The organism is Actinomycetospora atypica, assembly GCF_042653685.1.
GTDB classification, from domain to species: Bacteria; Actinomycetota; Actinomycetes; order Mycobacteriales; family Pseudonocardiaceae; genus Actinomycetospora; species Actinomycetospora atypica.
This window is the reverse complement of the sequence record NZ_JBHSIV010000008.1, coordinates 169,437-211,488: the sequence shown is the minus strand read 5'-3', so window position 1 is coordinate 211,488 and position 42,052 is coordinate 169,437. Positions and strand designations below refer to the sequence as shown.

Annotated in this window: 53 protein-coding genes (1 of these 53 running past the window's edge); 25 read left to right on the top strand and 28 right to left on the bottom strand. The window is 74.4% G+C overall.

Annotated elements, in window-relative coordinates:
• The first annotated feature begins 212 nt into the window (after positions 1 to 212).
• A complete protein-coding gene (locus tag ACFPBZ_RS10515; RefSeq protein ID WP_417281523.1) occupies positions 213 to 1,388 on the top strand; it encodes an LCP family protein in 1,176 nt (391 codons plus the stop codon).
• Between the two features lie 84 nt (positions 1,389 to 1,472).
• Here ACFPBZ_RS10515 and ACFPBZ_RS10510 read toward each other — a convergent pair whose 3' ends face one another.
• The 7 genes from ACFPBZ_RS10510 to ACFPBZ_RS10480 form a co-directional block, all read right to left on the bottom strand.
• Complete coding sequence (locus tag ACFPBZ_RS10510; RefSeq protein ID WP_378035988.1) at positions 1,473 to 2,849, bottom strand: MFS transporter; 1,377 nt, start codon at positions 2,847 to 2,849, stop codon at positions 1,473 to 1,475.
• A gap of 48 nt (positions 2,850 to 2,897) precedes the next feature.
• Positions 2,898 to 3,257, bottom strand: coding sequence for a GNAT family N-acetyltransferase (locus ACFPBZ_RS10505; protein ID WP_378035987.1), 360 nt, complete (start codon positions 3,255 to 3,257; stop codon positions 2,898 to 2,900).
• Positions 3,258 to 3,366: 109 nt separating this feature from the next.
• On the bottom strand, positions 3,367 to 4,221 hold the full coding sequence (locus ACFPBZ_RS10500; protein ID WP_378035986.1) for a CbtA family protein: 855 nt from the start codon (positions 4,219 to 4,221) through the stop codon (positions 3,367 to 3,369).
• Positions 4,221 to 4,433, bottom strand: coding sequence for a CbtB domain-containing protein (locus tag ACFPBZ_RS10495; protein ID WP_378035985.1), 213 nt, complete (start codon positions 4,431 to 4,433; stop codon positions 4,221 to 4,223). Before ACFPBZ_RS10495 ends, ACFPBZ_RS10500 begins: the two co-directional genes overlap by 1 nt.
• A 98-nt stretch (positions 4,434 to 4,531) precedes the next feature.
• Complete coding sequence (locus ACFPBZ_RS10490; RefSeq protein WP_378035984.1) at positions 4,532 to 5,602, bottom strand: NYN domain-containing protein; 1,071 nt, start codon at positions 5,600 to 5,602, stop codon at positions 4,532 to 4,534.
• A gap of 37 nt (positions 5,603 to 5,639) precedes the next feature.
• Entirely contained in the window at positions 5,640 to 6,170 is a 531-nt protein-coding gene (locus tag ACFPBZ_RS10485) for a L,D-transpeptidase (RefSeq protein ID WP_378035983.1), read from the bottom strand.
• Positions 6,171 to 6,460: 290 nt separating this feature from the next.
• Positions 6,461 to 6,712: a hypothetical protein gene (locus ACFPBZ_RS10480; protein ID WP_378035982.1), complete on the bottom strand. Its 252-nt coding sequence runs from the start codon at positions 6,710 to 6,712 to the stop codon at positions 6,461 to 6,463.
• A 148-nt stretch (positions 6,713 to 6,860) separates the two neighbouring features.
• Between ACFPBZ_RS10480 and ACFPBZ_RS10475 the strand changes: the two genes are divergently transcribed.
• Positions 6,861 to 8,525, top strand: coding sequence for a class I adenylate-forming enzyme family protein (locus tag ACFPBZ_RS10475; protein WP_378035981.1), 1,665 nt, complete (start codon positions 6,861 to 6,863; stop codon positions 8,523 to 8,525).
• A gap of 13 nt (positions 8,526 to 8,538) precedes the next feature.
• On the opposite strand, the gene ACFPBZ_RS10470 is transcribed toward ACFPBZ_RS10475, so the two are convergent.
• Complete coding sequence (locus tag ACFPBZ_RS10470; RefSeq protein WP_378035980.1) at positions 8,539 to 9,222, bottom strand: SDR family NAD(P)-dependent oxidoreductase; 684 nt, start codon at positions 9,220 to 9,222, stop codon at positions 8,539 to 8,541.
• 100 nt (positions 9,223 to 9,322) lie between these two features.
• Between ACFPBZ_RS10470 and ACFPBZ_RS10465 the strand changes: the two genes are divergently transcribed.
• The gene (locus ACFPBZ_RS10465; RefSeq protein ID WP_378035979.1) at positions 9,323 to 10,186 is read left to right on the top strand and encodes a helix-turn-helix transcriptional regulator; all 864 of its coding nucleotides are present in this window, start codon (positions 9,323 to 9,325) and stop codon (positions 10,184 to 10,186) included.
• A 35-nt stretch (positions 10,187 to 10,221) separates the two neighbouring features.
• Here ACFPBZ_RS10465 and ACFPBZ_RS10460 read toward each other — a convergent pair whose 3' ends face one another.
• The gene (locus tag ACFPBZ_RS10460) at positions 10,222 to 11,037 is read right to left on the bottom strand and encodes an enoyl-CoA hydratase/isomerase family protein (protein ID WP_378035978.1); all 816 of its coding nucleotides are present in this window, start codon (positions 11,035 to 11,037) and stop codon (positions 10,222 to 10,224) included.
• A 33-nt stretch (positions 11,038 to 11,070) separates the two neighbouring features.
• Here ACFPBZ_RS10460 and ACFPBZ_RS10455 point away from each other — a divergent pair, with 33 nt between their 5' ends.
• Both ACFPBZ_RS10455 and ACFPBZ_RS10450 read left to right on the top strand, forming a co-directional pair.
• On the top strand, positions 11,071 to 11,598 hold the full coding sequence (locus tag ACFPBZ_RS10455) for a peptidase associated/transthyretin-like domain-containing protein (RefSeq protein ID WP_378035977.1): 528 nt from the start codon (positions 11,071 to 11,073) through the stop codon (positions 11,596 to 11,598).
• The gene (locus ACFPBZ_RS10450) at positions 11,595 to 12,227 is read left to right on the top strand and encodes a hypothetical protein (protein ID WP_378035976.1); all 633 of its coding nucleotides are present in this window, start codon (positions 11,595 to 11,597) and stop codon (positions 12,225 to 12,227) included. The genes ACFPBZ_RS10455 and ACFPBZ_RS10450 overlap by 4 nt, the downstream gene beginning before the upstream one ends.
• Here ACFPBZ_RS10450 and ACFPBZ_RS10445 read toward each other — a convergent pair.
• The 3 genes from ACFPBZ_RS10445 to ACFPBZ_RS10435 form a co-directional block, all read right to left on the bottom strand.
• Positions 12,127 to 12,810: a winged helix-turn-helix transcriptional regulator gene (locus tag ACFPBZ_RS10445; RefSeq protein ID WP_378035975.1), complete on the bottom strand. Its 684-nt coding sequence runs from the start codon at positions 12,808 to 12,810 to the stop codon at positions 12,127 to 12,129. The two genes, ACFPBZ_RS10450 and ACFPBZ_RS10445, sit on opposite strands and share 101 nt — an antisense overlap.
• Positions 12,811 to 12,882: 72 nt before the next feature.
• On the bottom strand, positions 12,883 to 13,533 hold the full coding sequence (locus ACFPBZ_RS10440; RefSeq protein WP_378035974.1) for a response regulator: 651 nt from the start codon (positions 13,531 to 13,533) through the stop codon (positions 12,883 to 12,885).
• Positions 13,530 to 14,684 (bottom strand): sensor histidine kinase, encoded by a 1,155-nt coding sequence (locus ACFPBZ_RS10435; protein ID WP_378035973.1) that lies wholly within the window; start codon positions 14,682 to 14,684, stop codon positions 13,530 to 13,532. Before ACFPBZ_RS10435 ends, ACFPBZ_RS10440 begins: the two co-directional genes overlap by 4 nt.
• A gap of 167 nt (positions 14,685 to 14,851) precedes the next feature.
• Here ACFPBZ_RS10435 and ACFPBZ_RS10430 point away from each other — a divergent pair, with 167 nt between their 5' ends.
• Positions 14,852 to 15,544 carry a hypothetical protein gene (locus ACFPBZ_RS10430; protein ID WP_378035972.1) on the top strand — a complete coding sequence of 231 codons (693 nt, stop codon included), beginning with the start codon at positions 14,852 to 14,854 and terminating at the stop codon, positions 15,542 to 15,544.
• Between the two features lie 80 nt (positions 15,545 to 15,624).
• Here the strand turns inward: ACFPBZ_RS10430 and ACFPBZ_RS10425 are convergent, their stop codons facing one another.
• The 3 genes from ACFPBZ_RS10425 to ACFPBZ_RS10415 all read right to left on the bottom strand — a co-directional run bounded on the left by ACFPBZ_RS10425 (position 15,625) and on the right by ACFPBZ_RS10415 (position 17,660).
• Positions 15,625 to 16,026: a VOC family protein gene (locus ACFPBZ_RS10425; protein ID WP_378035971.1), complete on the bottom strand. Its 402-nt coding sequence runs from the start codon at positions 16,024 to 16,026 to the stop codon at positions 15,625 to 15,627.
• Between the two features lie 40 nt (positions 16,027 to 16,066).
• A complete protein-coding gene (locus ACFPBZ_RS10420; protein ID WP_378035970.1) occupies positions 16,067 to 16,876 on the bottom strand; it encodes an enoyl-CoA hydratase in 810 nt (269 codons plus the stop codon).
• A 94-nt stretch (positions 16,877 to 16,970) separates the two neighbouring features.
• Positions 16,971 to 17,660 (bottom strand): DUF4383 domain-containing protein, encoded by a 690-nt coding sequence (locus ACFPBZ_RS10415; protein ID WP_378035969.1) that lies wholly within the window; start codon positions 17,658 to 17,660, stop codon positions 16,971 to 16,973.
• Positions 17,661 to 17,857: 197 nt separating this feature from the next.
• Between ACFPBZ_RS10415 and ACFPBZ_RS10410 the strand changes: the two genes are divergently transcribed.
• Positions 17,858 to 18,274, top strand: a complete 417-nt coding sequence (locus tag ACFPBZ_RS10410) for a tautomerase family protein (RefSeq protein WP_378035968.1) — start codon at positions 17,858 to 17,860, stop codon at positions 18,272 to 18,274.
• On the opposite strand, the gene ACFPBZ_RS10405 is transcribed toward ACFPBZ_RS10410, so the two are convergent.
• On the bottom strand, positions 18,275 to 19,036 hold the full coding sequence (locus tag ACFPBZ_RS10405) for an SDR family oxidoreductase (RefSeq protein ID WP_378035967.1): 762 nt from the start codon (positions 19,034 to 19,036) through the stop codon (positions 18,275 to 18,277).
• Between the two features lie 91 nt (positions 19,037 to 19,127).
• Between ACFPBZ_RS10405 and ACFPBZ_RS10400 the strand changes: the two genes are divergently transcribed.
• From ACFPBZ_RS10400 to ACFPBZ_RS10385, 4 genes are all read left to right on the top strand, one after another.
• The gene (locus ACFPBZ_RS10400) at positions 19,128 to 19,430 is read left to right on the top strand and encodes an ArsR/SmtB family transcription factor (protein ID WP_378035966.1); all 303 of its coding nucleotides are present in this window, start codon (positions 19,128 to 19,130) and stop codon (positions 19,428 to 19,430) included.
• Positions 19,427 to 19,942 (top strand): SRPBCC family protein, encoded by a 516-nt coding sequence (locus ACFPBZ_RS10395; protein ID WP_378035965.1) that lies wholly within the window; start codon positions 19,427 to 19,429, stop codon positions 19,940 to 19,942. The genes ACFPBZ_RS10400 and ACFPBZ_RS10395 overlap by 4 nt, the downstream gene beginning before the upstream one ends.
• Positions 19,943 to 20,133: 191 nt before the next feature.
• On the top strand, positions 20,134 to 20,997 hold the full coding sequence (locus ACFPBZ_RS10390) for a serine protein kinase RIO (RefSeq protein WP_378035964.1): 864 nt from the start codon (positions 20,134 to 20,136) through the stop codon (positions 20,995 to 20,997).
• A 152-nt stretch (positions 20,998 to 21,149) separates the two neighbouring features.
• Positions 21,150 to 22,343, top strand: coding sequence for a L,D-transpeptidase (locus tag ACFPBZ_RS10385; protein WP_378035963.1), 1,194 nt, complete (start codon positions 21,150 to 21,152; stop codon positions 22,341 to 22,343).
• 48 nt (positions 22,344 to 22,391) lie between these two features.
• On the opposite strand, the gene ACFPBZ_RS10380 is transcribed toward ACFPBZ_RS10385, so the two are convergent.
• Positions 22,392 to 23,297, bottom strand: a complete 906-nt coding sequence (locus ACFPBZ_RS10380; protein ID WP_378035962.1) for an NADP-dependent oxidoreductase — start codon at positions 23,295 to 23,297, stop codon at positions 22,392 to 22,394.
• Positions 23,298 to 23,350: 53 nt separating this feature from the next.
• Here ACFPBZ_RS10380 and ACFPBZ_RS10375 point away from each other — a divergent pair, with 53 nt between their 5' ends.
• On the top strand, positions 23,351 to 24,295 hold the full coding sequence (locus ACFPBZ_RS10375; protein WP_378035995.1) for a cytochrome c oxidase assembly protein: 945 nt from the start codon (positions 23,351 to 23,353) through the stop codon (positions 24,293 to 24,295).
• A gap of 27 nt (positions 24,296 to 24,322) precedes the next feature.
• Entirely contained in the window at positions 24,323 to 24,766 is a 444-nt protein-coding gene (locus tag ACFPBZ_RS10370) for a universal stress protein (RefSeq protein ID WP_378035961.1), read from the top strand.
• Here the strand turns inward: ACFPBZ_RS10370 and ACFPBZ_RS10365 are convergent.
• The 3 genes from ACFPBZ_RS10365 to ACFPBZ_RS10355 form a co-directional block, all read right to left on the bottom strand.
• Entirely contained in the window at positions 24,710 to 25,264 is a 555-nt protein-coding gene (locus ACFPBZ_RS10365) for a hypothetical protein (RefSeq protein ID WP_378035960.1), read from the bottom strand. The genes ACFPBZ_RS10370 and ACFPBZ_RS10365 overlap by 57 nt on opposite strands.
• Before the next feature lie 33 nt (positions 25,265 to 25,297).
• A complete protein-coding gene (locus tag ACFPBZ_RS10360; protein WP_378035959.1) occupies positions 25,298 to 26,074 on the bottom strand; it encodes an endonuclease/exonuclease/phosphatase family protein in 777 nt (258 codons plus the stop codon).
• Between the two features lie 82 nt (positions 26,075 to 26,156).
• Entirely contained in the window at positions 26,157 to 26,282 is a 126-nt protein-coding gene (locus ACFPBZ_RS10355; protein WP_378035958.1) for a hypothetical protein, read from the bottom strand.
• A gap of 84 nt (positions 26,283 to 26,366) precedes the next feature.
• Here ACFPBZ_RS10355 and ACFPBZ_RS10350 point away from each other — a divergent pair, with 84 nt between their 5' ends.
• Positions 26,367 to 27,149, top strand: a complete 783-nt coding sequence (locus ACFPBZ_RS10350) for an SDR family NAD(P)-dependent oxidoreductase (protein ID WP_378035957.1) — start codon at positions 26,367 to 26,369, stop codon at positions 27,147 to 27,149.
• A gap of 62 nt (positions 27,150 to 27,211) precedes the next feature.
• Here ACFPBZ_RS10350 and ACFPBZ_RS10345 read toward each other — a convergent pair whose 3' ends face one another.
• The 6 genes from ACFPBZ_RS10345 to ACFPBZ_RS10320 form a co-directional block, all read right to left on the bottom strand.
• Complete coding sequence (locus ACFPBZ_RS10345; RefSeq protein ID WP_378035956.1) at positions 27,212 to 27,538, bottom strand: YrhK family protein; 327 nt, start codon at positions 27,536 to 27,538, stop codon at positions 27,212 to 27,214.
• Positions 27,539 to 27,626: 88 nt separating this feature from the next.
• Entirely contained in the window at positions 27,627 to 28,814 is a 1,188-nt protein-coding gene (locus ACFPBZ_RS10340; RefSeq protein ID WP_378035955.1) for a cytochrome P450, read from the bottom strand.
• Positions 28,815 to 28,890: 76 nt separating this feature from the next.
• Positions 28,891 to 29,322: a DUF6640 family protein gene (locus ACFPBZ_RS10335; protein ID WP_378035954.1), complete on the bottom strand. Its 432-nt coding sequence runs from the start codon at positions 29,320 to 29,322 to the stop codon at positions 28,891 to 28,893.
• Positions 29,323 to 29,331: 9 nt separating this feature from the next.
• The gene (locus ACFPBZ_RS10330) at positions 29,332 to 29,946 is read right to left on the bottom strand and encodes a nitrile hydratase subunit alpha (RefSeq protein WP_378035953.1); all 615 of its coding nucleotides are present in this window, start codon (positions 29,944 to 29,946) and stop codon (positions 29,332 to 29,334) included.
• On the bottom strand, positions 29,943 to 30,212 hold the full coding sequence (locus ACFPBZ_RS10325; RefSeq protein ID WP_378035952.1) for an SH3-like domain-containing protein: 270 nt from the start codon (positions 30,210 to 30,212) through the stop codon (positions 29,943 to 29,945). Before ACFPBZ_RS10325 ends, ACFPBZ_RS10330 begins: the two co-directional genes overlap by 4 nt.
• Positions 30,209 to 30,448: a hypothetical protein gene (locus ACFPBZ_RS10320; protein WP_378035951.1), complete on the bottom strand. Its 240-nt coding sequence runs from the start codon at positions 30,446 to 30,448 to the stop codon at positions 30,209 to 30,211. Before ACFPBZ_RS10320 ends, ACFPBZ_RS10325 begins: the two co-directional genes overlap by 4 nt.
• Positions 30,449 to 30,543: 95 nt before the next feature.
• Here ACFPBZ_RS10320 and ACFPBZ_RS10315 point away from each other — a divergent pair, with 95 nt between their 5' ends.
• The 11 genes from ACFPBZ_RS10315 (at position 30,544) to ACFPBZ_RS10265 (ending at position 41,331) form a co-directional block, all read left to right on the top strand.
• Positions 30,544 to 31,377 carry a TetR/AcrR family transcriptional regulator gene (locus tag ACFPBZ_RS10315; protein WP_378035950.1) on the top strand — a complete coding sequence of 278 codons (834 nt, stop codon included), beginning with the start codon at positions 30,544 to 30,546 and terminating at the stop codon, positions 31,375 to 31,377.
• Entirely contained in the window at positions 31,374 to 32,255 is an 882-nt protein-coding gene (locus tag ACFPBZ_RS10310; RefSeq protein ID WP_378035949.1) for a beta-keto acid cleavage family enzyme, read from the top strand. Before ACFPBZ_RS10315 ends, ACFPBZ_RS10310 begins: the two co-directional genes overlap by 4 nt.
• The gene (locus tag ACFPBZ_RS10305; RefSeq protein WP_378035948.1) at positions 32,252 to 33,226 is read left to right on the top strand and encodes a 3-hydroxyacyl-CoA dehydrogenase NAD-binding domain-containing protein; all 975 of its coding nucleotides are present in this window, start codon (positions 32,252 to 32,254) and stop codon (positions 33,224 to 33,226) included. Before ACFPBZ_RS10310 ends, ACFPBZ_RS10305 begins: the two co-directional genes overlap by 4 nt.
• Before the next feature lie 83 nt (positions 33,227 to 33,309).
• Positions 33,310 to 34,392 carry an SDR family oxidoreductase gene (locus ACFPBZ_RS10300; protein WP_378035947.1) on the top strand — a complete coding sequence of 361 codons (1,083 nt, stop codon included), beginning with the start codon at positions 33,310 to 33,312 and terminating at the stop codon, positions 34,390 to 34,392.
• Between the two features lie 49 nt (positions 34,393 to 34,441).
• Complete coding sequence (locus tag ACFPBZ_RS10295; RefSeq protein WP_378035946.1) at positions 34,442 to 35,653, top strand: acyl-CoA dehydrogenase family protein; 1,212 nt, start codon at positions 34,442 to 34,444, stop codon at positions 35,651 to 35,653.
• 64 nt (positions 35,654 to 35,717) lie between these two features.
• The gene (locus ACFPBZ_RS10290; protein WP_378035994.1) at positions 35,718 to 36,617 is read left to right on the top strand and encodes a pseudouridine synthase; all 900 of its coding nucleotides are present in this window, start codon (positions 35,718 to 35,720) and stop codon (positions 36,615 to 36,617) included.
• Positions 36,614 to 37,123, top strand: coding sequence for a 2'-5' RNA ligase family protein (locus ACFPBZ_RS10285; RefSeq protein ID WP_378035945.1), 510 nt, complete (start codon positions 36,614 to 36,616; stop codon positions 37,121 to 37,123). The genes ACFPBZ_RS10290 and ACFPBZ_RS10285 overlap by 4 nt, the downstream gene beginning before the upstream one ends.
• A gap of 7 nt (positions 37,124 to 37,130) precedes the next feature.
• Positions 37,131 to 38,138, top strand: coding sequence for a nitronate monooxygenase (locus ACFPBZ_RS10280; protein WP_378035944.1), 1,008 nt, complete (start codon positions 37,131 to 37,133; stop codon positions 38,136 to 38,138).
• A 99-nt stretch (positions 38,139 to 38,237) separates the two neighbouring features.
• Positions 38,238 to 38,759, top strand: coding sequence for a hypothetical protein (locus ACFPBZ_RS10275; protein WP_378035943.1), 522 nt, complete (start codon positions 38,238 to 38,240; stop codon positions 38,757 to 38,759).
• Complete coding sequence (locus tag ACFPBZ_RS10270) at positions 38,756 to 39,370, top strand: hypothetical protein (protein WP_378035942.1); 615 nt, start codon at positions 38,756 to 38,758, stop codon at positions 39,368 to 39,370. Before ACFPBZ_RS10275 ends, ACFPBZ_RS10270 begins: the two co-directional genes overlap by 4 nt.
• Before the next feature lie 98 nt (positions 39,371 to 39,468).
• A complete protein-coding gene (locus ACFPBZ_RS10265; protein WP_378035941.1) occupies positions 39,469 to 41,331 on the top strand; it encodes a glycoside hydrolase family 15 protein in 1,863 nt (620 codons plus the stop codon).
• Here the strand turns inward: ACFPBZ_RS10265 and ACFPBZ_RS10260 are convergent.
• Both ACFPBZ_RS10260 and ACFPBZ_RS10255 read right to left on the bottom strand, forming a co-directional pair.
• Positions 41,294 to 41,866 (bottom strand): hypothetical protein, encoded by a 573-nt coding sequence (locus ACFPBZ_RS10260; RefSeq protein WP_378035940.1) that lies wholly within the window; start codon positions 41,864 to 41,866, stop codon positions 41,294 to 41,296. The genes ACFPBZ_RS10265 and ACFPBZ_RS10260 overlap by 38 nt on opposite strands.
• Positions 41,867 to 42,012: 146 nt before the next feature.
• Positions 42,013 to 42,052, bottom strand: the final stretch of a protein-coding gene (locus tag ACFPBZ_RS10255) for a DUF6131 family protein (RefSeq protein ID WP_378035939.1). The gene runs 116 nt beyond the window's last position; 40 of the gene's 156 nt are visible here — the last part of the coding sequence; the start codon falls outside the window, past its right edge; the stop codon is at positions 42,013 to 42,015.

The following is a 42,052-nucleotide window of genomic DNA, read 5'->3' as shown; positions in this document are numbered from 1 at the left end:
GCCGCCCGCCCGCGGGGCCTCCACCCGGCCCGGGTGGACCCGGCCCGACACCGCCCGACCGCGCCGGTCCCCGGCGGCCCGCGCCCACCCCGACGAGGGTCGCCCCCTCCCCCGGCGTCGAGACCCCGGAGGAGCCCGCCGGCGGCGGCCGCGCCGCCGGCGCGCAGGCCCTGCTCGACCGCGCCCGCGGACTCGGGGGCGGCCGGATCGCCGTGCTCGTGCTGGCCGCCGCCTCGGTGCTGGTGCTGCTCCTCAGCGGGGCGACCGTGCTCGTCGCGCGGACCTTCGACTCCGGGCTCTCGCGCGTCGACGTCATCTCGACGTCGTTCGGCTCGATCTTCGGCACCGACCAGAACGTCCTGCTCGTCGGGCTCGACAGCCGCACCGACAGCTTCGGCAACCCGTTGCCGAAGGACGTCCTCGCCTCGCTCAACGCGGGCGGCAGCGACGCGGGCGGCGACTCCACCGACACGATCATGGTGCTGCACATCCCCGGGGGCGGCGGCGCGGCCACGGGCTTCTCGATCCCCCGCGACTCCTACGTCGACCTGCCCGACGGCTTCGGCAAGCACAAGATCAACTCGGCCTACGCCTACGGGTCGAACGCCGCCCGCCAGGAGCTGCAGAAGGACGGCGTCTCCGGCAACGCCCTCGCCGTCCAGGCGGGGGCGGCGGGCGCCCGGACCACGATCGGCGCGGTGGAGGGGCTCACCGGGCTCACGATCACCCACTTCGGCGCGGTGAACCTCGCCGGGTTCGCCCAGATCAGCGAGGCCATCGGCGGCGTGCCGGTCTGCCTGAACAAGGCGGTGAACGACTCGTTCTCGGGGGCGAAGTTCTCCGCGGGCCAGCAGACGGTGTCGGGACCCCAGGCCCTCGCGTTCGTGCGCCAGCGCCACGGCCTGCCCGGCGGCGACCTCGACCGCGCCCGCCGCCAGCAGGTCTTCCTCTCCAGCATGGCCCGCACCGTGCTCTCGTCGGACACCATCACCGACTCGGCCAAGCGGAACGCCCTGGTCGACGCAGTGGACAAGGCCGTCACGGTCGACCGCGGGCTCGACGTCCTGAACCTCGCGTCGCAGCTGCAGGGCGTGAGCTCGGGGTCGATCGCCTTCCACACGATCCCCATCGTCTCGGCCAGCTACGACACCGAGGAGGACGGCGAGGCCGTTCAGGTCGACCCGGAGAAGGTCCAGGAGTACATCTCCGAGACCGCCTCCGGGTCCGCGGAGGAGACGCCGGCCCCGAAGGCGGGCGGCTCGTCGTCGTCGGCCGGCGCCGGGAGCGGCTCCGCCCCGGGGAGCCGCGCGCCGAAGACCAGCGCCGCCCCGGCGGTGCCAGCCGAGGACGCCGGGACGGCGGCCCCGACCGTGCCCTGCGTCAACTGAGCCTCCGGCCGTCGAGCCTGCGGCTGCGTGCGTGCGTTCCCGTCCTCCAGCACGGAGACGCACGCACGAGGCCGAAGGCCGAACTCAGCGGACCTCCTCCAGGGCCCGGCCGTTCGTCAGGGGCCCGAGCAGGCCCACGTCGAGACAGAGCACGACGATCAGCACCGCCGACCCGCCGAAGACCGCGACCGGTCCCGCCGTCGCGAGCAGGGGCACCGCGATGAACGGGAGGACCACCGAGGTGCCGCGCGAGAGCGAGTAGGCGACGCCGCTGGCGGTGGAGCGGATGGCCGTCGGGAAGATCTCGGCCTGGTAGATGTGGAACGAGTTGGAGAAGACGTTGCTCGCCGTGGTGAGCAGGAACCCGGCGAGGACGATCAGCCACGGCGTCGACGCCGCCGCGAACACGATGCCGAAGAAGCCGATTGCGAGCGCCGATCCGATGATCAGGTACTTGCGCTCGAACCGTTCCACCAGCGGCACCGAGAGCAGCGAGCCGATCGGGTAGCCGGCGAAGCTCAGGGCGGCGTACCCGAGCGACTCGGTGATCTCGAACCCCTTGCTCACCAGCACGAGGGGCGCGAGGGTGCCGAAGCCGTAGTACGCCACGGTCTGCAGGATCTGGAAGACGAACAGCATGACGGTGCGCCGGCGGTAGTCGGTGAAGGCGATCCGCAGCACCTCCCCGGTCGACCGCGCGACCACGGGGTCGACCGGGAGGCGGGGCGGGAGCTCGTCGACCGCGTGCGGGGCGCCGACCCGCGCCGCGACGTCGCGCACCACCCGCTCGGCCTCCTCGGGGCGGCCGCGCGACTCGAGCCAGCGCGGCGACTCGGGCAGCACCCGGCGCATGACGATCACGAACAGCGCCCCGAGCGACCCCGCGACGAGCAGCCACCGCCATCCCTCGACGCCCGCGATCTCCTGCGCGGCGACGAGCTTGCCGCCGAGCAGGGCCGCGACCGGGACGCCGAGGAACCCCACCGTGTAGGCCCAGGCGATGTAGCGGCCCCGGACCTTCGCGGGGAGGAACTCGGCGAGGTAGGTGTCGACCAGGACGAGCTCGCACCCGAGCCCGATCCCGGCGAGGAAGCGCAGCACGAGGAACGTCTCGATGTTCGGCGAGAACGCGGCGAGGAGGCTGAACAGCGAGTAGGTGAGCAGGTTCAGCAGGAAGACCCGCCGCCGCCCCAGCCGGTCGGCGAGCACCGAGAGGACGTTCGCGCCGACGAACATCCCCAGGAACCCGCTCGCGACCACCGCCGCCTTGCCCGTCGACCCGAGCGCGAACTCCTTCGCGAGGATCGGGGCGAGCACCCCGCCGAGGAAGACCTCGTAGAGGTCGAAGAACGACCCGATCCCCACCAGCACGACGATGGTGCGGTGCCAGCGGGACAGGGGCAGCGTCTCGAGGGCGGCGCTGGCGCCTCCCGGCCGGGCCGTCCCCGCATCCGTGGCCATGGCCGGACCTCCCGCGCTCGTCGACAACCCTGTCGTGAGCGCAAGAAACTACCCGTCGACGGCGACCAGGTCGAACTGTTCGCGGCGCCGGGCCGGGACGAGGTCCACGTAGTCGGGGTGCTTCGCGATCCAGCCCTTGATGAACGGGCAGAACGGGAGGACCGCGAGCCCTCGGACTCGGGCGTCGTCGAGCGCCGCGCGGGCGAGCCGGCCCGCGAGGCCCCGGCCCGAGTACTCGTCCTCGACCACGGTGTGGATGAAGGCGATCGTCTCCCCGTCGCCGTGCGGGTCGGTCCGCCGGGCGTACTCGGCGAACCCGGCCGTGGCGCCGTCGACGTGGAGCTCGTAGCGGTGCCGGTCGGCGACGTCGACGACGTCGGGGTCGGCGGTGGGGCGTTCGTCGGTCATCCCGGGCCTCCTGATCCGTGCTGGGCGCTGCGACCCTACGTCCGGCGACGAACGACGACGGGGGTGGCGCGGCACCCGGCCGCACCACCCCCGTCGTCGTACCGAGGACCTAGACCTCCACGGCCTCGCGCTCGGCCGCGTCGGCGTCCGAGCGGCCGGTCGCGCGTTCCGCGAGAGCCCCGAAGACCAGACCCAGCAGACCCCAGAGCAGCACCTGCGCGGTGAGCGCGTAGAGCCGGAAGGAGTAGAGCAGGTCGGGGTCGAAGCCCGGGAACACGATCCGACCCGCCGGGTCGCGCAGCGGCTGCGGCGTCTCGCCCACGGCCGGGCCGTAGGTGGCGACGTTGGCCGCGAGCTCCCCGAGCGAGGGCAGCACCGCCATGAGCACGCCGGCGAGGACGACGTAGGTCAGCCCGCCGACGAGCGCGGCGTTCCACGTCCCCACCCGGGCCCGCACCGCGCGGGCGACGAGCACGGCGACGACCAGGACGACGACCGAGCCAACGACCATGACGAGGAAGAGCGCCGAGCGGTCGCCGATCGTCTCGTCGTGTCCGACGGCCGGCGGGTTCGCCGGGTACTTGAGGAACGGGGTGGCGTAGAGGGTGAGGAACCCGGCCCCGGCCACCAGCAGCGCCAGGACGCGCGGGCGCACCGCCACCCGGCCCTGCAGCAGCGTGTAGACCACCGCGAACAGCAGCCCGAGGGCGATCCCGGTGAGCACCATGCCAGCGCCGATGCCGAACACGCCCTGCACGGTGCGGGTGAAGACCTCCGGCCCCTCGGCCGGGGGTGCGATGCCGGCGGCGGCGTCGAGGGCCTCCTCCGCCGCACCGCGGTCGGCCTCGTAGTCGATCGCCGCCTGGATGAGGGGCTCGGCGAACAGCAGCGCGAACACCCAGGAGACGAGACCTGCCACCGCTCCCGCGAGCGCCGCCCGCGGGATGACGTCCTTCGCGTGCATCAGTGGCAGGGGAAGCCGAGGAAGTGGCGGGCGTCGTGCACGAACTCGTGGACCACGGTCGTGTCGCCGAACAGCGAGGTCGCGCCCTCGTCGAACCCGATGAAGTAGAAGAGCAGCAGCCCGACCACCAGCGAACCGATCAGGTAGGGCATGTTCGTCGCCGCCGAGGTGGCGGTGACGCGAGCGCGTGCGGCGGCGCCGGCAGTGGTCACGAGGGCAGCTCCTTCGTCGGGCGGATCGAGCACGCCGACGCTAGGGCCGTCCGGCTCACATGGTCAATACCTCAGTAGGTACTGAAGTGTCGCGGTGATCATGCGGGCTCGAGGTACCAGTCGCCGTTGACCTGCTCGTAGGCCATGGTGATGACGCCGCGGGCGCGGGCCGCCTTGGCGAAGGACAGGAACGAGGCGTAGCCGTAGGTCTTCTCGCTGAAGTCGGGGCGGCGCTTGCGGACCTGGTCCTTGAGCCCCGACAGCGGCACCCCGCCGTCCCGGCGCGACAGCTCCCCCACCACCTCCGCGAGAACGCGGAACGCGTCGTCCTCGGCCGGCTCGTCGACCGGGAAGGTGACCTCCGGGTCGCCGTGCGCCGATCCCTCCCGCAGCTCGATGATCCGCTGCGACTGCAGGTGACGCAGGAGCTCCCCGAACCCGCGGAACCCGTGGTCGGCCTCGTCGAACGTGGGGTCCTGGCGCAGGATGGCCCGCTTGAGCCGCGACGCGAGCACCGGGCCGTCGCCCCGGCGGGCCAGCCCGGACAGGGTGCGCGTGACCACCCGTTCGACGGCCTCGTCGGCCGGGGCCGCGGCCTCCTCGGCCGCCGGTTCCACCTGCCCGACGACCGGCGCGGGCTCCTCCTGGACGGGGGCGGGCGCGGGGGCCGGGCTGGGGGCGGCCTCGACGAGCCGGTCGTAGAAGAGGAACTCGTCGCAGGCCGGGGGCAGCAGCCGCGAGGTCGACGAGGCGACTCCGATGCCGATCACCCGCTTGTCGAGCTCGCGCAGCTTGTGCACGAGCGGGGTGAAGTCGGAATCGCCGGTGCCGATGGCGAAGGTGGTGACCCAGGACCGCTCGTAGGCGATCTCGATGGCGTCGACGGCCATCTTGATGTCGGCCGAGTTCTTGCGGGAGCCGCCGACGCGCTGCGGGATGTCGATCAGCTCGACCTGGGCGCGGGCCAGGAGCCGGCGGTCGTCGTCGAAGAACGACCAGTCCGCGTAGGCGCGCCGCGCCACCACCCGCCCGCGCAGGGCGAGGGCGTCGGCCACCGGGCCGAAGTCGAACGGGCTGACCCCCAACCCCTCCCGGGCCCCGATCGCGAGGTTCTCGTAGTCGAGGAGCAGGGCGATGCGCTCGTCGCGCTCGTCCGGGGTGCCGGCCATGGAGTCAGCCTGGCAGGCGGCCGGGGACCGGAGGCGGTCAGGGGACGATCTGCACCTGGTCGTAGACCTGGAGGTAGTCGAAGAAGCGCTCCGACGCCTCGTGCGAGAGGTGCACGCACCCGGCCGAGTCGCGCTGCAGGCTGCCCTCGTGGAACGCGTCGCCCGGCGCGAAGAACACGGAGTTGTTCATCGGCGCGTGGTCGTACTCGTCGCTGCGGTGGTCCTTGTCCTTCCACATGACGGTGAAGGTGCCGGTGGGGGTCTCGTAGCCCTTCGCGCCGGTGGTGATCGGCACGGCGCCGTAGACGATCTTCCCGTGGCCGTCGGTCAGCCAGGCCTTCTTCGCCGAGATGTCGACGCAGGCCTTCGCGGTGACCGCGCACGGGGTGGCGCTGTGGGGCGCGGAGGCGGGGGCCGCGGCCGGCGCGGGGGCGGCGACTGCTGGGGCTGCCAGCTGCAGGAGACCGAGACCGACCCCGCCCACGGCGCCGACCACACTCCCGCCCACCCGCAGTCGCCCGCCGTGTCCCTCGATCCGGGAACGGGAGGCGCGGTGGTGACGACCCATGGTGGCTTCCTTCGCGGTCGGTGGTGCGGTGTGCCGCACCCCCAACGGTCACGGAGGGGAATCGTTGCGGCCCGGCGACGAGGAGTGTGCACGCCGAAGATCCCGCCCGACGACCGGGTACAGGTCGCTGAGCTGGGCTTTTCGTCGCTTCTCGACATCAACCGGACCTACCGCCCGGGTCGGGCGAAGGGGACGCAGAGTGATCGACGGGGGCGACACGCCGCGACTTCTGAGAGCTTCCCCAGAATGCGCGGCGCCGGCCCGACCGGGTGGTCCGTGGCGAGTGTGACTCAGGCCACGACGCGCAGGGCGATCCCGCGGACCGCGGCGCTCTCCCGGGCGCAGGCGAGGACCTTCGCCTGAGGGCCGGACAGCGGCTGCGACGCGTCGAGGTGGAGCTCGACGTCGAGGCCCGCGACAGCCGCCCGGTCGAGGGCGGCGTGCAGGCGGCAGCTCAGCGTGGCCGCGTCGGGGAGGGGGCTCCGGGCGTCGACGGGCAGGGCGACCTTCGTGGTGACCGGCAGTGCGACGTCCAGGCTCATGACGACCTCCTCGCCCGGCCGACGACGGAGACGCCGATCCCGGGGTTCTTGATCGATATACCCCGTCGTGGCTCGGGCCACACGCCGTACCGGGCGAAACGGATCCGGACCGGGCACCGGGCGCGCCGCCGGAGCAGACTCCGTGGTCGTGCCCGCCGCGTCCCGCGCCCAGATCGTCGCCGAGCTCACCGCCCCGGGCGGGCCCTTCGCACTCGGGGAGGCGGTGGTCCACGGGGTGCCGCTGCGGGTCCACGTCACCGCGCCGCAGACCCTGCGCGAGGCGCACGCGGCGACCGCCGCCCACGGCGACCGCACCTTCACGGTGCACGACGGCGAGCGGGTCGGGTTCGACGAGCACCGGGTGCGGGTGGCGACCCTGGCGCGGCGCTACGCCGAGGCCGGGCTGCGCCCGGGCGACCGGGTGGCGATCTGCCTGCGCAACTACCCCGAGTGGGCGCCGCTGTGCTGGGCGGCGTGGGTGTCGGGCCTCGTGGTGGTGCCGCTCAACGCCTGGTGGCAGCGCGCGGAGCTCGAGCACGCCGTCGCCGACGCCGCCCCCTCGCTGGTGGTGGCCGACGGCGAGCGCGCCCCGGTGCTGCGCGACGTCACCCCGGACGACGTCCCCGTGGTCGTCGTGCGCGGCGAGGGCGCGCCCTCGTTCGACGACTTCCTCGGCGAGCCCGTGCACGACCTCGGCGGCCACGAGCCGGCCCCCGACGACGACGCCTTCATCCTCTACACCTCGGGCACCACGGGACGCCCGAAGGGCGCGATCGGCACCCACCGCAACCTGTGCACCGACGTCCACAACCGCGGCCTGCTGGCCACCCTCGCGGCCCGGCGGACCGGGGTCGCGCCGCCGGAGCGCCCGGGCGTCCTGCTCGCGTTCCCGATCTTCCACGTGGCCGGGCTGTGCGCGATGGTCAACGCGACGGTGGGCGGCTCGGTGCTCGCCACGCAGTACCGCTGGGACGCCCGCGAGGCGCTGCGGGTCATCGCCGCCGAGGGGCTCACCGCCGTCGCCGGGGTCCCGACGATCGCCAGCGACCTGCTGCGGACCGCGATCGCCGACGACGCCCTCGGCGCCCTGTCGACGGTCACCGGGATCGGGATGGGCGGCGCCCCGATCCCGCCGGAGCTGGTCCGCCGGGTCGCGCGGATCGGGTCGCCGGGCAACGGCTACGGGCTCACCGAGACCACGGCCGGGATCGCCTTCAACCAGGGCGAGGACTACCTCGCCGCCCCCGACGCGGTCGGCCGCCCGGTCCCGAGCGCCGACGTCCGCGTCGTCGACCCCGACACCGGCGCCGACCTCGGTGAGGGCGCGGTCGGCGAACTGTGGTTCCGCGGCCCGAACGTGGTGCGCGGCTACTGGAACGCACCGGAGGCCACCGCCGCGGCGTTCGTCGACGGCTGGTTCCGCACCGGCGACCTCGGGCGCGTCGACGACGGCGTGGTCCGCGTGGTCGACCGGCTCAAGGACGTCGTCATCCGCGGTGGCGAGAACGTCTACTGCGCGGCGGTGGAGGCCGAGCTGCTCGAGGTCGACGGGGTGCTCGACGCCGCGGTCGTCGGGATCCCGCACCCGACCTACGGCGAGGAGGTCGCCGCGGTCGTCGTGCACGCGCCCGGGACCGTTCCCGACGAGGCCGCGCTGCACGACCGGGTCGCGTCCCGGATCGCGGCGTTCGCCGCCCCCACGACGATCCGGACGACCACCGACCCGCTCCCCCGCAACGCCGTCGGGAAGGTGCTCAAGCGGGAGGTGCGCTCCGCGCTCGTGAGCACTAGTCCGTGTCTGGACACGGATTAGTGCTCACGGGTGCTCACCATGCCCGCTCCCCCTCGCGCTCGACGAAGCGACCCGAGGGGCCGGTGGTGTCGAGGACGGCGGCGACGAGCGCGTCGGTGCCCTCGTCGAGGGTCTGCGTGCCCTGGTGGTCGTTCAGGTCGGTGGCGGTGAAGCCCGGGTTGACCACGGTGACGAGGACATCGGGCATCGTCTTCGCGTACATCACCCCGACCATGTTCAGCGCCGCCTTCGACGAGGTGTAGGGCAGGTGCGGGTGGTTGGCCCAGCGCCAGTCGGCCATGTCGGTGAACGACCCGAGGCTCGACGAGACGAGGACGAGGCGTGGGTGCTCGCCGCGCCGCAGCAGCGGCAGGAACGCCCGGGTGACGCGGACCGGTCCGAACACGTTCGTCTCGTAGGCCTCCCGCAGGTCCTCCGCGCCGGCCTCGTCGGGCGGGGTCGTCGTCCCGACGATCGCCGCGTTGTTCACGACCACGTCGAGGGCGCCGAACGTCTCCTGCACGTGCTTCACGGCGGCGGCCACGGAGGCGTCGTCGGTGACGTCGAGGGCGATCGGGTGGATGCCGGGGTGGTCGAGGCCGGTCGCGGCGGACGGCGTGCGGCAGCCGGCGAGCACGGTGACGCCGTCGGCGGCGAGGCGGCGGGCGGCGTGGGCGCCGATGCCGCGGGAGGCTCCGGTGATCAGGGCGGTGGTCATGGGCCCACCGTGCGGCGGGCCGACGGGCACCACCAGGGAGGCCGCACCCGGGGACCGGCGGTACCAGGATGGGTCCGGTCCGAGGCGGCATCCTGGGACCATGAGTCGAGGCGACCGGGCGGAGCTGGGGTCGGCCCTGCGCCAGTGGCGCGAGCGCCTGACGCCCGCCGACGTCGGGCTGCCCGCCGGGCCGCGGCGCCGCACGCCGGGGCTGCGCCGCGAGGAGGTCGCCCAGCTCGCCGGGGTCTCGGTCGACTACGTCATCCGCCTCGAGCAGGACCGGGGGCCGCACCCGTCGGAGTCGGTGCTCGGCGCCCTGGCCCGCGCGCTGCGCCTCACCCCGGCCGAGACCGAGCACCTGTTCGCCCTGGCCGGCGTCAGCATGCCGGGGCCCGACCGGGTGCGGGACACCGTGCGCCCCTCGGTGCTGCGTCTGCTGGACCGGATGCAGGACCTCCCCGCGATGCTCGTCGGGCCCCGGGAGGACATGCTCGCCTGGAACCCGCTGCTCACCGCCCTCTACGGGGACCTGACGACCGTCCCGCGCGCCCGGCGCAACACCCTGTGGCTCCAGTTCGCCGGGCACCCGGGCATCCGCACCGTCACCGACGAGCAGGGCGGCACCCGCCGCCTCGAGGTCTCGGCCGTCGCCCGGGCCCGGGCCGCCATGGCCCGCTACCCCCACGACCGGCAGCTGCGCGCCACCGTCGACGAACTCCACCGGAGCAACCCGTGGTTCGCCGAGCTGTGGGACTCCCGGCCCGTCGAGCACAGGCGGGTCGACCGGAAGCGCTACGACGTCCCCGGGGTGGGCCCGATCGTCCTCGACTGCGACGTGCTCGAGGTCCCCGACGACGACCAGCGCCTCATCGTCTACTCCGCCGCGCCGGGCACCGAGGACGCCGACAAGCTCGACCTGCTGCGCGTGGTGGGCCTGCAGGAGGTGAGCACCCGTGTGCACTAATCCGTGCTCCAGCACGAATTAGTGCTCACAGGTGTTCACCTCCCGCGGAACACCGGCTGCTGCTTGGCGAGGAACGCGTCGACGGCGCCCCGGTGGTCCTCGGTGGCCCCGAGCCGGGCCTGGGCGGACGCCTCGTGGTCGAGCACCTCGCGCAGGGAGGACACCGTTCCCATCGCCACCGCCGCCTTGATCTCGGCGAAGGCGAGCGTGGGCCCGTTCGCAAGCCGGCGGGCCAGGGCCAGGGCGGCCTCGTCGGGATCGTCGGCGATCTCCTTGACGATGCCCCAGTCGCGAGCCTCTTCGGCGGTGAAGGGCTCCCCGAGCATGAGCAGCTCGGTGGCCCGCGAGGCGCCGACGCAGTGCGCGAGCGTGCCCGAGAGGCCCGAGTCGCCCCCGAAACCGATGCCGGCGAACGCCGTCGCGAACTTCACTCCCGGCGCGGCCACCCGCAGGTCGCAGGCCAGCGCGAACCCGAGGCCGGCGCCGACGGCGGTGCCGTTGATCGCGGCGACGACGGGCTTGCGCATGGTGCCGAGCGCGGCCGCGATCCGGTTGTAGTGCTCCGGGACGGTCGAGAGGGCATCGGCCCCGATCGCGCCGTCCTCCCCGCTGCGCAGCGCCTCGGCGTGCTCGCGCAGGTCCTGGCCGACGCAGAACGCCTTGCCGCTGGAGGCGAGGACCACCGCGCGCACCGACGGGTCGTCGGCGACGGCCTCGAGGGCGTCGCGCAGCGCCACCTTGAGCTCGACCGTCAGCGCGTTGCGGTTCTCGGGGCGGTTCAGCCGGATCGTGGTCACGGCCGCCTCCCCGTCGACGTCGACGAGGACGGGCGGCCCGGCGGCGGTGCTCATGGCCGTGATCGTGACACGTGGTTGGGTGGTGGCGTGAGGCCCCATCCCGCCGCGATCACGGTGTTCGTCGCCGTGGTGTGGGTGATCGGCGTCCTGCTCGCGACCAGCTCGACGCACGGCACCGGCGCCCGCGACGTGGGGGTCCGCGCCGGCTCCGCCGCGGTCGTCGTGCCCACCGGGGACGGCTGCGCGCCCACCGTCACCAACCCGGGCGGGACCAACAACTACGTCGCGAAGGCGCCCTTCGCCGATCCCCTCGGGAGCGGCTTCACCGTCACGGGCACCGTGCGCGACGAGGCCTGTCGCCCGCTGCCGGGCGTGCGGGTGCAGGTGTGGGCCCAGACCGCCACGGCGAGCGAGCAGCGCAACCGCACCTCGGTGCGCACCGACGCCGAGGGGCGCTACCGGGTCGACAGCGACCCCCTCGTCGCGCAGTTCGGGGAGCCCAACGTGCACGTGGGCTACGACGACCCCGGTCCCTGGCGGCGGGTGTTCCTGCGCAACGTCACCCGCGACGGCGACACGGGCGCGCAGGTCGACCTGGTGCTCTCCCCGTGGTGAGGGCGGCCTTCCTGACGAGTGCCGTGCTCGGCCTGGCGGGCCTCGCGGTGGCGCTGACCTCGTCCCACCTGGCCGGTGCCCCGGTGCTGCTCGGGATCTCGACCGTGGTCGCCGTCCTCGCGGTCGCGGGGCTCGCCGCGCAGCCGTGGCTCGCCCGGGTGCGGGGCACCGCGCACGCGGCGACCGGCCTCGTCGTCGTGACCCTGGTGCTGGCCCACGTCGGGGCGCTCCTGGCGCTGTCCCCCGACGACGCCCTGTTCGCGATGTCGCCCGACGGCCCCACCCGGGCCCGCATGGCGCTGACGTCGCTGGTGCTGCTCGCGGTCGTCGTCGTGCTCGGGGCCTCGCGGCGGCGCCTGGGCTGGTCGCGACCGACGTTCCGGCTGCTCCACGGCGGGTTCGCCCTGCTCGCGGCCGTGCTGGGCATCGGGCACGCCGTGCTCACCGACGGCGCCCTGGAGGGGGTCGGGACGGCGGTGCTCGTCGCCTCCGGGGTGCTGTCGGTGGCCGGCTCGGCCGCGGGCCTGCTCAGCCGGCGGGTGCCGGCTCCGCGCGCGACACCAGCGGTTCCGGCATCGGGAACAGGTCGAGCAGGCGGTCCACCGCGGCCCGGTCCCCGGACAGGGTGAGCATCCCGTCGCTCACCGCCGAGTCGAGCGGGTGCCCGGCGTAGAGCACGGCCGCCCAGGCCTCGGGGGCCGTCGCGACGACGGTCGCGTCGGCCTGGTCGGCCTCGCCGCGGACGATGGTGAAGGCCCCGTCGTCGAGCCGGGCCACGAAGGGCTGGTCGGCGAGGACGAACTGCACCACCTCGTCGAGTCCCTCGGCCGCCTCGGCGGAGAACATCGTGCGCATCGAGAGCACCAGGGAGTCGACCCCGATGTGCTCGGCCTCGGGCAGCGCGCGGGCCGCCCACCGGCCGAGGGTCTTCAGCACGGGCTCGAGCTCGAGCCCCCACTCGGTGAGCTCGTAGACCGCCGACGCCGCGGGCGGGGGCAGGCGGCGCCGGCGCAGCACCCCGGCGTCCTCGAGCTCACGCAGCCGCTGGGAGAGCACGTTGGGGCTCGCGTGCGGGAGGCCGGTCCGCAGGTCGGTGAAGCGCTTGGGGCCGAGCATCAGCTCCCGGACCACCAGCAGGGCCCACCGCTCCCCCACGAGGTCGAGGGCGTGGGCGGCCGCGCAGCCGTCGAAGTAGTCGCGCCGAGGTGCCATATGTCGGACGGTACCCCCGACCGACCGTCCAGTCACTTTGTAGGACCGGACGTCTCCGGAACAGGACATATGTCACGTCGTGACGACCCCGTGCTCCCACGCCCAGGCGATCAGGCGGGGCCGGTCGGGCATCGCGAGCTTGTCGAGGATCCGCCCGAGGTGGGTCTTCACCGTGGTCTCGCCCAGGTGCAGCCGGGCGGCGACCTCGCCGTTCGACAGCCCCCGGGCCACCAGCGCGAGCACCTCGGACTCCCGCGCGGTCAGGGTGTCGAGGGCCGGCGGCCGGGCCCGGGCGGGGGCGGTGCGCCCGTAGGCGGCGACCACGCCGGGCACCACGTCGGGATCGAGCGCCCCCTGCCCCGCCGCCACCCGCCGGACCGCGTCGAGCAGCTGCTCCGGCGGCGCGGTCTTCAGCAGGAACCCGGCCACCCCGGCCCGCAGGGCGGCGTCGACGGTGTCGTGGTCGTCGAACGTCGTCAGGACGAGGACCCGGGCGGGCGACCCCGCCTCGGCCAGGGCCCGCGCGGCCGCGATGCCGTCGAGCCCCGGCATCCGCACGTCCATCACGACGACCGCCGCGCCGGTCCGGCGGGCCGCCTCCACCGCCGCCCGCCCGTCGGCCGCCTCCGCCACCACGGCGAGGTCGTCCTCGGAGTCGAGCAGCATCCGCAGGCCCATGCGGACGAGCGCCTCGTCGTCGGCGACGACCACCCCGGTCCTCACGGGGTCGCCACCTCCACCGCGAGCACCGGGAGGACCACGCGGACCGCGAACCCGCCGTCGGGGCGCGGGCCGGCGGCGAGGGTGCCGCCGGCCATCAGCGCCCGCTCGCGCAGGTGCACCAGGCCGTGCCCGCCGGTGGGGTCCCCGGCGCCCGACCCGCTCCCGCGGTCGGTGACCTCGACGGCGACGGTGCGGTTCTCCCAGGTCACGGTCACCTCGGCGCGGTCGGTGCCCGCGTGGCGGAGCACGTTGGTCAGGGCCTCGGCGACGATCCGGTGGGCCGAGACGTCGGTGGCGGGCGCGAGGCGGCCCGGCTCCCCCACCACGCGGACGCTCACGGTGAGCCCGGCGCCGGCCAGGCGGGCGACGAGGTCGTCGAGATCGGTCAGCGACGGGGCCGGCGAGGACGCGTCGTCGTCGTCCTCGCGCAGCACCCCGACCACGCGGCGCAGCTCGTCCACCGAGCGCCGCCCGAGGTCCTCGACGGAGCGCAGGGCGGCGACCTCGGCGTCGGCGGCGTCGAGGCGCTCGAGGCGGCGCCGCACCACCCCGGCCTGCAGGGTCATCACCGCCACGGAGTGGGCCACGGCGTCGTGCAGCTCGCGGGAGATCCTGGAGCGCTCCTCCACCACGGCGAGCCGGGTCGAGCGTTCGCGCTCCACGGCGAGCTCGTCGGCCAGGCGAGCGAGCTCCGACCCGCGCCGGGACTCGCGGCGCAGCAGCGATCCCACCAGCCACGCCCCGCCCATCGTCGCGCCGAAGAAGACGAGCTCGAACCACGGCGACCCCGAGGCGATCGACCCGCTCGCGCCCCCGAGGGCGGCGAGCACGGCCCCCGGCGCGCTCACGCGGGTCGGCAGCCGCCGGGCGCCGTGGGCGACCAGCACCATCATCGTGACCAGGGCGATGCCGCCGATACCGGGAGAGTCGGGTGCGGCCAGCACCTGCAGCGGGAACGACGCCGCCGCGCCCAGCATCCCCAGCCACGGCAGCAGCGGGGCGAGCACCACCCCGACGACGAGGGCGGCGGTCGGCAGCGCGAACAGGCCCGGTTCGACGCCGCGGTAGACGACGGTCTCGGCCAGGCAGCCCCCGAACACCACCGCGCCGGCGACGAGGCCGGCGGCGAGCCGGACGAGGTGCGGGCGCACCGGGCGCAGCGTAGGTCGCCGGGCCGCGGCGCGGGTCCTCCCGCGGGAGGACCCGAGGTGGACCGGCGGAGGAGGAAGACCGACCTCGAACACGATCCGTGACATTACGCCGGGATCTACGGTTCTCTCATCGCTCGAACAGCCCAGCGAAGTCACGAGGAGACACCATGACCACGATCGACGCCCCCACCACCACCCTCGACGTCACCGGCGCCGCGCACGCGGGCCGCCGCTCCTCTGGACTGACCAGCGCCGGGGGTATCGCGCTGCTCGCCACCCCGGTGGTGATGGCGGGCGGGATGCTCACGATCCCGCCGGGCGAGGACGGCGTCACGACCTCGAGCTACCTCGGCTCGCTCGCCGCGACCCCGTGGCTCACCGGGCTCTCAGCGGGCCTGCTGCACTACTCCTGGGTGCTCTTCGCGCTCGGGGTGCTCGCCGCGCCGGGTCTCGTCCGTGGTCGCGGCCGCGTCCTCACCGGCGCCGTCGCCGCGGCGATGTCCTTCTGCGCCATCCAGATCTCCGGGCTGCTGCTCGGTGACTGGTACGGCATGGCCCTGGGCCGCGCCCTGCCCCTCGACCAGGCCGCGGGCATCTTCGAGGCGGCCGACGCGAACCTCTGGGTCACCACCTGGATGTACTCGGGCAAGCTCGTCGGCTTCGCGGGCGTCCTGCTCGTCACGGCCGCCCTCGCCTGGTCCCGGGCCGTGAGTTGGTGGCTGGTGGCCCTGCCCGTGCTCGGGACGGTCGCGATGGCCGGGCTGGGCATGCTGCTCGGCAACCTCGGCGCCGGGATCGGCATGATCATCTCGATGGCCCCGCTGTTCGTCATCGGGGCGAAGCTGCTCCGGCAGCGCTGACCCACGCCCCCGCACACACGAACGGCCCGCTCGTCACCCTCTCCGGTGACGACCGGGCCGTTTCGTCCGTTCGGAGTCGCCTACGTCCCGGGCGCGATGAAGAACTCGAGCGCGATGCCGTCGGGGTCGCGGAACGAGATGCCCGAGCCGTAGCCCGCCTTCTTGATCCCGCCGTGGGAGATGCCCAGCTCGTCGAGGCGGGAGCCCCACTGCTCCAGGGACGCCGAGTCGGGCAGCGCGAACCCGACGTGGTCGAGCCCGGTGCGGCGCTCGTCGAACGCGTCCTTCGACTCGTTGCCGTTGTGGGTGTGCAGCCCGAAGAGCATCCCACCGTCGAGGGCGTAGACGGTGTGGTGGAACTCGCCGCCCTCCTCGTCCTCGTCGAGCACGGGCTCGGTGCCGAAGAGCCGCGAGTACCACTCGGTGGACCGCTGCAGGTCGGACACGGTGATGGCGACGTGCTGCAGACCGGGGAAGGTCATGGGGGCAGGCTCCTTTGCCTGGGATGTCGGACGGGCCGGGCTAGCGGTGCTGCCAGACCGGGGGACGCTTGGCCAGGAAGGCCGACATGCCCTCCTGCGCGTCGCAGGTCATGGCGTTGGTGGCCATGACCTCGCTCATCTCGGCGTACGCGTCGTCCTCGGAGAGGTCGATCTGCCGGTAGAACGCCTCCTTGCCGATCCGCAGCGTCACGCTGCTCGCGTCGGCGACCTTGCGGGCCAGCTCGGTCACCGCGGCGTCGAGCTCGTCGGCCGGGACCGCGGCGTTGACCAGGCCCCACTCGACGGCGGTCGCGGCGTCGATCGTCTCCCCGGTGAGCAGCAGCTGCATGGCGCGCTTGCGCCCGATCGCCCGGCTCACGGCGACCATGGGCGTCGAGCAGAACAGGCCGATCTTGACCCCGGGGGTGCCGAAGACGGCGTGGTCGGCGGCGATCGCCAGGTCGCAGGTGGCGACGAGCTGGCAGCCGGCCGCGATCGCCATGCCCTGCACGGCCGCGATCACCGGCTGGGGGACGTCGTGGACCGCCCGCATCATCTCGGTGCACACCGCGAAGACCTCGCGCTCCTCATCGAGGCTGCGGTCGACCATCTCGGAGAGGTCGTGCCCGGCGGAGAAGGCCGGGCCCTCGGAGGCGACGACGATGACGCGCACGCCCTCGGCCGTGGAGACCTCGCGCAGCGCGGCGGTGACCCGGCGCATCGTCGTGATCGAGAGGGGGTTGCGCCGGCGGGCGGCGGTGAGCACCACGCGCGCGACGGTCCCGTCGATCTCAGTGCGCACCGTGTCGGGTACCTGCGTGTCCTGGGTGTCGGTCACCGGGGCGGCCATGACCCATGGTCTAGCAGCCATGCGTCCCGGACGACAGGCCCGCGTGCGAGCCGGGGCGGGTCCGAGGGGGGCCGCCCCTCCGTCCGCAGGGGGTTCAGCGGGCGGCGCTGCCGTCGTCCTCGCGCCTCGCGAGCTCCATCCAGCGGGCCCGCCGGTCCTCGTGGTTGCGCAGCTGGTCGACGTCGGCCATCCGCCGCCGCTGGTCCTCCGAGGCGGCCCCGTTCACCAGGGCACGCGCCGCTTCGGCCATCTCCTCGTCGGCGGCCCGCTCGGCGCGGTTGCGCGGGTGCAGCGAGCGCAGGTCCTGGTCGTCGTCGGGGTCCTCGTCGCCCGCGCGCTCCTGGCGGTAGGGGTTGTCGTCCGGCAGCTTCGAGCTCACCCGGCCGTAGCTGCCGAGGATGAGCAGGACGAGGCCGGCGCCGATCGAGAAGAAGACGTTGGGCAGCCGGAAGGCCAGCAGGTTCAGCGGCGTGGCCATCAGCGCGAGGTTGACGAACGCGGAGATGATGAACAGGGCCCCGACGACGATCATCACGGTCGAGGCGATCCGTCCGCCCCGGATCGCGGCGGCCACCAGGATGAGCGCGGTGACGATCGAGATCGTCGACAGCGCCCCGTTGGTCGACAGGCCGAGGACCGGCGTGCCCTGGGTGTCGAAGAACGAGAGCCCGCCGATGAACCCGAGCACCCCGAACAGGGCGATCACCACGGCGACCACGACGGCGCCCACGCGGTGGACGACGATCACGCGGTGGTCCGTCCGCTTCTCGGTCGGCTGGCTCATGGGTCCTCCTGGCGCGGGGGCGTCCGGGCCCCTCCGGCCGGTGCGCTCGGCCGGGACGGGGCGGTGCAGAGGCATCCCCGCTCCCCGGCGCGTCAACCCCCCGGTTCGTGCGGACCGGAGCGCCGTCACCCGCTCGGAGGCAGCCGCCGGCCGGGGTACGTTCGCCCCCGGGAGCCCCGAGCGGGAAGGCGGTCGTCATGCCGGTCCTCGAGATCCACCTCGTCGAGGGCGACCACGTACCGGAGAAGCTCGAGCGGCTGCTGCGCCGGGCCTCCGACCGCTGCGCGGCTGTCCTGGAGCTCCCGGTGACGACCGTCCGGGCCTTCCTGACGATGCATCCGGGCGAGCTGTGGGCCACCGGCGGCGTCCCGGCCTCGGTCGACGGCGACCCGGCGCCGTGGTTCGTCGTGGCGGTGCTCGAGGGGCGGCCGGTCGAGCAGCGGCACCGCCTGCTCGCGGAGATCACCGACGTCGTCTGCGACGTCCTGGGCGCCACCCGCTCCCGGGTGCAGGGACGGGTGGCGCAGGTGCCGCGCGACGACTGGGCCGTCGGCGGGGTGCCGGTCCCGGCGGGCCGCCGTCCGGAGGTCGTCGCGCGGTCTCCCCTCGTCTAGCTACAGCGAGGGCACCTGGCCGCCGTCGCAGCGGGTGGCCGTGCCCGTGACGAACGAGGCGGCGTCGCTGCACAGGAACGTGGCGACGGCGCCGAACTCCTCGGCCCGCCCGTAGCGCCGGGCGGGGATCTGCGACGTCGCGCGCGCCTGCGCCGCGGCCACGTCGATGCCCTCGCGCTCCGCGGTGGCCGCGTCGATCGACTCGGTGCGGGCGGTCGCGATCCGCCCCGGCAGCAGGAGGTTCACCGTGACCCCGTCGGCGGCCACCTCGGTCGCCAGCGTCTTGAGGTAGCCGCCGAGGGCCGCGCGCCCGATGTTCGACAGCGCGAGACCGGGGATGGGGGCGACGACCCCGGTCGAGCCGACCCCGAGGATCCGGCCCCACCCGCGGGCCCGCATGCCCGGGAGCACCAGCGAGACGAGGCGCTGCTGGGCGAGCAGCAGCGGGACCAGCGCGTCGCGGATCTGGTCGGCGTCGACGTCGGCGGCCACGCTCGGGGGCGGCCCGCCGCTGTTGAGCACCAGTACGTCGACCTCGCCCGCTGCCGCGACGAGCCGGTCGGGCCCGTCGGGATCGGTGAGGTCGACCCCCACCGCCACGGCGTCGTCGAGCTCCGCCGCGATCGCCTCCGCGCGCTCGGTGCGGCGGCCGCTGACCACCACCCGCGCCCCCTCGGCGGCCAGGGCCCGGGCGGTCGCCTCGCCGAGTCCGGAGGTGGAAGCGCACACGACGGCGGTGCGCCCGGTCAGCCCGAGGTCCATTCCGGGAATCATGCCCCGACGGAGATCGACGACCACACCTCGCCGGCCGTATGCCTGGACAGACATATGCTTGTCGAGGAATATCTCCGGGGTGACGACCACCTGGACCGCGCTCGCCGACCCGACCCGGCGCGCGATCCTCGACCTGCTGCGCGAGCGCCCGCACGCGGTCGGCGAGGTGGTCGACCGGCTCGACCTCACCCAGCCCGCGGCGTCGAAGCACCTCGCGACGCTGCGCCGGGCCGGGCTCGTCCACGCCACCGTCGACGCCCGCCGTCGGGTGTACGCCCTCGACCCCCGCCCGATCGCGGAGCTGGAGGCCTGGCTCGCCCCGTACCGGGCGCTCTGGTCGGCCGCTCTCGACCGCCTCGACGACCACCTGGAGGACCGATGACCACCGGCACCTACCTCGAGATCGACTCCCGTCCCGCCCTGCGGTTCGTCCGCGAGTACCCCGACCCGGTCGAGCGGGTGTGGGAGGCGGTCACCGACCCCACGGAGCTCGCGGTGTGGTTCCCGGCGCGGGTGGCCTTCCCCGACGGGGGCCGCCCCGAGCCGGGCGCGACGGTGCGGTTCACGTTCGAGGTCGACGGCGACGGAGGCTCCGGGACCGTGCTCGCGTGCGAGCCCCCGTCGCGGCTGGTCCTGACCTGGGGCGGCGACGAGCTCCGCTTCGAGGTGACCCCGCTCGTCGCGGGCAGCCGGCTGACCTTCACCACCCTGCTCGAGCGCGCCGACACCGCCGCCCGCAACGCGGCGGGCTGGGAGGTGTGCCTCGACGCGCTCGACGCCGCCCTCGCGGGCGGGAGCCCCGAGGCACCCGGCGGGCCGACGCCGATCTGGCGGCGCCACCTCGACGACTACGTGGCCGCGGGCGTGCCCTCGGGCGCACCGGTGCCGGAGTGAAAACCGCTCGCGCCGCACCGCGGCGGTGTGAGTGGATGACGTCGTCGGCGTGGGAGTCGCCGACGTACCGAGGAGTGCCTGTGCCGACCGTCGCCCGCCCGGGGGCGCGCTCCGTCGCGCCCGCCCGCGCCCGCACCCTGCGCTGAGGCTCTCTCGCGTGGGGTGGACCACCCCACGACCGGAGCCCCGCGTTGCGCGACCGCACTCCCCGTCGTCGGCGATTCGACGACGACGACGACCTCCCGACCCCCGTTCCGTACGAGCCCGACGAGCCCGACGACGGCCCGCCCACGGGCGACCGCTGGTCGACCTGGGCCGCCTCGGCCCACGGACCCGACCCCGTCCCCACCTGGGTGGTGACCGCCGAGGGCGCGGTCGACACCGAGCTGGGTGTCCTCAAGACCGGCAAGGAGGCCGACGTCCACCTCCTCGAGCGGGCCGTCCCCGGGGGACCGTCCTGCCTGCTCGCCGCCAAGCGCTACCGCTCCCCCGAGCACCGCGCCTTCCACCGCGACGCCGCCTACCTCGAGGGGCGCCGGGTCCGGCGGTCCCGGGAGACCCGGGCGATGGCGCGGCGGACGGCGTTCGGCCGCGACCTGCTCGCGGGCCGGTGGGCGGCCGCCGAGTTCGACGCCCTCGGCACCCTGCACGCGGCGGGGGTGCCGGTCCCGTACCCGGTGCAGCTCGACGGCACCGAACTGCTGCTCGAGTTCCTCGGCACCGCGGACGGCGTCGCCGCCCCGCGCCTCGCCGCCCAGCGGCCGGGACCCGAGCGGCTATTGGACTGGTGGGCGCAGCTGACGGAGGCCCTCGTCGGGCTCGCCCGGCTCGGGTGGACCCACGGCGACCTCTCGCCCTACAACGTCCTCGTCGACGACGGCCGGCTGGTGCTCATCGACCTGCCCCAGGTGGTCGACCTGGTCGGCAACCTGCACGGCGAGGAGATCCTCGTGCGGGACGTCCGGCGGGTCGCCGAGTGGTTCACCGCGCGCGGCGCCGACGTCGACGCCGGGGCCCTGTTCCGCCGGCTCGTCGCGGAGGCGGGCCTGGGGTGAGGCGGGCAGCTTCTCCCGGACGACCCGGAGGGGAGCCCGTGACTGTCGGACCCCCGGGGCACCATGGTGGGAACCGGGACGCCGCTGAGGCGTCCGACGAGGTGCGCCGATCGGCGGGGTCGGCGCGGGCGAGACGTGGTGGGGGTAGTGGCATGGCACTCGGGCGCGCGGTGCTCGGGCTGATGGTGGCGTTCGCGGTGGCGCTGGCCGCGATCACGGTGTGGGGCACGGTGAGCAGGGCGAGCGGTGCCCCCGCCCCGGGCGGCGGGTCGGAGACCGCGACCGAGGCGGCGGCGCCCCCGGCGCAGGTCACGCTCACGCCGGCCGACGGGACGGCGGGCGTGGCCCCGGCCGCGCCGGCGGTCGTCCGGGTGGCGCAGGGGCGGCTCACCGACGTGGCCCTCGTGGGTCCCGACGGCAAGGGCGTGCCCGGGCAGGTGACGCCCGACGGCTGGGCCTCCACCGGCGTCCTCGCCTACGGCAGCACCTACACCTGGAAGGGCGCGGTGGCCGACGACGGCGGGACGACGCGGCCGCTGACCGGGTCCTTCACCACGGTGACCCCGCAGCGCAAGGTGGCCGCCAACCTCAACATCGCCGACGACGCGACGGTCGGCATCGCCGCGCCGGTCGTCGTGCAGTTCAACGGCGAGGTGACCGACAAGGCCGCCGCGCAGCGGGCGCTGTCGGTGCGCACCTCGGTGCCCACCGAGGGCTCCTGGGCCTGGCTGCCCGACGCGGAGCAGGGCTCGCGCGCCCACTGGCGCCCGAAGGAGTACTGGAAGCCGGGCACCACGGTCGACGTGGCCGCGAACCTGGTCGGGGTCCAGGTCGCCGACGGCTCCTGGGGCAGCGCGAACGTGACGTCGCACTTCACCATCGGGCGCTCGCAGATCGTGAAGGCCGACGTCAACTCGTTCCAGATGGTCGTGGAGCGCGACGGGCAGACGGTCATGACGGTGCCGGCCAGCTACGGCCTCGGGTCCGACCCCAACCGCAACACCACCAACGGGGTCCACGTCGTCATGAGCAAGGAGGCGAACAAGCTCATGACGAACCCGGAGTACGGCTACTTCAACGTGCCGGAGAAGTGGGCGGTCCGGATCTCGAACAACGGCGAGTTCATCCACGCGAACCCCCTGTCCACGAGCGCCCAGGGCAACGACAACGTCACCCACGGCTGCGTGAACCTGTCGACGAAGGACGCCCAGGCCTACTTCGACACGGCGATGTTCGGCGACCCGGTCGAGGTCACGGGCAGCCCCGTGCCGATGCCGCGCACCGACATCTACGACTGGTCGCTGACCTGGTCGGAGTGGCAGTCGATGTCGGCGCTCCCGGTCTAGCGGCGGACTCCGCGGGGCGCGGGGCGAGCGCGGTCACGGTGCCGGGACTCAGGGAGTCAGCACCACCTTGCCGGTGGCGTGGCCGTCCTCGACGAGCGCGAGGGCGGCCGCGGCGTCGGCCAGCGGGCGGACGTCGGTGACGTAGGGGTCGAGGCGGCCGTCGGCGACGTGGGCCGCCAGCCGCTCGAGCACCGCGGTCGAGCGGTCCCGGACGATCTGCTGTCCGCCGAGCTCGGTCGACAGGCCGTAGTCGGCGATCGAGATCAGCCGCTCCGGGGCCGTGAGCAGGCTCGCGACGGCGCGCAGCGGGTCGCCGCCGACCATGTCGAAGATGCCGTCGACCCCCTCGGGCTCCACCTCGCGGATCCGCTCCACCACGCCGTCGCCGTAGGCGACCGGGATCGCCCCGAAGTCGGTGAGCAGGCCGTGCTTGGCGGGGCTCGCGGTGGCGATCACCCGCAGGCCCCGGGCGACGGCGAGCTGGATCACCGGGACGCCGACCCCGCCCCCGCCGCCGTTGACGAGCAGGGTCGCGCCCTCGGGCAGGTCGAGCTGGACCAGCGCGTCCCAGGCGGTGCCGGCGGCCACCGGGAGCACCGCGGCGTCGGGGGCGGAGACCCCGTCGGGGCGGCGCGCGGCGAAGCCCGCGGTCACCCGGGCCCGCGGGGCCCAGCCGCCGAGCATGTCGGGGCACCCCCCGAACACCTCGTCGCCCACCGCGAAGGCGTCCACGCCCGCACCGACCTCGAGCACCGTCCCGGCCACCTCGCGCCCGAGCACGGCGGGCCCGGCGGCGGCGCCGTAACCGCCCTCGCGGACCTTCCAGTCCCCCGGGTTCACCCCGGCGGCGCGGACCGTGACCAGCAGCTCACCGGGCCCCGGCCGCGGCTCGTCCACCTCGACGAACGCCTGCTGTTCCGGCCCACCCACCGCGACGAACCCGTAGCCCTGCACGGGGCCGCATCCTGCCGCTGCCGTCGGACGGGCGCACCATGGACCCTGTGCTGATGCCGATGGGGCCGACCCCGGGCCCGGCCTGGGCCGACGTGTTCACCACGTGGTCGCCCGCGTGGGGGGTGAACGTGGCCCTCGTCGTGCTCGGTGTGCTGTACCTCGTGGGCGCCTCGCGCCACGGCGCGTGGCCGGTGCGGCGGACCGCCTCGATGCTCGCGGCGCTGGCCTGCGCGGTCGTCACCTGGAACTCGGGGATCGCCGTGTTCGGCCACGCCGCCTTCGCGGTGCACATGGTCATGCACCTGATGCTGATCATGGTGGTGCCGGCGTTCTGGGTGGCGGCGCACCCGCTGCAGCTCCTGCGGTCCTCGCTGCGGGGGCGGGCCGCCGCCGGGTTCGACGCCGCGCTCGAGAGCCGGACCGCCCGCGCGGTGTTCTTCCCCGGCACGGTCCTGGTCTTCTACGCGCTCGTCGTGGTGCTCACCCACCTCACGGGCTTCATGGAGACGATGGCGGCGTCGACGGCGCTGCACTACTCGGAGCAGGCGCTCTACCTGGTCGCCGGGCTGCTGTTCTTCCACGTCGCGATCGGGGTCGACACGATCCCGCGCCGGCCGGCGTACTTCTCGCGCTACGTGCTGATGGCGTTCGCGATGGGCGTCGACACGCTCGTCGGCGTGGTGCTGATGCAGGCCCCGGCCACGATGTTCCCGTCCTACGACCTCGAGGGCGTCCACCTCGGCGGCGCCCTGATGTGGGTGGTCGGGGACGCCCTCATGATGGTGATCATGGTGATGCTCGGGCGGCTGTGGGTGTCGGACACCTCCGCGAAGATCGACTTCGGCCCGTGGCTCGAGTCGGCCCGCAGCGCGGCCTACACCGACCAGACCGGCGACGCCCGCGACGGGACCGGCGACCTCGACGAGGACGACGACGCCCTCGCCGCCTACAACCGCATGCTGGGCCGGCTCGAGCGCGGCGAGCAGTCCCACCACTAGTCCCCGCGCCGTAGCAGGATGGACCGGGTGGAGGGCTTCGAGTACGGCAACGACGGACCGTCCCTGATCCTCGCCGCGGTCGACGGGTCGGTGACCTCGCTGCGGGCCGGCGCCTACGCGGCAGGCCTCGCCCGGCGCCAGCGCTCCGAGCTCGTCGTCATCACCGTGACCACCACGCCCGCACTGTCGGCGATGGCCGCGGACGCCGTCACGGTGCTCACGCAGTCGGCCCAGGAGCTGGGCCAGGAGCTCCAGCAGTGGGCGAAGCAGGAGATGCACCGCCTCGAGCTGCAGGCCCGCTTCGTCCTCGTGCACGGCGACCCGTACCTGGAGATCGTCCGCTGCGCCGACGAGCTGCGGGCCGACGCGGTCGTCGTCGGGGCGTCGACGAAGGCCGGGCACCGGCTCGTCGGGTCACTGGCCGGTCGGCTGGTCAAGGCCGGGAAGTGGCCGGTGACGGTCGTCCCGTGAGGGGCGTTCCTCGGAGAGGTGCAGCCGGCCCAGGACGATCAGGCTCGCCCGGGCCACCACCACCGCCAGCGGGAGCTCGACGAGCAGGGCCGAGCCGATGCTGATCGCGTAGCCCGTGGGGTGCGACGTGGTGATGTCGAACCAGGCGTCGGCGCACAGCAGCGTCGCGCAGGCCGCGGCCACCGGGACGACGAGGCGTCGCCGCCGCCAGGCGAGCAGCGCGGTGGCGACGAGCGCCACGAACAGCGCCACGTCGAAGCCGACCCAGGTCAGGGTCCAGTTCGTCGCGACGCAGCGCCCGGGCAGGGTGACCGCGAGCACGACGATCCAGGGGACGAGCAGCAGCGAGCACACCGCCGCGATCGCGACGAAGCGGTTCCGCCGCCGCCGACGGACCTCGCCGGCCGGCGAGTCGTCGACGAGCAGCCGGTCGGCGAGCGCACGCCGCTCCGCCCACGTCAGCCGGGCGATCTGGTCGTCGCTGAGCAGCGCGGTCACCCGCCCCGACTACCCGTTCGGAGCCGGGGCCGGTCAGTCCCGCAGGTCCACGACCAGGGCCCGGTGGTCGGAGACCGGGGTGGCCACGGCGGCGGTGTGCACGACGCCGGGCAGGAGGTGCCCGCGGTCGTCGCGGACGAGCACGTGGTCGAGCTGGATGCGGGGGTCGTCGGCCGGGAAGGTGGTCTCCCGCACCAGCGACCGCCAGCCGGGGAGCACCGCCGGGGGCACCGGTCCGGGGAGGTTGAGGTCGCCGAGGATCACCACCGGCGAGGGCGCGTCGCGCAGCGCGCGGGCGAGGCGCAGCAGCTGCACCACGTTCACGCCGGGCGCGAACGACAGGTGCACCGCCACCACGGTGCCCACCGCCGAGGTGTCCGCCAGCTCGGCGGCCAGCGCCACCCGCGGCTCGTCGCGCACGAAGGCTGGACGCCGGGCGTCGATCAGCAATGGCAGCCGGGCCGGGGAGGTCCCGAGCGGGATCCGGCGCCACCGCGCCACCGGGAGCCGGCTGACCAGCCCCACGCCGTAGGACGGCCGGGTGGTCTCGTCACCGTCGTCCGCCGGCCGCCACTCCTGCCCGGGGGTCCCGACGAGGGCCGGGGCGAAGCGGGCGTGCGCCGCGTCGAGGCTGCGGGCGACCAGCGCGGTCTGGTCGACGTGCCCGGACCGGTCCTGGCCGAGGTCGACCTCCTGCAGGGCGAGGACGTCGGCGTCGAGCGTCGCGACGGCCGCGGCCAGCCGGTCGGGGTCGACGACCCCGTCGGCCGGCGAACGTCCGTGCAGGAGGTTGAACGTCGCCAGTCGCACGGCCCGCACGGTATGTGCCCGGCGCCGCGTGAGCACGTCGCGGGGCTATGGCCCCCGACGTGCTCACGAGCGCTCGCGCACCTCACTCCCCCGGCGGCGTCGGGTCGGCGGCCTCGCGGGAGTCGTCGTCGTCCTGGTCGGCGGGCACCGTGTCGAGCGGGCGCTCCTCGGCGCCGTCGTCGGAGTTGGTCGGGTTCGGGCTGCTCATGCCCGGGGATGGCCGCTGTGGCCCCCATCTCAACCACCGGGCCCCGGGCGTTTCGCGCCCACCGGGGGGCGGGGAGCCGCCGCCATGACCGACCGACCTCTCGCCCTGGTCACGGGCGCCTCGAACGGCATCGGCGCCGAGCTCGCCCGGATCTTCGCCGAGCACGGACACGACCTGATCGTCACCGCCGAGGACGCCTCGATCGGCGACGCGGCCGAGCGGCTGCGCCGGCACGGCACCGACGTGACCGCGGTGCAGGCCGACCTCTCCGTCCCCGACGGGGTGGAGGTCGTCGACGTCGCCGTCACCACCGCGGGCCGGCCCCTGGCGGCCGCGGCCCTGAACGCGGGGATCGGCAGCGGCGGCGCGTTCGTCGGGTCCGACCTCGCCGACGAGCTCCGCGTGATCGACCTCAACGTGCGCTCCACGGTGCACCTCGCCCACCGCGTGCTCTCCGAGATGGTGTCGCGCGGCGAGGGCCGGGTGCTGATCACCTCGTCGGTCGTCGCGATGATGCCGGGCTCCTACCAGGCGATCTACAACGCCTCGAAGTCGTTCCTGCAGTCGTTCACCGAGGCCGTCGCCGACGAGCTGCGCGGCACCGGGGTGTCGGTGACCTCGCTGATGCCCGGGCCCACGGCCACCGACTTCTTCCGCCGCGCCGGCAGCGTCTCGCGCAGCATCATGGGCCGGATGCCGAAGGACGACCCGGCCCTCGTCGCTCGCCAGGGCTACGACGCGCTCATGGCCGGGCGGACCGCCGTCGTCGGCGGGTCCCCGCTGGTCCAGGCCCAGGCCGTCCTCGCGGGGGTGCTGCCCGACCAGGTCAAGACCGTCGCCCACCGGGTGATCGCGCGCCCGAGGTGAACACCTGTGAGCAGTAATCCGTGTCGGGACACGGATTACTGCTCACGTGGGCTCCGTCCACCTCAGAAGTCCCGCGCCACCTCGGACGGCATCCCCTTGGTCAGCTTGTGCAGCTGCACCCGGCGGGCGAACCGGATCGCCGGCCGGATGCCGAGCTGCACACTGCCGATGACGAACAGCGTCACGCCGAGGTTGAACAGCTCGTGCCAGTAGAACGCGATGCTGCCGACGGTGAAGAAGAGCGCGATGCCGATCTCGTTGATGATGCTGATCAGCTCGAACCGCTGACGCAGCACGATCTCCTCGTTGCCGAGGGTCAGCGTGATCGCGTCGCCGCCATCGCCGTCGGGGTTGTCGTCCGTCTGCGTGTCGGACTGGTCCTGGCTCATGAGGGCGCTCCGTGGTGGGTCAGGGGGCGGCAGGGCTCGCCGAGGTACCCGGACCGTCCGAGCGCCACACGGGCACTTCACAATTCGGTCACCAGGTCAGGGGCAGGCTCCGCATCCCGTAGATGAACGTGCCCTCGCGGAAGTCGGCGCGGGCGATCTCGGTGGTGGTCGCGAGCGTCGGGAACCGCTGCAGCAGAGCCGGGAACGCGGTCGCCATCTCCATCCGGGCGAGCGGGGCGCCGAGGCAGTGGTGCACGCCGTGCCCGAAGGCGACGTGCGGGGCCGCGGCGCGCCCGACGTCGAGCCGGTCGGGGTCGTCGGCCAGCGCCCGGTCGCGGTCGGCCGCCGCGAGCTGGACCAGCACGAGGTCGCCGTCGGCGATCGCCTGGCCGCCCACCTCGGTGTCGACGATCGCGACCCGCGGGACCGCGGCGTGCACGATCGACAGGAACCTCATGAGCTCCTCGACCGCGGGGGCGACCGCGTCGGGGTCGTCGCGCACCAGGGCGGCCTGCTCGGGGTGGCGCAGCAGGACCAACGTGCTCAGGGCGAGCATGTTCGCGGTGGTCTCGTGGCCCGCGATGAGGAGCAGGGAGGCGATCCCGACGAGCTCCGAACGCGTCACGTCGTCGCCGTGCTCGCGGACGAGCATGCCGAGCAGGTCGTCGCCCGGCTCCGCCCGCGCCCGGTCGACGAGCTCGCCCATGTAGGCACGGGCCTCGGTGAACACCCGACCGCGCTCCTCGATCGGCAGCGTGAGGTCGATCTGCTTGCCGGCTCGGGTCTGGAACTCGTCGCGGTCGGCGTAGGGCACCCCGAGCAGCTCGCAGATCACCAGGCTCGGGACGGGCAGCGCGAAGTCGTGCACGAGGTCGGACGGCGGGCCGGCCGCCTCCATCGCGTCGAGGGCCTCGGTGACGATCTCGGCGATCCGCGGCTGCAGGCGGCGGATCCGCTTCACGGTGAACTCGCCGGTGAGCAGGCGCCGCAGGCGGGTGTGCTCGGGCGGGTCGAGCGCGAGCAGCTGGCCGGCGCGGGCCTCGTCGGGATCGACCCCGGGCATCTCGACGCTCGGCACGCGGGAGTTCGAGAACCGGGTGGCGTCGCCGAGGACCTCGCGCGCCTCCTCGTAGCGGGTGACGAGCCAGGCGGCCCGCCCGAGGGAGTCGGTGACCCGCTCGAGCCCCGGCTTGTCGCGCAGGGCGTTGATGCCCGCGGGCGGGTCGAACTGGTCGCGCTGGACGTGCAGCGGCAGGTCCTGGACCTCGACGGACACGGTGGTGACTCCTCACGACGACGGCATCACCGACCGTAACACCACAAACGGCAGCCCGCTCCCGTTTCGACGGGTGTCAGCGTCCGGCGCGCGCCAGTCCGACGGCGGCCCCCAACGCGGCCAGGCAGCCCGTCGCGACGGCGAGGTTGGGGTCGAGCCCGAGGACCTTCGGGGTGTCGAACTCCTCGTCGACCAGCTCCGTCCCCGGGAACGCCGCGGCGCCGTACATGCCGAGCCACGGCGTGGCGGAGATCGCTGCAGCCGCGAGCAGGTTGCGGTCGGGATCGCCGCGGCCGGTGGTGACGAGGCGCAGCGTCATGCCGCCGAGCAGCATGCTCATGACGATGTACTGCGCGTCGTGGAACTTCGCGTGGCCGGGCCAGCGCGGGTTGCGCAGGTGCTGGCGGGCGGTCGCCGGGACGAGTGCGTCGGCCGCCAGCGCCCCGCCGGCCGTCATCGCCCCGACCAGTCCCACCAGCGTCCGTGCCGCGATCCGCGTCTTCGTCACGGGCCCGTCCTACACCCCGACGGACAGCGACGGCACCGCGACGCCGATGAGGCAGTCGCGGGTGACGAGGGCGAGCTGCTCGTCCTCGCTCAGCGCCTCCACCCCGGGCGGCGCCATCGGCACGACGAGGTAGCGGGCCTCGGCGCTCGCGTCCCACACGCGCACCTCGACGTCGTCTCCCAGCACGGTGCCGAACTCGGCGAGCACCCCGCGCGGGTCGCGCACCACCCGCGACCGGTAGGCCTCGCTCTTGTACCACCCCGGCGGCGGGCCGAGCCACGCCAGCGGGTAGCAGGAGCACAGGGTGCAGACGACGACGTGGTGCACCTCGGGGGTGTTCGCCACGGCGTGCAGTCGAATGTCGGACGAGTAGCCGCCGCCGGCCACCCCGATCTCGGTCGCCGCGGCCCCGGCGTCGTCGAGCAGGCGGGCGCGGTAGGCCTCGTCGTTCCAGGCCCGCACCACCATCCGCGCGCCGTTCAGCGGCGACACCGTGGTGCCCAGCGCCTCGAGCCGCTCGTCGACCTGCGCCCGCGTGACGATCCCCCGCTCCTCGGCCAGTGCGAGCAGCACGTTCACCCGCGCCTGCAGCTCGCCGTTGCGGTGATGGCCGCTGCCACTCATGTCGGCTCCAGGTAGCTCACGAACAGGTCCACGTGCACACGGTCGCCGGGGTGCGCGTCCGCGCCCCACAGCTCGGTGCCCTCGAACGCCACGGTGACGATCTCCTCCCGACGAGCGCCGTGGCCGGCGTACGCGGCCTCGTCGGGAAAGCGCCCGTCCCCCACCCGGCGCACGACGACGCCGCGGCGGCCCCGCACGTAGCGCGGGGCCCGGTTGTGCGTCGGCGGGTTCATCGTCCGGACCCGCACCCGGTCGCCGGGGTTCACGGCAGCAGCCGTTCGACGGCGTTCAGCCAGCGCTCGAAGTAGGGCATCCCGTAGTACTCCGAGGGCGGGAACTGCTCCATCGTGTGCCGGAACTCGTCGAGCGTGTAGACCCCGGCCGCGACGCACGCCTGGTTGAGGACGTAGATCTCGGCCTCCCAGACCGACTCGAAGGTCGGCCCCTCGGGCGCGAGTTCGCCGAACCCGTGCATGCCACCCACGTCGTTCGCGTACGCCACGTGCCGAGTCTCGCAGTCGCGGTCCGGCCCGCACCATCGACTGATCCGTCAGTCAGACTTGCGATCCGGGCAAGGAGTCGCCTAGCGTTCTCCCCGTGACCGAGGGCCTCCCCGACCGCGTGCGCCGGGCGATCGAACGCACGGGCGCGACCCGTCGGGAGATCGCGGCGGCGATCGGCCTCGAGGAGACGAAGCTGTCGAAGTCGCTGGCCGGACGCCGGCGCTTCACCCCCGACGAGCTCGCGGCCATCGCCACCCACGTCGGGGTCGGAGTCGGCGAGCTGCTCCCGCCCGTCACCGCCGAGCCCGGCCCGGCCGTGCGCACCGGGGCGGCCGACGACCCCGACGGCGCCCGCAAGCGGATCCTCGACGCCGCCTGGACGCTCATCGCCGAGCGGGGCTACCACCACGTGCGGGTCGCCGACGTCGCGGCGAACGCCGGCACCAGCAGCGCCGCTGTGCACTACCACTTCCCCGGCAAGGAGGCCCTGCTCGGCGAGGCGCTGCGCCACGACGTCGAGCTCGCCTACGACCGGCAGTCCGCCGCCCTGGCCGGCATCGCCGACCCGCACGCCCGGCTCCTGCGCCTGCTCGAGCTGCAGCTGCCCGAGGGGCCGGTCCTCGAGCCCGAGTGGTCGATCTGGATGCAGGTCTGGGTCGAGGCCACCCTCGACACCACCTCCGACCACGGCCGACGCGGGCTCTACCGCGAGGCCCAGGACCGCTGGGCGCGCACCGTGCTGATGACCCTGCGCGACGGGGCCGCCGCCGGGGTGTTCCGGTCCGGCGACCTGGAGCTGCGCGCCCGCCAGCTCACCGCGCTGGTCGACGGGCTCGGCATCGGCGTCATGACCCGCACCTCCACTCCCGGGGCCATGCGCGAGGCCCTCCACGACTTCGTCGAGCACTCGATCCTGGAGCACCCGTGAACCGTCACGTCGTCATCACCTGCGCCCTCACCGGCGCCGCCGACTCGACCGGCAAGAGCCCGCACGTCCCGGTGACCCCGCAACAGATCGCGGACGACGCGGTCGCCGCCGCGCAGGCGGGCGCCGCCGTCGTCCACGTGCACGTCCGCGATCCCGAGACCGGCCGCGGGTCCCGCGACGTCGCGCTCTACCGCGAGGCGACCCGGCTCATCCGCTCCAGCGGCGTCGACGTCGTCCTCAACCTCACCGCGGGCATGGGCGGCGACCTCGTCGTCGACGACGAGGACCCGCTCAAGCCGGTCGACGGCACCGACCTCGTCAACGCCATGGACCGGCTCCCCCACGTCGAGGACCTGCGCCCCGACATCGCGACGCTCGACTGCGGCTCCTACAACTTCGGCGACGGCAACGCCCTCTACGTCTCCACCCCCGACATGCTGCGCACCGGCGCGAAGCGGTTCCAGGAGCTGGGGGTGAAGCCCGAGCTGGAGATCTTCGACACCGGGCAGCTGTGGTTCGCGAAGGTCCTGCACGACGAGAGCCTCGTCGACCCGCCCGCGCTGATGCAGCTCTGCATGGGCGTCCCCTACGGCGCGCCGGCCGACCCCGGGCTCCTGCAGGCGATGGTGAACCTCCTGCCCGACGGCGCCCAGTTCACCTCGTTCGCCCTCGGGCGCGACCAGCTGCCGTGGGTGGCGCAGTCGGTGCTCCTCGGCGGCCACGCCCGCGTGGGGCTCGAGGACAACCTCTACCTCGCCCGCGGGGTCAAGGCGACGAACGCCCAGCTGGTCGACCGGGCGGTGACGATCGTCGAGTCGCTCGGCGCGCAGGTCGCCACGCCCGACGAGGCCCGCTCGATCTTCGGGCTGAAGCGGTGATCGCCTGCATCGGTGCCGGCGTCATCGGCGGCGGCTGGGCGGCCTACTTCCTCGCCCGCGGCCACGACGTCACGGCCTGGGACCCCGCGCCCGACGCCGGGGACCGGCTCCGCACCATCGTCGAGGCCGCCCGGCCAGCCCTGAACTCCCTCGGGTTCCCGGACGAGGCATGGGGCGGGCTGACCGTCGCGGGCTCCCTCGCCGAGGCGGTGGCCGACGCCGAGTTCGTCCAGGAGAGTGCCCCGGAGGACCTCGACCTCAAGCGCCGCCTGCTCGCCGACCTCGCCGCGCTCACCGGTCCCGGCACGATCGTCGCGAGCTCCACCTCGGGCTTCCCCATGTCCGACATGGCGACGCTGGCCGAGGACCCGACCCGCCTCGTCGTCGGGCACCCCTTCAACCCGCCCTACCTGATCCCGCTGGTCGAGGTGGTGGGCGGGTCCGCGACCTCGCCCGACGTGGTCGAGGCCGCCGCCGCGTTCTACCGCAGGCTAGGCAAGTCGGTGATCGAGATGGACCGGGAGGTGCCGGGCTTCGTCGCGAACCGGCTGCAGGAGGCGCTCTGGCGCGAGGCGCTGCACATGGTCGCCAACGGGGAGGCGACGGTGGAGCAGATCGACGCCTCGATCACCGAGGGCCCGGGCCTGCGCTGGCCGGTGCACGGGCCGTGCCGGACCTTCCACCTCGCGGGCGGCGAGGGCGGGATGGCGCACATGCTCGACCACTTCGGCCCGTCCCTGCTCGCCCCGTGGACCCGGCTCGAGGCGCCGGAGCTGACCCCGGAGCTGCGGAACGCGATGGTGGAGGGCACCGCGACCGACCGCTCCTTCGGCGAGCTCGTCGCCGAGCGGGACCGGGCGGTCATCGCGATCCGCCGCGCGGTGGAGGGCACGCGCTCCGCGAATGCCGGGAGGCCGGGGCCGAGTGGGCGCTCATGGTCGTCCGACGAGCCGCCAGCGCCCACTCGATGAGCCACGCCGACCCGCTGAGGTTGAACCTTCCACGATCGGGCCATCCCCCCGGGATCGTTCCCGACCCCCGAGGAGTTCCGCGCGTGCAGGCCCTGTCCCGTCCCCTGATCGTCGGGGTCACCGGTATCGCCGGCCAGGCCCTCGCCGAACGGCTCACCGTCCGCGGCGGGCACGTCCTCGGGCTGTCGCGGTCGAGCACGTCGTCGGTACCCGAGGTCGAGGCGCTGCACGCCGACCTGACCGACGCGGCGCAGCTGCGCGAGGTCATCGCGGGGACCCGCCCGACCTCGGTGTTCGTCACCGCGTGGTCGCGTCAGGAGACCGAGCAGGAGAACATCCGGGTCAACGGCGGGATGGTCCGCGACGTCCTCGCGGCCGCCGGCGCCGAGGGCACGGTCCAGCACGTCGCGCTGATGACGGGGCTCAAGCACTACCTCGGCCCGTTCGAGGCCTACGGCCAGGGCGACATGCCCGAGACCCCGTTCGTCGAGACCGAGGACCGCCTCGACTACCCGAACTTCTACTACGCGCAGGAGGACGAGCTCTTCGCCGCCGCCGCGGAGCACCGCTTCTCCTGGAGCGTGCACCGCGCCCACACGGTGGTCGGCTACGCCGTGGGCAACGCGATGAACATCGCCTCGACGCTCGCCGCCTACGCCGCGCTGTGCCGCGAGACCGGCCGGCCGTTCACCTTCCCGGGCTCCGAGCAGCAGTGGAACGGGGTCACCGACATGTCCGACGCCGGGCAGGTCGCCGAGCACATGATCTGGGCGACCGACTCGCCGTCGGCGCACGACCAGGCGCTGAACATCGTGAACGGCGACGTCTTCCGCTGGCGCTGGATGTGGCCGCGGCTCGCCGAGCTGCTGGGCGTCGAGGCCGAGGGCTTCGACGGGACGGTGCGCCCGCTCGAGGACCAGGCCGGGGGCATGGCGGAGCTCTGGACCCGGATCGCCGAGCGGGAGAACCTGCGCGAGACCGACCTGTCCCGCGTCGCGTCCTTCTGGCACACCGACGGCGACCTCGGCCGCGACATCGAGTGCCTCACCGACATGAGCCGGTCCCGCCTCGCGGGGTTCACCGGCTACGTCCGCACGCTCGACGCCTTCGCGACCGTGTTCGACCGCCTGGCCGCCGACCGGATCGTCCCGCACGTCGGGACGTGACCTTCGCCCGCCCAGGTGCGGTAGCGAACGTCGTCGGGAACACGGCGATGTGACCTGGAACCGGAAGAACCTCGGGGGCGTCGAGACCCTCGCCCCCTCGGCGAGCGTCTACCTCACCCCGGAGCGCCTGGAGGTCCAGCGCGTCGCGCGGGAGTTCGCCATGACCGAGGTGCTCCCGGTCGCCGACGAGCTCGACCCGCAGCGCGGCGAGATTCCCGACGAGCTCCTCGCGCGGCTCGCCGAGCTCGGCTACTTCGGCGTGATGATCGAGAAGGAGCACGGCGGGCTCGGGCTCGGCGTCTTCGAGTACACCCTGATCTGCGAGGAGCTGGCGCGCGCCTGGATGAGCGTCGCCAGCATCATCGCCCGCGGCAACGGCACCGGGTGCGCGGGGCGCCCCGACCTGATGGCGCGCAGCGCCCGCGGCGAGTGGATCGGCGGCATCGCCTTCTCCGAGCCGTCGGCCGGCTCCGACCTGGCGAACGTCGGCTGCACCGCGGAGCGCGACGGCGACGAGTACGTCATCACCGGGACGAAGCGGTGGGTCGGGCACGCCCTGCGCGCCGACTTCCTGCACCTGCTCGCCCGCACCCGCGAGCCCCGCGAGGGCCACGGCCGCTCGGACGGGCTGGAGCTGTTCCTCGTGGAGAAGGAGCGGGGGTCGTTCCCCGAGGGCGTGACCGGGACCCCGATCGACAAGATCGGCTACTACGGGCTGACGACCTGGGAGCTGCAGCTCGACGGGCTGCGCGTGCCGGCCGCCGCGCTGCAGGACACCGGCCAGGAGGAGGGCCAGGGCTTCAAGGAGAGCCTGCGCTGGCTCGGCCCGGCGCGGGTGCAGACCGCGGCGCGCGCCGTCGGGCTCGCCCGGGGCGCGGTGGAGGACGCGATCGCCTACACCCACCAGCGGGTCCAGTTCGGGCACCCGATCGCCGACCACCAGGTGATCCGGCACGCGATCGCCGACATGGCGGCCGACGTCGAGGCCGCCCGCCAGCTCTACATGCACGCGGCCTGGCTGGTCGACAGCGGCGCGGCCGACCGGCAGACCGTCGACGTCGCGACCTCCGAGGCCAAGCTCTTCGCCTCCGAGACCGCGGAGCGGGTGACCAGCCGGGCGCTGCAGATCTTCGGCGGCAACGGCTACACCACCGAGTACTCCGCCGAGCGGTACTGGCGCGACGCCCGCCTCACGACGATCTTCGAGGGCACCTCCGAGATCCAGCGCAAGATCGTCTCGGACGCCCTGGTCGGCCACTGAAACACTGGGGGACGTGCGCCCCCCGCCCTCGCTCCCGCCCCGCCTCGGGCTCGATCCGGCGCGGATGCGGCTGCCCGTGTCGAGCGAGTGGGCGACGATCCGCGACCACGTGGTGACCCGGGTGCCGCTGCCCGCGGCCGCCGTCGACGCGATGTTCGACGACGGCCGCTTCCACGACCAGGACGGCCCGCTCGCCCCCGACGCGCCGTACGTCAGCGGCGGGTCGGTCTGGTTCCACCGCGACCTCCCCGACGAGGCCCCGGTGCCGTTCGCGATCGACGTCGTCCACCGCGACGCCGAGGTGCTGGTGGCCGACAAGCCGCACTTCCTCGCGACGATCCCGCGCGGGCGCCACGTCCGGGAGACCGCGCTGGTGCGGCTGCGCGAGCAGCACGACCTGCCCGACCTCTCCCCCGCCCACCGCCTCGACCGCCCCACCGCGGGCCTGGTGCTGTTCGTCGTCGTCCGCGAACGCCGGGGCGCCTACCAGAACCTGTTCCGCGACCGCCGGGTCGACAAGACCTACGAGGCGATCACGCCCTACGACCCGGCCCTGCCGCCGCGGCAGATCGTGCGGTCCCGGATCGAGAAGGAGCGCGGCATCGTCACGGCCCGCGAGGTCGAGGGCGAGCCGAACGCGGAGACCCTCGTCGAGCTGGTCGACCACCGCGACGACCCGGTGCTCGGCCCGATCGCCCGCTACCGGCTCACGCCGCGCACCGGGCGGACCCACCAGCTGCGGCTGCACCTCGCCTCGCTCGGCGTCCCGATCCTCGGCGACTCCTTCTACCCGGTGCTGCACGACGTGCCGCTCGACGACTTCCGCGCGCCGCTGCAGCTCCTCGCCGCGCACCTGGCGTGGCCCGACCCGCGGACCGGGGAGCGCCGGTCGGTGTCCACCCGGCGGACGCTGCAGGCCTGGGACGATCCGGACGGCTGGCTGGCGGGTACCGCTGGTCCGTGAAACCCGACCCGCTCATCGTCTCGGCCGTGCTGAGCCCCGACGCCCAGGACGACATCGAGGCCCAGCGTCGTCGCTGGTTCCCCGCGGAGCGCCTGCAGGTCGGCGCCCACGTCACGCTCTTCCACGCCCTGCCCGGCGAGCGGCTCGAGGAGCTGCAGGCAGCGCTCGCGAAGCTGGTCGAGCGGCCGCGGCCGCCGCTGCACGTGGGCGAGCCGTTCAAGATGGGGCGCGGGGTGGGGCTGCGGCTGCAGTCGTCGGCGCTCGAGGGGCTGCGCGGCGCGATCGCCCGCCGCGTCGCCGACGACCTCACCGACCAGGACGCGCGGCGCTGGCGCCCGCACGTGACGATCCAGAACAAGGTCACGCCCGAGGAGGCGCGGCGCACGCTCGAGGCCGTCCGGGAAACGCACACCGAATACGACACCCACGTCGATGCGCTCGCCCTGTGGCACTACCGTGGCGGGCCGTGGGAGGCGGCGGGGGAATTCCGGTTCGGCGACGGTTGAGGCACCGGTGAGCCGGCTCCCGGTGGTGGCGGCGCCCATGGCGGGCGGGCCCTCGACGCCGGCGCTGGTCGCGGCCGTGGCGGCGGCCGGGGGCTACGGCTACCTCGCCGCGGGCTACCTCACCGCCGAGAGGCTGGCCGCGCAGATCGCCGAGCTGCGGGAGCGCAGCACGGCGCCGTTCGGCGTCAACCTGTTCCTGCCCGGGCCGCCGGAGGAGCGCGACGTCCGCCGCTACGCCCGCCGGATCGCCCCGGAGGCCGCGGCGCTCGAGGTGGAGCTCGGCGACCCCCACCCGTGGGACGACCCCGACGTCGGGACGCGGCTCGACGAGAAGATCCGGGTGCTGCGCGACGACCCGCCCGACACCATCAGCCTCACCTTCGCCCTCCCCGACCCCGACCGGCTCGCCGCCCTGCGCGCCACGGGCGCCCGGCTCACGGCCACGGTGACGAGCCCCGAGGAGGCCGCCGCGGCCGAGCGGCTCGGTCTCGACGGCCTCGTCGTGCAGGGCACCGACGCCGGCGGGCACCGCGGCATTCACGACGTGGGGATCGAGCCCTCCGACGTCGACACCCTCGACCTGCTCGTCGAGGTGCGGCGCCGGACGGGCCTGCCGGTGATCGCGGCGGGCGGGGTGCACGACGCCGCGGGGGTGCGGCGGGCCCTCGACGCGGGCGCGACGGCGGTCCAGCTCGGCACCGCGTTCCTGCGCACCGACGCGGCCGGCACCTCGGCCACCCACCGCGACGCCCTCGCCGACCCCGACGTCTCCGGCACCCTGGTCACCCGCGCGTTCACCGGCCGCCCCGCCCGGGCGCTGACCAACCGGTTCGCGGTGGAGCACGGGCCGCTCGCGCCGGCGGCCTACCCCGAGCTGCACCACCTCACCAGGCCGATCCGCGCCGCGGCGGCCGCCGCCGGGGACACGTCCCGGCTGCACCTGTGGGCGGGCGTGCACTTCCGCCGCGCGGACGACGGGCCGGCCGCGGAGGTCGTCCGCCGCCTGACGCCCTGACCGAGCGAGTTGCTACCGCCGGGTAGATCCGTGGTGCGTCCGACGCATCGCACTGGGCCGAGTCGGGTACCTCGCGCTCGATCACCGGGAGGTGGACCCATGGCCGACAGTGCCGATCCGAGCGACACGAGCAAGGCGGGCCGCGCGGGCGAACGACTCGCGGGTGCGGTGAAGAAGGCCGCGGGGAGCGTCGTCGGGAACGACGCCCTGCGCGCCGAGGGCGAGCTGCAGTCCGAGAAGGCCGACGCCACGAAGGAGGCCCAGCGCGCCGAGGCGCAGGCGGAGCAGAAGCGCGAGGAGGCCGAGGCCGAGGCCCGCGCCGAGGAGCTGCGCGTCGAGCGCGAGCGGCTCGCCGCCGAGGACACGCGCCAGGAGCGCGAGGAGCGCGCCGAGGCCGACCGGCAGACCGAGGCCCAGCGCGCCGAGGCCGAGACCGCCCGCAAGCAGGAGTCCGTCTCGCAGGCCACCCGGGCCCGCGAGCAGGAGACCCGGCGCGACGAGGTCGAGGCCGTGCGCGAGCGCGGCGAGGCCGAGACCCGGGTGCGCGACGAGGAGGCCCGCGCCGAGCAGGCGCGCGGGGCCGCCCGGACACTCGAGAAGGTCGAGGAGGAGCAGCGATGAGCAACCCCGTGTCAGCCGTGGCCGGACCCGTGATCTCCCTGGGATTCGGGGTGGCCCGCCTCCCCGTGGGTCTGCTCGCCCAGGTCACGGGCAACGCCCGCAACCCCGAGTGGGGTCCCGTCCTCGCCTTCGACAGCGTCGAGGCGGGAGTCCGGCAGGTCCTCGGGTCGCTCCTGGGCGACCCGGAGCTCGCGCGCACCGGCGAGGTGAAGGACGCGCGGGTCTCGCAGCGCACGGAGGCCGCCGAGCGCGACCAGGCCGCCCAGGCCCGCCGCGACGTCGCCGACCAGCGGATGCAGCACCGCCGCGAGCACGACCAGAAGGTCCGCGAGGAGGCTCGCGAGCAGGAGAAGCAGCAGAAGCAGAAGCTCGAGCAGGAGAAGAAGCAGCGCGAGCAGCAGGCGCGCGAGCGCGAGCAGAAGCGCAAGGAGGCGGCCGAGCGCGACGAGAAGCGCGCGCAGGAGGCCGCCGACCAGAAGGCGCACGAGGCGAAGAAGACCCGGGTCGAGGCCGAGAGCGAGGCCGTCGAGGCCGAGCAGAAGGCCGCCGCCCGCAAGGCCGAGGCGCTGAAGAAGGCCGAGGCGGCCGACGCCGCCAAGGAGCAGCGCTAGCACCCACCGGAGGGGGGCCGCGCACCGCGCGGTCCCCCTTCGCTGTGCCGTGACCCGGCCGGCGGGCGAGAACCCCGCCGGGCGGGTACGCAGTGATCATGCTGGCGATCGAGGACCACGCCGTGATCGGCGACCTGCGGACGGTCGCCCTCGTCGGCACCGACGCCAGCGTCGACTTCGCGTGCATGCCCGACTTCGACTCCCCCGCGGTGTTCTCGGCGCTGCTGACCGAGGAGGGCGCCGACGGCGGCCGCAGCGCCTTCACCGTGACGCCCGGGTCCCACTCGCGCACCAAGCAGCTCTACCTGCCCGACTCCAACGTCCTCATGACCCGGTTCCTCGACGTCGAGTCGGTCTCCGAGGTCGTCGACCTGATGGTGCCGCGCAGCGAGCGCACGGACGCCGGGAGCGGGGCGGGGCATCCCGACGACGACGGCACCTCGCGTCCGCTCGTGCGGACGGTCCGGGTGGTCCGGGGCCGGCAGGCCTTCACCGTCCGGTGCGCGCCGGCGTTCGACTGGGCGCGGGTCGGGCACACCGTCGAGCTGGTCGACGGGGTGGGCGCGGTGTTCGTGCCCGACGACGAGGCGGCCGGGCACCTGCTGCTGCGGTCCACGGTGCCGCTCGAGGTGGCCGAGGACGAGGGGGCGACCGGCCCGGCGGCCACCGCGTCGTTCGAGCTGGGCCCCGGCGAGCAGGCCGACTTCCTGCTGACCTGGCACGAGTCGCGGCCCGACCGGGGCAGCGTCCGCCCGGTGGGCGAGCACGAGGCGGACGGGCGCCGCGACGCCACCATGGAGTACTGGCAGCGCTGGCTCGCCCGCTCGAACTACTCGGGGCGCTGGCGCGAGATGGTCCACCGCTCGGCGCTGCTGCTCAAGCTCATGGTCCACGACCCCACCGGCGCCCTGATCGCGGCGCCCACCGCCGGCCTGCCCGAGGAGATCGGCGGCGAGCGCAACTGGGACTACCGCTACGCGTGGCTGCGCGACGCCGCCTTCACCTCCTACGCGCTGATGCGCCTCGGCTTCGTCGAGGAGGGCCGCGCGTTCCTCGCCTGGCTCGAGCAGCGGATGGCCGAGGCCGACGACACGGCGGGGCTGCTCCCCGTCTACACCGTCCACGGGGCGCCGCCGCCGGACGAGACCGAGCTGGGGCACCTCTCCGGGTACCGCGGGTCGCGGCCGGTGCGCATCGGCAACGCCGCCGGGTCGCAGCGCCAGCTCGACACCTACGGCGAGGTGATGGACTCGGTCTACATCGCCAACAAGGAGACCCCGATCTCCTACGACCTGTGGACCCGCGTCCGCAGCTCGCTCGACTGGCTCGACCGCAACCGGCACCTGCCCGACCAGGGGCTGTGGGAGTCGCGCGGCGAGCCGCAGCACCACACCTACTCGCGGGTGATGGTCTGGGTCGCCTTCGAGCGGGCGCTGCGCCTGGCGCGCCAGCGCGGCCTGCCCGCCCCGGTCGCGGCGTGGGAGCGGGCGGCGGCGGAGTCCTACGAGGAGGTCCAGCGCGACTGCTGGCGCGACGACCTCGGGACCTACACGCAGTACCCGGGCACCGACCAGGTGGAGGCCGGGCTGCTGATCCTGCCGCTGGTGAAGTTCTCGGGGCCGACCGACCCGCGCTTCCTCTCGACGCTGTCGCACCTCGAGGACGACCTCGTCGTCGACTCCCTCGTCCAGCGCTACCCCGCCGACGGCTCGGACGGCCTCGACGGCGGCGAGGGCACCTTCAACCTCTGCTCGTTCTGGTACGTCGAGGCGCTCACCCGCGCCGGGCGGCTCGACCGCGCCCGCAACGTGCTGGAGAAGGCCTTCACCTACGCCAACCACGTCGGGCTCTACGGCGAGGAGCTCTCGGCCTCGGGTGAGCACCTGGGCAACTTCCCCCAGGCGCTCACCCACCTCGGCCTGATCAGCGCGGCGGTGAACCTGGACCGGGCGCTGGGCTGACCGCCGCCCGGTCGCGGGCGGCGGCCCGGAACCAGGCGTCGGTCGACGGCCGGAAGAGCAGGACCAGCAGCGCTCCGTGGAGCGCCAGGCCGACCAGCGGGAGCAGGATCGTGTCGTCGACCAGGCCGAGGGCGGCACACAGCAGGGCGCCGAGCCCGGCCAGGACCGCGAGCAGCACCCGGGCGCCCGGGTGGCCCGCGCGCATCCGGGCGGCGGCCGCGATCCAGGTGCCCACACCGAGGGTGATCGGGACGCCGATCACGGCGACGACACCGACGGCGCTCGCGACGTCGGCGGTGGCCCCCACCATGAGGCCGGCCAGGCCGAGGGCCACGAGGCTGCCGACGATCCAGAGGGCCGCGTGGGTCATCGCGAGGCAGAAGGCGGCCGTGACCGTGCTCGGCCGGGGCGGCAGGGCGGGGAGACCCGGCGGCGCACCGCGGGGCGGGACCGGGGCTTCACCCGGCGTCCACGCGGGCAGCACCGTGGTGGCGTCGAAGGTGGAGTGGCGGCCGGAGTACGCGTCGAGAGTCATGTCAGGAAACTAACTCTGCGTACATCAACAGGCCAGGAAGATGCGGGAAATCGCGGCGTTCGGCTACTGTGCGTGGACTGCGCGGCACCCGTCCCCCTCGCCGGGGACGGGTGTGCGCATCGGATTCCGGCGCCCCCGCGCCGGGACTAGAAGTAGGTCTTGCGGCCACCCACGCCACGGCCGACG

Bases quoted from the DNA above. Each gene is read 5' to 3' on its own strand.
- ACFPBZ_RS10510 (WP_378035988.1), bottom strand. From the start codon at position 2,849: ATGGCCACGGATGCGGGGACGGCCCGGCCGGGAGGCGCCAGCGCCGCC.
- ACFPBZ_RS10505 (WP_378035987.1), bottom strand. From the start codon at position 3,257: ATGACCGACGAACGCCCCACCGCCGACCCCGACGTCGTCGACGTCGCC.
- ACFPBZ_RS10500 (WP_378035986.1), bottom strand. From the start codon at position 4,221: ATGCACGCGAAGGACGTCATCCCGCGGGCGGCGCTCGCGGGAGCGGTG.
- ACFPBZ_RS10490 (WP_378035984.1), bottom strand. From the start codon at position 5,602: ATGGCCGGCACCCCGGACGAGCGCGACGAGCGCATCGCCCTGCTCCTC.
- ACFPBZ_RS10485 (WP_378035983.1), bottom strand. From the start codon at position 6,170: ATGGGTCGTCACCACCGCGCCTCCCGTTCCCGGATCGAGGGACACGGC.
- ACFPBZ_RS10480 (WP_378035982.1), bottom strand. From the start codon at position 6,712: ATGAGCCTGGACGTCGCACTGCCGGTCACCACGAAGGTCGCCCTGCCC.
- ACFPBZ_RS10470 (WP_378035980.1), bottom strand. From the start codon at position 9,222: ATGACCACCGCCCTGATCACCGGAGCCTCCCGCGGCATCGGCGCCCAC.
- ACFPBZ_RS10465 (WP_378035979.1), top strand. From the start codon at position 9,323: ATGAGTCGAGGCGACCGGGCGGAGCTGGGGTCGGCCCTGCGCCAGTGG.
- ACFPBZ_RS10460 (WP_378035978.1), bottom strand. From the start codon at position 11,037: ATGAGCACCGCCGCCGGGCCGCCCGTCCTCGTCGACGTCGACGGGGAG.
- ACFPBZ_RS10445 (WP_378035975.1), bottom strand. From the start codon at position 12,810: ATGGCACCTCGGCGCGACTACTTCGACGGCTGCGCGGCCGCCCACGCC.
- ACFPBZ_RS10430 (WP_378035972.1), top strand. From the start codon at position 14,852: ATGACCACGATCGACGCCCCCACCACCACCCTCGACGTCACCGGCGCC.
- ACFPBZ_RS10425 (WP_378035971.1), bottom strand. From the start codon at position 16,026: ATGACCTTCCCCGGTCTGCAGCACGTCGCCATCACCGTGTCCGACCTG.
- ACFPBZ_RS10420 (WP_378035970.1), bottom strand. From the start codon at position 16,876: ATGGCCGCCCCGGTGACCGACACCCAGGACACGCAGGTACCCGACACG.
- ACFPBZ_RS10415 (WP_378035969.1), bottom strand. From the start codon at position 17,660: ATGAGCCAGCCGACCGAGAAGCGGACGGACCACCGCGTGATCGTCGTC.
- ACFPBZ_RS10410 (WP_378035968.1), top strand. From the start codon at position 17,858: ATGCCGGTCCTCGAGATCCACCTCGTCGAGGGCGACCACGTACCGGAG.
- ACFPBZ_RS10405 (WP_378035967.1), bottom strand. From the start codon at position 19,036: ATGGACCTCGGGCTGACCGGGCGCACCGCCGTCGTGTGCGCTTCCACC.
- ACFPBZ_RS10395 (WP_378035965.1), top strand. From the start codon at position 19,427: ATGACCACCGGCACCTACCTCGAGATCGACTCCCGTCCCGCCCTGCGG.
- ACFPBZ_RS10385 (WP_378035963.1), top strand. From the start codon at position 21,150: ATGGCACTCGGGCGCGCGGTGCTCGGGCTGATGGTGGCGTTCGCGGTG.
- ACFPBZ_RS10375 (WP_378035995.1), top strand. From the start codon at position 23,351: ATGCCGATGGGGCCGACCCCGGGCCCGGCCTGGGCCGACGTGTTCACC.
- ACFPBZ_RS10355 (WP_378035958.1), bottom strand. From the start codon at position 26,282: ATGAGCAGCCCGAACCCGACCAACTCCGACGACGGCGCCGAGGAGCGC.
- ACFPBZ_RS10350 (WP_378035957.1), top strand. From the start codon at position 26,367: ATGACCGACCGACCTCTCGCCCTGGTCACGGGCGCCTCGAACGGCATC.
- ACFPBZ_RS10345 (WP_378035956.1), bottom strand. From the start codon at position 27,538: ATGAGCCAGGACCAGTCCGACACGCAGACGGACGACAACCCCGACGGC.
- ACFPBZ_RS10330 (WP_378035953.1), bottom strand. From the start codon at position 29,946: ATGAGTGGCAGCGGCCATCACCGCAACGGCGAGCTGCAGGCGCGGGTG.
- ACFPBZ_RS10290 (WP_378035994.1), top strand. From the start codon at position 35,718: ATGCGGCTGCCCGTGTCGAGCGAGTGGGCGACGATCCGCGACCACGTG.
- ACFPBZ_RS10275 (WP_378035943.1), top strand. From the start codon at position 38,238: ATGGCCGACAGTGCCGATCCGAGCGACACGAGCAAGGCGGGCCGCGCG.
- ACFPBZ_RS10270 (WP_378035942.1), top strand. From the start codon at position 38,756: ATGAGCAACCCCGTGTCAGCCGTGGCCGGACCCGTGATCTCCCTGGGA.
- ACFPBZ_RS10265 (WP_378035941.1), top strand. From the start codon at position 39,469: ATGCTGGCGATCGAGGACCACGCCGTGATCGGCGACCTGCGGACGGTC.
- ACFPBZ_RS10260 (WP_378035940.1), bottom strand. From the start codon at position 41,866: ATGACTCTCGACGCGTACTCCGGCCGCCACTCCACCTTCGACGCCACC.